The following is a 57,671-nucleotide window of genomic DNA, read 5'->3' on the forward strand; positions in this document are numbered from 1 at the left end:
GGGCTTCTTGGAATTTCCCGCTATAGTTCGTTCCAGATCTAACGACACTTCCATCTGGCAGTATTTCTACACCTTTAAAGATTTGGGATACGGAGTCCGCACCTTTTGCTAATGTATTTTCAATTTTATAATACTGGTAATTTCCGTTAGGTTTAATTCATAAAAATAATTTTTAAACATTTATAACATGCCTATCTAATAAAAAAGCGCTTGATTGTCTTTCGTAGACAATCAAGCGCTTTAAGTTCATTTGTTTTTAAGCAGCATAAATTTATAAATTTTGTAGTAACAATATGACACTTGTTATACTTCATAACAAATACTATCTAAAAACTTACGAGTTTGTACGAGTTCGTTAGTTTCATATACATTCCGTGGATTTATATTCATCGCCCAGTAAAATGTCATCTCACCTAAGCTCGCACGTCTTTTTCTATTCTATCATTGCACACAGTACTCCATGATGGTACAACCATCATGGAGTACTTACTTTTTAACAGCCTATTCATTCTTTTTCTTCACTTCTCTTATACATCTTTAACTTTAATACCAAATATTAAGTCTTGTTATATTACTTACAAAGTCATTGTACCAAGTTTTATCGTAGTACCTCTAAAAACTCAGTAAAGTTATCTACTATTTTATAAAACACTGGTTCAAACTCTCCTGACTCTTCATGAGACCATACACACACCGATGGATTCTCTTTATTTTCTCTAAAATCCAAGCATACAAAATCCCCTGCAAATATACTAGCTATTGGTAATACCTCTGCACCTAATAAATCTTCATTATCAGTTAATCTTTCCTCTATCTGTGAAAATACAACATCAATATCATAGATCCCTTTAGGGTTATTTTCAATGTCATCCAGCATACATAAAAACCTTTCTATCGCATAACTACGATTATCACATACAAATGTAGCTTCTTCAACTTCTGCACCATTATACACTTTAATAAAGTCCAAAAATGAACCTGGTAGTTTTAATCTCCAAAAATTTTCATGTTTTTTTATTAACTCTTCTGAAGGTAATGGTTTTACAATAGTATCCTGTTTTATTTTCATGTTTTTACCTCTTTCTTTAGTTTACTATCTAGGAGCATCGGCCCACATTCCGGCCGACCTTCCACCATTGTGAATCGTAATATTGTGTATTCCAAAAGGAAGCAACTCCATTTTACCCGGTACTTCAGTATGATGCCATGTCATACCTTCCGGTCGTCCACCTATTGCATTATCGAGCCATTTAAATTGCTCTTCGTCTGACATTAACCATAGCCTCTCTGGAAGTTGCTTTGTCTCTACAACAAGCCCAGCACTCTTAAAATCGGCAAATCCGTATCTCATTCCATCAGCTTTAATAACCTTCACATCAGGAACCAAACCATCTGCAACTGCTTTTTCCTTAATCATTCTTTTTTGACGAGCCGTTAAATTAGCTCCACCGTGAAGTGACTTATTCCATGACCACGTTTTATTTGATATAATTTTTTCACTGTACAACTTTACATAATCATTAATAACATCATCAAATTTCTTAGTCCCATTTATAAATTCATCTATATTATTTAAATTAGCCTTATTGACTATCTTACTGGAATTACCCGTACCCTTAACCCCACCACTCTCCAAATTCGAGATCCTACTCTGAATACTCGCCTTTGAGGCATCATGGGCTTCTTGGGATTTACCGCTATAGTTCGTTCCAGTTCTAACGACACTTCCATCTAGCAGTATTTCTACACCTTTAAAGATTGGGGGTACGGAGGCCACACCTTTTGCTAATGTATTTTCAATTATATAATACTAGTAATTTCTGTTAGCTTTAATTCATAAAAATAACTTTTATAAATTTATAGTATACATTTCAATTAAAAAAGCACTTGTTGCCTCAAATAGACAATCAAGTGCTTTAAGTTTCATATGTTTTTAAGTAGCATAAATTAGTAAGTTTTGTAGTAACAGTATGACACCTTTTGTACATCATGACAAATACTATGATAAAACTTACGAGTTCGTTAGTTTTATATACATTCCATGTGTTTATATTTATCGCCCGGTAAAATGTCATCTCGCCTAAGCTCGTACTTCGTTTTTTCGACGTACAATGAATTAGAGAATCTATTCAAAGTTGTATAAACTCTACCTACTAAATTAGGATTTTTTTGTTTATATAAAAACTTTGCAACAGAATCTTTAAACTAAACTTCAAATCCAATTACTATCCATTCATCAACAATGTCCCAAAAATTCATATTATATCTAGGCTCTTTATTCGTCCACCATAAAGTCGCATTATCATTATTAGAATTCTTATAATCTACTGCAACATAACCACCCATACCACTTTTAAAGAAACCAAAAGTAGTTTGTAAATCAATTTGTAAAGGTTCTTCTAACTCCTCAATAATACCCCATTCATCATGATCAAAAAAAGTTACATTTTCTAAAGGAACTAAACCCATAGATTGACTCGCATAAAAATAGAAACCATTATGAACAGTTCGATAAAAATTTCGTATTGTCGAAGGAATCTTATCCCAAGATTTTTCTAATTCTTCATTATTAAACTCATCTTTGGGATTTCCCCCTTCATAATATAGAATTTCCCCATTATCTGTTTTAATAGTGTATAAAATTGAATATCTACCATTTGTGTTCATAAGCTCTACTTCTTCAAGGTGCCTAGACAAATAAGAAATAGTGTTTCTTAATTCCACTCCTACTTGCTCTTTCCATATCGATAAAATACTCTCAACTCTCTTGTCTACGTTTTCTTCTTGAAACAATTCATACCATGAATTTGGTATTTTCCCACTATCAAGTTTATTAATCTCATGGCATGATATAAGTTGTGCATTTCTTTTATATTTTCTTAAAAAACCAAGTTTTTGTTCCATAATTCTAGCTCCTTTATTTATCTATATCCTTTTTATTTCCTTCAACAAAATCATCAATTTGTTTTTGTAATTTCATTTCTAATTCTTTTTCCTTCTTTATCATTTCTTCTCTAAACTTAGGATCAACTTCAATTTTTTCTTTCTTATAAATTGTCCAATCAGAATAAGATTTAGACCCCTTAGATTTATTGGCTGCTTCACTTAATCCTAGAAAATTCTCTTCATTGTTTAAAACCTTAAGTTGTTGTTCTTTCGTTAATTTATAAAAAATTTCCATCTTTTCTATATTTTTTATTGATACGATATGATCAGCTTGAAGTCTATCTGTAATATACTTACCAGGTAAAGCAGGGTCAGGCGTTCCTATTTTATCCTCAATGCCCTCATTAACTTTTTCCCGTAGCTTTGCAGTAGGCGTTCCATCTCTTAATTCATCATATAATTCCTTTGAGATTCTTCTTTCCCCGTATCGAGGCGGTGTTCCAATATCACCCGTACCCTTAACCCCACCACTCTCCAAATTCGAGATCCTACTCTGAATACTCGCCTTTGAGGCATCATGGGCTTCTTGGAATTTCCCGCTATAGTTCGTTCCAGATCTAACGACACTTCCATCTGGCAGTATTTCTACACCTTTAAAGATTTGGGATACGGAGTCCGCACCTTTTGCTAGTTTAATTTCAATTATATAATACTTGTAATTTTTGTTAGCCTGAATTCATAAAAAATAATTTCTAAAAATTTACAGCATGTTTATCTATTAAAAAAGCACTCGTTGCCTCAAGTAGACAATAAAGTGCTTTAACTTCATATGTTCTATAAGTAACATTAATCCGTCACTATTCTTCTTTCAATAGTCCAACTAAAGCTAGTTAATTTGGATATTTTACATATTTACTCGCTAATAATACATTCCTTAATTTAACAAAAAAATATTTTAAGATTTATTTTGCTCTTCATATTCTTTCATCTCTTCGAATTTTCTTCGCTCATTTTCATTACTAGGTTTCTTCCCTAAATATTTATATTCAAAATAATCCACTCGGTCATTCGGTCCAAAAGTAGATTGATACCATTTAGTATACCCATAATGAATTTTTACTTTCCCCTCAGATGTCACAATCATATCAAAAGAATACCAAGGTTCCTGATTATTTTTTATAAATATTTCCTGTAACTCTACACTTAAATGAAATAATTCATCATATGTCTTATCATATTCTTTTTCACTCACATTAAATACATCTGGTATATCATGGGAATATATATATTCATCCGATCTATCTGGGGTATTGAAAAAGAATAATACCCCACCCTCTTGGTTATAAATCTCTGCATTAAAATAAAAGATATCCCATTCTACGGGAATTGTATCATTTATTTTTTGCGCTATATTTTGATAGATTTTATTTAATTCTAATTCGAACACTTTTACATCAACCTCCTGTTTTATTAAGTATTTCACGTATTACCTTACGTTGGCCTTCAATTTGGTATTTTATTTTAAATGAGTTTGGTCTTAGCGATGAACCTAAGTATACTGGTTCAATTTTTACTGATACTTTTTTAGGAGGCTTCCCACCTAATGCATTAGCCCATTCTTTCTCCATATTATACCATTCTCCACCCGAACGATTAATTTGTTTATTTTGAGCGATTAAATTATCAATATCACCGGATCCATGGAATTGCGTCCCTATCAAGTGCCCACCATCATCATCATCAGGCAATCTATCTTCTCTTCCTGCAGCCACTTGCATTCCTGTGTTTCGTTTTCCTTTTTGAAGTATTAATCCTTCCGCCTCAACATCTACTATTCTACCAAGCTCATCTGTTGTATATTTATAACCATCCTCAGTGATATAACGTACGTTTGGCGCAAGTTCTTTCCTTCCATTTTTTCCTTTAACAATGTGCTTCCCAAGATCTTTCTCTTTTATTTCAGTTATCTTAGGAGTCTCACCCGTACCCTTAACCCCTCCACTACCCTTAGCAAGTTGATAAGCATCATCCTTAGCTGCCGTACTTGCCTTTGAAAACTTTCCGGCTACTTCTCCAACAGTTGAAGATTCTACATAAGGAATCTTCACTCCTATTCCAGTATCCACCGTCCTAACTGCTACTGGAATAGGAGTATTTTTCATAGCATCTAGTGCATTTTTTAAAGTCTTATTTTCCCTAGGCGATTGTACCATATTATTTCTACACTAAAACAAAAAAAGCACTTGTTGCCTGTAATTGACAATCAAGTACTTTAAGTTAATATATTTTTAAGTATCGCTAATTTTGTAAGTTTTGTAGTACAGTTTGACACCTTTTATATATCGTGGCAACTACTACGTTAAAACTTACGAGTTTGTACGAGTTCGTTAGTTTTATGTCCATCTCATGTTTTTATATTCACCACCATGTAAAATGTCATATCGCCTAAGCTCGTACTTCGTTTTCTATTCTATCATTGCACACAATACTCCATGATGGTACAACCATCATGAAGTACTTACTTTTTAACAGCTTATTCTTTTTCTTTCCACTTCAAAAATAAATTCTTTTTCGTTTACTTGTCTTATGTGAATTCTTTAATTTCTAACCCTAATTGTCTATACCTTTCAATACTAATTAACCCTCAAATTATAGATTTCCTGCTAACATTAAAAGGATCTACGTTATTTTCCTCTAACAAATCTTCAAATTTTTCTGTTCCGTATTTTACAAAACATTCATATTCCGACTGGGAAATAAAGAATGCTAACAAAATTTTACCATCTTGATCTTCACTTCCAGTACGTACATCACCATATTCTTCTGGAAAAGCGAATGGTTCAGTAAAGTAAACTGCACTTTTATTATATTTTTGAACAAATGATTTATCAATACTTTCAATACCACTAATTGCTGTTCCTCGTCCTATTTCTATTCCATTACCTATACAATAAAATAAAGCACTTGCAAGGATATACCCTGTACTATTAAATGCCCCATCAACTACCATTGAAATTTCAACATTATCCCCTACTATTTCTTCATATTTACTGAGTCCAAGTGTATTAAAAACTAAACATTCTTCAAATACATTTTCATATTTTAAAATTTGCATACTCGGAAGCTCTTCATTATTTTTAAAAACCTCTCGGTCTATTGGATCACCTAAATATTTACTATAATGGTCATAATAAAGCTCTCCGTAATTTATCATTCTTTTATCTCCCCTTTATATGTTCCTTCTATTCCTTCAAATTTATGACTTATATTACATTCATGACATTGAACCCTTATTCGAGCATTATATTCATCCAATACTTCTTTTCGTGTTGGTTTTACTTCACCTGTTTTCATACTTACAACTCTTTCTGCCCAAGTATCTGGATAATGATCTAAGTCATATCCAATTCTTTTTACTGGTCCATTTTTAGTATTAATGGTAATACTATCTGGAATATCTTTTCCGCACGTAGGACAAATCATTTTTCCTGTTGCATTTTTTGGTGCTTCACTTTCTGCTTTAACACGAGTACCTTTTCTAAAACTACTTCTCTTATACAAACTATCAGTTTTTTTAACTTTTGTACTACCTTCACCCGTACCCTTAACCCCACCACTCTCCAAATTCGAGATCCTACTCTGAATACTCGCCTTTGAGGCATCATGGGCTTCTTGGAATTTCCCGCCATAGTTCGTTCCAGTTCTAGCGACACTTCCATCTGGCAGTATTTCTACACCTTTAACGAATGGGGTTACGGAGTCCACACCTTTTGCTAATGTACTTTCAATTATATAATACTAGTAATTTTTGTTAGCCTGAATTCATAAAAAATAATTTCTAAAAATCTATAGCATGTCTATCTATTAAAAAGGCACTCGTTGCCTTTCGTAGACAATCAAGTGCTTTAAATTCATCTGTTTTAAGTAGCATTAAATTTGTAAATTTTGTAGTAACAGTATTATGACACCTTTTTATATGGTAACAAGTAATACATTAATACTTACGAGTTCATTATTATTGTGTCCTTTCCATGTCTTTTCAATAAAATATCATCTCGCCTAATTCTCACGCTTTTCTTTCTAATACAGTTGTAAAAATAAAAAATTCAATAGCCACTACGTTCTCCTAACGTTGCCATTGAATTCCTTTACTAAGCATGTACCTTTGTCAGCGTCCAAGTAACCAATAAAATAGGCACATTTCTCAATTTATTTTTCTATTATCAACCCTCCCAAATCCAAAACATTTTTATTATTTCGAATTCAGGAGGTGAAAAGTTTAAATGCATTTGTAGTAACACATGGTGTTATTAAAATTGCACGTGGCCAAAAATAGCACATTCTAGATGGTTATGCAATCTTGATATTAACTTATAAGAAAATCTTGATCGGATTCAAGGGTGAAGGCATACAATCCTTAGGTCTATCTATAATATTTGATACACCTTTCTTGAAAAGGAATTCTATCATCAAGCAACACCTCTTCTTGCAGGATTTTTGTTATATTCTCTATTTTCCCAATGAATAATGCGTAAAAGTCGCCCGAATTTGGATATAAAAACAGACCATATCCCTTTGGTGACAGTATTTTGTTGGCCATCTTGATCTTATCGGGTAAAAATTCATAATTAAATGCTTCTAATCTCTCAAGTTCTTCTTGTGTTGCTAATTCAATTTGGTGGGCAAATTCGTAATCAAGAATAAAATTGACAATTTCTTGGTATTGCTCACCTTTATAGTCAACGTATAAAAACTGTTTCGTTGTCAATCCATATTTTAATAGGTCTTCATGTAAGTCATAACCTCCTTGTTCCTTCAAAAATGTTTCCAAATCCTTGCTATCAGGAAATATAATCTGCGCTATCCCTTGATCAGGCATCTTAGCTTCCTCCCTTTTATTGAAATAATTCTCCATGCTTGTTAGGAATATATTCTGGGTAGTTTTTACGATAAAATTGATCGATCATCTGAAGCACGGGATCCCACTCAGGATATGGCTCACGTTCTCTAAATACCATTTTTGCTTCTGGAGTATTCATCAGAAAATTATCGAATTGAGTAGGTACTGGCAACCCTAGTTGTTTCCTTACATGGATCAAGAATAAGATTTCAAAAGGATAAAATCCGTATCCGAAATCGCCAAATTCACCTAGCTGTCCGATTTCAGAAGCTAATGCAGAATGATACTGTGACATTATCGAAATTAGATGTTCTATTTCTTCTAAATCACCAGTCGACCAACGTTCCAGCACTTCATCATAAATATTCAGGTCTTCAGGGATTGAGCCGCATCGCAGTTCAGCTTCCTTAAACTTATTTTTCACAGCTAGATGCAATTTTTTATTCGTTCCCATGATGGTTTTATTTCTATACTGCAAGTACAGCTCTAGCAAAAACCAAATATGTCTATCCTCTTCATTGGCATCTATTAAATGTTCACCGAAGTGATGAGTCATAAAATCATATAATATATTTTCTTCTTTCTCCCATCCATACATTGCAAAATGAACTAATGTGAGGACGACTTCTCTAAACGTATATCCCAAGATCATTCCTGGATACCTGCTTGTATAGAGATCCTGTCCCATGCACTGGTAAAATAAAACCTTCTGCATGTTCTTTAATCCTTCTGCATTGTTTCCACCGCTGATCAATACATCGTTTTTCCATAATGACAAGTGATATGAGGAAATTTTGCTTAGATTTATTAATAGTATGTGATCTTTCTCTGTTTCATTTTGCTCAACGATTTTCTCAATCTTTCTTCTACTGACATTATATTTATCTTTCACATCTTCAAATTTGATTCCATCCACAAAATTTTTGCTATATTTTTTAAAAGCCATTTCTAACTTTTTTTGGTTTATCATTGTATCCTCCCTATGAATTAATCTATTTTCTTATTCCAGTCCTTTACCTTTAACTCATCAACGCCGAATCCAATATCAGTGATCTTGATATCTGTTTCAACTCTAATAAAATCGAATTTTAGACCAGGATTCTCCTCCATCAGTTCCTCTAAGTTATCTTTAAAACTGTCATACCTAGGCTCTTTGCTGTTAACCATGCCTTGGAAATACTTATCTCCGCCCTTTTTCTGTTTATTCGAGTAACTAAAACTAGCGGAATCTGATGCCTTTGATTCAATAATAGTTAACTTTGGCGGCGGCCCTTTCGATAGGAATGCTGCATCTATACCATTTCTCCCCACTTGGAACAGATCGGAAACATCTTTACCTAAATCACCTTTATCCTGAGAAAAATATTTAGAATTATCGATTTTTCTTTCATACTCCTTTGCAACCTTCAAGTCATAATGATCACTAATAACATCTTTCGTATCCAACTTGTTGGCCAATTTATTTTTTTCTCGCGTTAATCTTTTGACTTCTTTGTCATTTCCCTCTATTTTCAATCTATTTATTTCTTTATCTAACTCTTTAATTTCTTTTGAGATATTGTCTGAAATGTTACTGCCATAACCAACTTTCCCCGTACCCTTAACCCCATCACTCTCCAAATTCGAGATCCTACTCTGAATACTCGCTTTTTAGGCATCATGGGCTTCTTGGAATTTCCCGCTATAGTTCGTTCCAGTTCTAGCGACACTTCCATCTGGCAGTATTTCTACACCTTTAACGAATAGGGATACGGAGTCCATGTGCAGTGATAATCAAGTTGTTTAATTTTGTGTCTAGAAATGCAATAACCTTCTGCCTGTTAATTTGGTACGAGGTTATTAAAGTTGTTTAAAAATAAGTTTTATTTGTTGCACTTTTTCATTTAAGTGAATAATAAAAGTGTTTAATTTCTGGATAGCTAATAATTAATAATCACCCCTTTAATATTCAATCCCAAACATTAAAAATTACTTCACCGATATTTTCTGGTCGCCAATATTTAGCATCTTTTAATTCTTCTTCTGTTAAGTTGTGTTCCCTAGGTATAAAAGGCTTTTCTAAATAAGCTTTCGACAAAACTTGATAGTACGCTTCAAATTCACTTTCTAATATGGGCATATCAATAAAACTAAAAATAATTTTTCCTTCTACATTTTTATCCGCAAAAGCTAAGAAAGGATAAAACTCATGCAATAAAATAATAAATTCCTTATCGTCTATTATCACTATCACTTCAAAAAAAATTTTGGGATAGTGTGGTTGTATCCATTCTACTATTTTGAATTTACATGTCCTCAATACATCATAAAATATTCTCTTTGTTTCATTTTCATTATGGGAATTTAAATGTATTGCTTTCAAACCTGTAATATGTGGCGGTATTTTCACTCCCAAAACCTCATTCCCTTTTATTAACTAACCACAGATATCGAAACATTATTCCTTTTATTATACGAGAAACTCAAAAGATGGTATTAAATTTCAATTCTGTACGATTTTTTAAACAACTTTATTATTCGTGGTCAGTCCACACCTTTGGCTAATATATTTTCAATTATATAATAATAGTAATTTTCATTAGCCTGAATTCATAAAAAATAATTTCTAAAAATTTATAGCATGTCTATCTATTAAAAAAGCACTCGTTCCTTTAGTTGACAATCAAGTGCTTTAAGTTCATATGTTTTTAAGTAGCATAAATTTGTAAATTTTATAGTAATAGCATGGCACCATTTACATGTTATGACAACTACTACATTAAAACTTACGAGTTTGTACGAATTCGTTAGTTTTATGTCCATTCCATACCTTAATATTCATCATCCAGTAAAATGTCATCTCGCCTAAGCTCATACTTCGTTTTCTATTCTATCATTGCACACAGTACTCCATGATGGTACAACCATCATGGAGTACTTACTTTCAAACACCATATATTTTTTCTATCCACATCAAAAACAAATTCGTTTTCATTCTCTTTTCTTGTCTACCTACGCATTAAACTTTAAATATAATCATATATAAAACAAAAAATATACAAATAATACTTATAACTTCTATTCATCATAAACAATTAATCTTCTTATAATAAAAATGACCTTATTCAGCTTTAAGCTAAACAAGGTCATTTATCTATATTAAAACTCTTCTTCCCATGCTTCTTTTGCATCCAATAACCTTTGTGATAAAAACTCATAAAAATTCTTTGCTGTATTGTAGTCATCAAGTCCACCTTGTCTATCCCATGCTATTACTGGGCACTCATTGTTTTCCATATTACTAGTGTCTAGACAATAAGCATATTCCCCAATATCTTCAATAACTACTAAATTCTCACTCATTCCTAAATCCCTATAACTCTCTGTTTCAATAACAACAGAAGCTATATTAGACTTAGCCACCCCTAAAATATCAACACCAAATAACCCACCAGAGCCATAATTAGTTAAAAACCACTTATAACTTTCTGGCAATTTTAACTGTAGGGTATCTTGAACATAATCAACTTGTTTTTTATCTACTCCACCAGTAAAGTCATCTGATTCCATATTTATCTTAATAAAATTGGTTAATTCCTCTTTATTCATTCAAAATTCCTCCTTTTATAATTCAGCTTTATCTATTTGTTTAGCTCTCCATCTCCAATATTTCGACCTAAAATTTTCATATTGCTTTTTTAACACAGGGTCGTTTCTAAAGCTTCCACCATTCTCCACTAAGCCATGCAATATTTTATAATATTCCTTATGCATACTACCCGGGAGCTCCACCATTGATCCGGGCTCTCTTTGAATTAAATGATGAAGTTCTATAGCAGTCCCATCTTGCCAAATTGGTGCTCTTCCTTTTTTCATCAATTGGAGATTTGTCATACCAGTTTTAGGGTCAATTCTCATATAATCAATATCTAACCTTTGAAAAACCCGTCTGCTAATATCCCTTACTTCTCCATTAACTTTAGTTGTTCCAGTATATTCTACATCCTTATAGTTTTTATATTCTTTACCCGTACCCTTAACCCCACCACTCTCCAAATTCGAAATCCTACTCTGAATACTCGCCTTTGAGGCATCATGGGCTTCTTGGAATTTCCCGCTATAGTTATAGTTCGTTCCAGATCTAACGACACTTCCATCTGGCATGATTTCTACACCTTTAGCGAATGGGGTTACGGAGTCCACACCTTTTACTAATGTATTTTCAATTATATAATATTCACGACTTAATCTATCTAACAATCCTTAAAAATAATCTATATTGATTTTTACTTATTTATCAATCTCTAATATCTCTAAGAAAAAAGCACTCGCTACCAATCATAGGTTTTCGAGTGCTTAAATGTATATACTTCCCATCATATTTAAATCATTTTTAAGACTTGTTCCTTAACATCTTCGTCAAACTTGGCTCCTTCTACCTTTGCTCCCTTCCAAACTACATTGTCAAGTTTAGCACCGGTAAAATTCGCATCCGTGAAATTCCCATTTAAAAGGATTGCTCCTGTTAAATCTGCGTTTGTAAAATCAGCATTTCTAGCATTTACTTCTGATAAATTTGAATTTCCTAAATATGATTTTTCAAAATGGCCTCCTGTAAGATTCGCGCTGCTGAAATCCGTTCCCGTACAGTCGGCCTGTTTTGCATCTATTTCATATAAATTTGCTCGTCGAAAAGTAGCATGATTTAATATCGTTCCAACTAATTCTCCATATGAAAAATCAACTTCATCAAAACATGTTTCAAAACAACTACTTATATTTATCTTTGCATATTTCATATTGGCTTTAGAGAAATTAGCTTCACCAAATCTACAATCTGCAATATGTATTTCCTCTAAATTACAGCTTCTGAAATCAGCAAACTCAAAATCACAATCAAAAAAAGATGCTCTCATTAGTGAAGAAGCTCTTAAATGGACTTGTTTTGCCATGATACCCTCTGCCATCACCTCTGACAAATCAGAAAAAGTAAGGTCTAAATTGCTCATATCTAGCCCATCTATAATTTCATCATTGTATTGAGATCGATTTAATATTTCCATGACTTTTATTCTATCATTATTTTTCTCATCCATGATTACAAATTCCTTTCATTTAACTTTCCAGATACTCCTTCCAAGCAACATTTGGAGAATAAGTTATACCCATCTGATCTTCATCAAAACTTGGTATAGCCATTACTTGTGCTGGTTCCAAATACTTCATTACTTGTAGCCAATTATCAAGTAATGTATCACTGTCACTCTCTAATGGATTATTTAAAATATCAATACAAAGGCCACCCCAATCTAGCTCAGATACGACAGCTGGACTATTTTGTAATAATTCCTTATCAAACATTTCTAAAATATGACCACTAAAGTATGTTCTAGCCCCTATCCCTAAGGGACCGTTAGGAAGAAACCTAACTGGTATTGGTTGGGAAGATATTTCCATCCACATTTGTAAGCGTTCATGTTCGGTATTCCACGGATATGATAAAGGCCAAAAAATTTGAGTTACTCCATAACTTGGTTTCGTAATTTCTGCGATTTGGTCAGATAACTCAAAAAAAGCAGCCCATAATTTTTTAGGTATTGATTTATGAAACTCAAACTCTAAAAATGAACGATGGCTCCAGTTAACTTGAAAACGTCCTGTGTAGTTCACAGATTTATCACGATACAGGTAAACTTCTGATACTATACGCTCTGAAACTACTTTTTCCAGCATTTCCTGACGGTTATATTCTACCCGTACCGTTTCACAGTTGCCCCAATGAGTAGGAGCAAATTTTTCATTTGACTCAAACACATCCAAAAGACGACCTAATAATTCTTCTTCGTTAAAAGATACTGTAGGATACATTGTAATTGTGAAAAAATCTGGTTTCATGTATATCCCCCTTAATATTAAAAAATATAGTCACATAATAATTTTTATTCACAGCTTTTTCCACCTACCTCCACCAGGTAAACGTGTATTGTTCTCCCATTTATGAGTCACTTTACCGCTATTTGGATCAGTGTAGTAAACATCACTATCCTTACCCAAAGGTCCACTTGGTCTTGGTTTAGGAGGAATCCCATTCAAATCGGGTTTGTCACTTGATATTGTCACAACATGACTCCCATTTTTATCTTCGAGCATTTCTCTTTCAGCTCGCATTTGCCTGTCGTTATGAATAGTTTGCTCTTTTTCACCCATTTTGTGTTTGTGATCATGAACTAAATCAATTTCACCCTTATCATTACGCCCAATACTATCTGGACGCGTAAGATGCCCTTCACTAGATGTATATGTAACAACCTCACCAGCGTTATTGTCTTCTAATTGGCGATCAAGATGTTCTCCCAAGGCTTTTCTCCCTTTTATTTCTTCTTCTCTTCCACGCTCTTGGCTCTTTCTTAAATTTTCAGTCCTAGCATCCCAATCTTTACGCTCTGAAGGTTGTTTCGTTTCTTCACAATGACGATCATATCTAATATCCGCTGCTGCTTTATAATCTCCTCGCGCTTTAGCTTCATCTATTTTCTTTCGATAGTATTTTTCTCTTTCCTGAGTTAGCTTAATTTTGTTTGGGTTTACGTTACTACCAGTACCCTTAACCCCACCACTCTCCAAATTCGAGATCCTACTCTGAATACTCGCCTTTGAGGTATCATGGGCTCCTTGGAATTTCCCGCTATAGTTCGTTCCAGTTCTAGCGACACTTCCATCTGGCAGTATTTCTACACCTTTAACGAATGGGGATACGGAGTCCGCACCTTTTGCTAATGTACTTTCAATTATATAATACTAGTAATTTTTGTTAGCCTGAATTCATAAAAAATATTTTCTAAAAATTTATAGCATTTCTATCTAATAAAAAAGCACTCGTTGCCTTTAGTCGACAATCAAGTGCTCTAAATTCAAATAATATTTTCTAAGAGTTTAATTTATTGATTATATAAGACATACACGGAACCAATAGCAATTTTCCAACAATATTATTTTGAATTAATAATTGTATTAAACGGTGCTTAATTCAAATACCCTCTATTTTAAGCCCTAAAATCAGTTAATCAGTACTAGATATTTTCAATATATCCCCTAATTCGCCTAACAGTTCTATGTTTTTTAAAGCCAACTCAACAGGTATGTCTTTCATTAACACGAATGGTAATTGTTTTGATCCTTTTAATAAGTCAAACAATCCCTTTTTGATGATAAATACCTCTTGTATTTTCTTTAAATCCATAGCCCCTCCTACTGGTGGACTTACCAATATAAGATTACACAGTTTTTCCTTAAACACTTCCTGTTCTTCGTCCACACAGTCAATATCTATCGCTCCGTCATTTATCCACTGTATAAAATTCTCACTTACTGTGGTTGCATAATTCGGATCCATAATCCCCGAATCAACTTGTACTAACTCTGTTGCGTTTTCATTTGCAGTCATTAACAGTATTTTGCCTCCACCATTACTTCCTACAGCAACATAACCCTTTGCATATTCATGGACTTCATATGTTTTATTCATTTCATCTATTATATCCACTCCAAATATAACGACTCCATTATCGGACACAAAACCATTTGTATGCTTTAGTAATTGTTTATAAGCATTAGGGAGTATTAATCCCATTTCCTCTTCAATTTTTTTAATTTCATTTTCATCAACTGGAGAATATAATTCATAAGTTGACAATTTTTGAACATTTATCATTTAAATCCTCCTAATCCATCAAAATATCTATATGCTTCTCGCATTACTTTTTTTGCTACTTTTAAATCTACACCCGCTTCAATCATTTCTTTATAGCTAATATTAAATTCGTATATTATATTCGTACTAAAACCTTCATTCCTTCTTCTAGCTCTTTGAAGAGCGGATATTATAGCATGTGGTTTACCAGAGGTAGATTTGAGTAATATTGATGGTGCTTGTCGACTGCTATAATTATTACCGCTTGTTTTAGCCCATATCTTAGCCCATTCATCTTGTATTGCGTGATGCGCTTGTACCAATCCATCATTTTTTGTATTCCGAAAACCTAGAGCACGATTCTTATTTGGACTCATTTTTTTATACAAGTCAACATCTTCAACAATATAACCTCCATTTTTAAGTTGACTCCTAGTGGACCTTTGCGGAAATGCAATACCGGCCCTTTCATTAATATTAGCATGGAGCTGTTCAGAAGTTAATTCGCCATATTTCCCTCTCAAATATTCTAATCTGGGGTCTCCCGTACCCTTAACCCCACCACTACCCTTAGCAAGTTGATAAGCGTCATCCTTAGCTGCCGTACTTGCCTTTGAAAACTTTCCAGCTACTTCTCCAACAGTTGAAGATTCTATATAAGGAAGCTTCATTCCTATTCCAGTATCCACCGTCCTAACTGCTACTGGAATAGGAGTATTTTTCATAGCATCTAGTGCATTCTTTAAAGTCTTATTTTCCTTAAGCGATTGTACCACATTATTTCTACGCTAAAACGCAAAAAAGCACTCGTTGCCTTTAATTGACAATCAAGTGCTTTAAGTTCATATGTTTTTAAGTAGCATAAATTTGTAAGTTTTGTAGTAACAATATGACACTTTTTATACTTCATAACAAATACTACATTAAAACTTACGAGTTCGTTAGTTTAATATACATTCCATGTGTTTATATTCATCACCCAGTAAAATGTCATCTCGCCTAAGCTCGTACTTCTTTTCCTATTCTATCATTGCACATAATACTCTATGATGGTACAACCATCATAGAGTATCTATTTTCAAACACCCTATTATTTTTTCTATCCGCTTCACATAAAAAATTTTTTCATTCATCATTATATTTTTCAATCGTGTAATTTACTTAAAAAATCAGTAAATGTATCTGCAATGTAAAATACATTTTCTCTTGCGATTTTCTCTGCTTCTTCTGCCGTAATCCCTTCACTTTCCATCAGCGCTTCCTTTTCCCATGCATCTTCATGTTCCCAAAAAACAACAATTGGATTTTTTTCATGATTTTTATAATCAAAGCAAATTAAATTTCCTGCTGGGTCAAATGCAAATGGAATTAATTCTTTAGGTAATGTATCACTAAAGTCATTATATACTTCAACTATATATTCGTCACTATTTTCATCAAAAGATAATAAAGTTCCAAAAACTCTTTCATGATTATTCACATTAAATATTTCTGGTTCCACATTAGCACCATTATTCACAGCTACACATTTTATATAATCGTTTGGAAATTTAACACCTATTTCATTACCAATTTTCCCTACAAAATCTTCACTTACAGTTGCATCAGCAAATTGCCACTCTACTTTTCTCATCTAATTCCATCTCCCCATAATTTATTTCCACCTAAGTGATTTACTTTATGTACTTTTGAAATAACTAATTGCATCTTGCCAGGGACTTGATGGTGATGCCAAGTTAATCCTTTTATTCTTGCCTTACCAGCATTTATTTGAGCTAATTGATCTGGTGAAAACAATTCTTTTGAAATCTTGCCTGAATCAATCGCTTCTTTTAATTTCCTTGTACATTCCTTAAATTGTGCCTCATCTGAACTAATATGTAAATTCTTATCTAGTCTCATTGTAAATTTAACATCGTCCCCTTTAAATATTGGGAATCCTAAAATATCAAAATCTACTCCTTTTTTCACATGTGTTCCTTCTGCTAAAGGCTTATTTAATATATTATTTTTCGTTTTAGTATTCAAATATGTTTCTGTTAGTCCCACGACTTCTTTAAACTCTTCAACACTATCATACCCAAATTCTTTGATAGTAGTATCATCTACTTGTTTTAAGAAATCTTCAACACTATCATATCCCTTAGGCACAATTGATCTATTAATCAAATTTCCGTCTTTATCGTAATTATTTTTAATTACTTCGTCAATTTCAGATCTATGAACAGGATTACCCGTACCCTTAGTACCACCACTTCCCCGTATCTCCGCAAGCGAAGCTCTAACACTATCAATCTCATCTTGTATCTTCTGATTACTATCAATGCAGTGCCCATGTACCCAGCCTTCTACGTTAGTTCCAACACGTTCGAGAGTTCCGTTATCATTTGTTCTGTAAACAGGAACCTTGACACTTGCTAAGACAAAATTAAAAGGAATGAATCCTACACAATACAAGATTCATTCCTCACTAGTTGCTTATAATATTTGTCTAACTTTTTGGGTTCACTTCACAATCAAGTGTTTTTTTAAACTTTAAGTGCAGTTTAACAAAAAATATTAAGAAACCTATATCAATTTATTACAAATAGCAATGCTCTATATGTCTAATATATGCAAACTAGCTTAATTATTCTTTATAAACAAACCAAGAGCTAAATATTATAAAAAATCCCCAAATTTATTACTTACTTAAAATATATTTATAAAATCTTCTCTTTTTGTTGGAATTTCAGTATTTGTACTCGAGTAATTATTAATAACTGTTTCCATTTCTTTGATTTCCTCTACAGTAATAAAGCTGGTTTCCACTGCACTATTTAAGAAAATTGTAATACTATCGGTAGTAATACTTTCTAATGACTGTGGTAAATATTTTACTTTTTCATTTTTATAGGCTTCCCAAGAAGTATAAGCGACAGCATCAACTAATAGTGACCAGATCCTAGCAATATTCAAATCTTCTTCTTCCTCTGCAAATTCTGAAATTCCTGTAAAGTCTGCGTTATCAATAAGCTCATATAATTCATCCCCAGTAACAGCATGAGATTCAATCCATAACCAACATTTGTCCAAGGCTTCCCTTCCATCCGGATATCTTTCATCATCCTTGCTGATTATAGAAAATACTCTTTCAGCAACTGCTAAAACAAAGCCTACTTTAACTTCTTTTTGTAAATTCTCGATTAATATATTACCCATGATTTCCTCCTTAAATTATTCAATGATCTTTCCATCTTTTAAAACAAAAGATAACAATCCATTAGTTTTAACACTGCCATCAATCTCCGATGTTACTTCTATTGTTAAGTTAGGATATTTTTTGCTAGCTTGATAAAATATACCACTCTTTTCAATAGGATGTGGTTTCAGTAATCCTTTGCTACACTTATTACATACACCTCTTGGGTTAGATTGATGAATTCTAAGTGTACCCGTTACTTCCGTTGGTTCGATTCCTGCTTTTTTTATAGCATAATCAAACTCATTTAAAACTCCTTCTTCAGCATGTCTTGTAAACTGTGCTAACTTAGGATTTTTTAAATGGTCATATGGAGCCCTAATCTCCCTATTTGGTAAGATTGTATCCAATGAAGGCAGTCCAGCTTCTTTTCTAACTTCTGGAGACCCTCCTTCAAAAGCCAAATCCCTAAGGCCTTTTACATCTGTTTTACCAACTGCTATTGTATTAGTCTCTGGAACATTCCACTTTTTCCGTAAAGCATCCAAATCTTCTTTACCTAATTGGATTTTACTATTACCCGTACCCTTAGCAAGTTGATAAGCATCATCCTTAGCTGCCGTACTTGCCTTTGAAAACTTTCCGGCTACTTCTCCAACAGTTGAAGATTCTATATAAGGAAGCTTCATTCCTATTCCAGTATCCACCGTCCTAACTGCTACTGGAATAGGAGTATTTTTCATAGCATCTAGTGCATTCTTTAAAGTCTTATTTTCCTTAAGCGATTGTACCACATTTTTACCCAAATTTGGATTAAAACCAGGCATTCCGTCTTTGAATTTTAATAATTTGGCTAAATCAGCTAATTCACTCGTGCCTTTGAATGCTTTTACTCCTTTTCCTACTGCTCCAACAACTGGGATTGCATCTAATCCGCCAAAAATGATGTTTCCTACCCGCTCTTCTTGGCTCAATTTCCTATGTGTTCCCCAGTCTTCTCCGTCGATACCGCTTTTTATTTGTACACCTCCGTATACTACTGCGGCAGCGGCCCCGAGTGGCGGGCAAAGGATTGTTGTGATGATGATTCCTAGGCCTATTCCTATGTCTCGCACCATTTCTAGTTTTTTCTGTTCATCTTCTATCGATTTGTATTCAAATCCTCGTGTGGATGGGACTACTTTCTTATATTCTTCATAATTTAGTTTTGCATCTGGGTTTTGTTTTTTTAGTTCTTTGTACTCCGCTCTCAGTACGTTATCAAATGCAGGTGAATCTCTAAAAATATCTTCTACTGTTATTTTATCTTTTTTTGTTTTTATTGTTTGTGGTACACTTCCGTACCCTGCGTGCGCATCTGGTAATACTGTCGTTGTTGTGGAGCCAATTCGGTTATCTGTTTCGAAACTGAGAATAGATGTATCTCTCATTTTTTGAGCAAATTTATCCATTTCTACTAAAAAAGGTTTATCTATATGTTCAGAGACCAATCGCCCGGCTTCTCCGCAATATTTTTGTAATGTCGAATAGCTATCAAGTAATTCTCCTATTTTTTGCGATTGATCTTTTGGGTTAAAGTGTATACTGCCATCTGAGTCTAAATCTCGTATTCTTCCATCAATTTTTTTCAATAATTCATTTGCGCGCTGTAATTTTATGAGTGCATCTTTTGTAATTCGATTCATACCATCCCCCATGTTTTGCCATGGTTCAGGTCTATATTTCACATCCATTTCGTTTTCATCCCCCAGCCGTATGGTGATTTCTACAACTTACTTAATCTTTCACGTAATTGTTCGTCCTTTTCAAGCATTTCCACGCATACATTTCCTACAACTTTCGCCGACCTCAAATAGTGTTCAGACAATTCAAGTGTTTTGTGTAATATATCAGGATATTTTTCAATTACTCTCATCGCTTCACCTTTTTGATAAAAATCACTGCTTAATAAACTCTCAATATTCGTTCCAATAACGTCTACATGGATTTTATATATATCTTCTAATTTCATTACTATATCAAGTAGTTCTTGAAAATTAACTAATACTTCTTCTCCACCACCAGAACCACCGTCTCCCATTGATACTTGCATTATTCAATACCTCCTAACGAAAATTGTCTCGGATCAACTAATTTTTTATACGGCATTTTTAACACGTCATACAATTTCTTATTTACCGCATAGAGACTCACCCAGTCATATCGATTACGTTCTACATCAATTTGAACGAAATCTTCTCCTTCAGTGAAATATAAGAAACATTCCCATTTTCCTCCTCTATTACTACGAGGCCTCGTATACGTTTCTATCGCTATAACGTCTTTATTTGATAAATCTTTTCCCTCAAATGTTTGTTGTTCTGCCTCTGTCATTCTCTTTGAGAAAAATGTATCTTCTATTTCCCTCGGTTCTCTCAATAAGAAGGGAATGCGTGTTAATAATGAAAAATATACGTCCGGTTTTGGTATGTAGTCGATCTCGTATTTTTTATTTGGTTCTATTTCTGTTAATACAGCCACTCGGTCTTTATCCTCTTTTAAAAAGCCAATTAATACATTATTCATTCTCGTGTATTCATGACAATTTTCATATTCCTTTAATAGTTCAATTATTTGAAAAGCTGCAGGGGTAATTCCATTTTCACTTGTAAGTAGGCCTTTTTCTTTTAAACTCGTAGTTGCTTTCGTGACACATTCTGCATCAAGTAAAATAATTGCGTCACGGTTTGGCAATCCAAATATATCGGTAACCCCAGCTGCACCTGCGAGAACATATAATTCAGCAGGTGCAAAACTCATTTCTTTCCCCATTCTTTTATCCCTCGTTTCTCCATCACAATTGTTTTATCGCCCTTACTTCCGATTTATCTCCGTACGTTTGAATGCTTTTATCTAACTCTTTCAAAGCTTTCGTATGTCCTTCAAATGCCTCTACCATTTCTGAATTATATTGAATGATCAAATCAAGATAACTTAAAAATGCATCTCTCGTTTTTCCATTCCATTTCGCACCTGTGACATATGCTTTTAAGTCTTTCGCTTGGTTTAAAGAATCCTTCATACCATTTTCAATGTTTTGTGCGTAAGAAATGGCACTTGCAGTGTTACTTCCTATAATTTCAACCTCTTTACCACTCATGTTCGTTCCCTCCATTCTTTGTATACTTAATGGATAAGTTTTTCAATTTCCTTTTTCTTTTCTTCAAAAGCCTTGGTCGCTGCGGCGTATGCTGACGCTTTCTCCGATTCTGCTTTCGCTTTATATTCCAAATACTTTGCATAAGCTGTACTTTTTGCAGATCCAATATCGCTTAATGCACTTTTAAAATAGGATAATACTGTATTTAAGTCTTCATCCTTTTCATGACGTTTTTGTTCAAATTCAACTGCCGGAATTTTATTAGCTTCTAAGCCATTACTTTTACTCTCATACTCTCTCTTCGCTGATTCAGCCTCTTGAATGAATTGCTTTAACTCTCTTTCTTTATCTTTTAAATAATCATGTAAATCATCATACCGATCTCGTTTCCTCGCACTTTCTGTAAAACCAGACGCATTTAAAAAAGCATTATACAATTCATCTAACATCTTTCTCCCCCTTTAGCACAATAACTATGTAGTTAAATCCGTATATTTAAACATGAATATTCATTACATTAAGAATTAACAAATATTTTTTTTACATATTGCTATTTTATCAAAGGGATTTTAACATTTCCATATTTTATGAATGGCTTTCGCATTTTTCTTCAATAAAGTGAAACTTTAATCAATATGACTATGTATTTATGTGCAGAAATAATAAAAAACACTGCCAGGCGCAGTGTTTTTTATTATTTCCTTTTATCCAATTCATTCATATTAAATCCTTGCTTGAGAGTAAGACCAGTTCTTTCTTATTTTCATCAACAACTATTTCTGGATAATCCCAATGAAGCGTACGAGTAGACTCCCTGATTCGTTTTACTATTCCTTTGGCTGTTTTATTTCTATATTCATTCCAATATTTTGGCTCAGTCGCTCTTAAAAGAACGATAGAAAAAGGATCTGATATGAATATCAGATCCTTAACTTTAATTTCTTAATACATACATCTTTTTACACGATAACTGGTTCGTACGTGCTCAAATTATCATACTCAGTTTTTACAATACTAGGCGGAAGGTTAACAAATCCTCAGATTTACCTTTTCTTGTAGCAGTGCATAATGTTTAATAAAATTAAAGCATATTTTTACTTACCAGACTTAATTTTTTCGTTATATTCTTCTAAAGTTAACCCTTTTTCTTTTAGATAAACGGCAACTTCTTTCCCTACATAACGATAGTGCCATGGCTCATACTTAATGCCAGTAATATTCTCTTTCTCTTTTGGATAGCGGAGAGTAAATCCATATTCTGCAGCATTCTTATCTAACCATTTGAATGCATCGGTAGTTTCAAATTTTGCATTTAAATCTTCTACAGTATTCTGCCATTCAACTGAAATAATGTCTAACGCTAATCCAGTATGATGTTCACTTGCACCAGGATACTGAAGATATTCCAATGCCTTAGCACTAGCCTCTTTATCCGTCAAACCTTGAGATTTATAGCTTTTAACTGAAGCATCATAATAAGTTTGTTGTAATTTTATAGCTCGATAACCTGATCTTAAATAAAGATTGATTCCCTCTTTTTTTGCAGCTGCTACCATATCCTGATAGGAAGTTGCAATTCTACTATCTATTTTCATATTTGGCTTCGCATTTTGGGTGATACTTGTTAATTCAATTCCTAGTTCCTTTGATAACATATGCTCTCTATTTACAAGGATAATTCTCCAATCATTAACATCAGAGATAGGTAAAACATCTTTTTTCTTCGCATGTATTTCATTTTTATTTTTATCGTTATTATTAGTAGTTGCCTGAGATGTTTGCTTTCCACTACAAGCAGCAAGACTCCATCCCATTGCTAATACCAATGCTAAAATTATAAATTTTTTAATTGTATCTCATTCCCTTTTGTTTATTAGTCTTTATACCAATTTCCCAACACGTCTCTAGGAATCTCCTTGAAATCCTTCAAAGAAACGGGGCCGACAAATTTTTTAATTCCATGTTTTTTAGAATTTTCATCCGAATAATCTTTTAAAAATTGAATTTTAAATTGTTTCTTACCATCAGCATAGTCGGTTACTGTCGGTACGATTGCCGCTTGTCGTATACCAAAAGTTTTATCTTCATACTTAACAAATTGTACATAAGATAATCCTCCAACTAATGTTTCTAATTTTTCTTGCGCAGAAATAAGATTTCCAAGAGAATAATAGATTAGCGTTTCATGTCCATCTTTATTTTGTTTCCACTCAATTGGTTGAATTACATGTGGATGATTTCCAATTACTACATCTACACCTAAATCTGTTAAATATTGAGCAACTTCTTTTTGTTGCTTTGAAGGTGTGGAGGTATATTCTACTCCCCAATGCACCATAACAATCACCATATCAGAGCTACTCTTTGCCTTTTCCACATCATTTTGTATCGCTTTTTTATCAATTAAATTTAAAGCCCAAGACTTATCAGCTGGAATTTTAATTCCATTCGTACCATATGTATAATTTAGTAACGCAAAACGAATACCATTTTTTGTAATCGTTTTTATTTCATTACGCTCGTTTTTACTCTCATTAATACCTACCGGGATAACATCCGGATATTTTTTCCAGTATTCTCTTGTATTCGCAACACCTTTAATACCCATATCCATAGCGTGATTTGTCGCTTGCGTCACTATATTGAATCCAGTGCCCACTAAAGATTGGCCTACTTCTTCAGGTGTATTGAAAGTCGGATATCCTTGTACTTTTAAATTATTCCCGGCAATCGGAGTCTCCTGGTTCACTATAGCAAGATCACTTGATTTAACAGCTTTTTTGATATTTTCATAAATATAATTATAATCATATGAACCGTCTTTTTGTTTGCCATCTTTAATTACTGCGTCATGATATAAATTATCACCCGTAGCTATTAAATTCACAACCGATTGTACTTTTTTATCTTCCGTAAAATTAGGAGACTGTTGGATAGGACTTTTCTCTACCCAATTTGGTGCTTTTAATGATGTATCTATATTGGATTCAGCCGGTGGTAATGAAGCTTTAGATGTCTTAACATCAGTATTACCACAAGCGGTTAAAAGCACTAAAAAAATAAGACATACTAAAAAAAACTTTTTACTTCTCTGTAAAGTATCTAACATGTGATCCTCTTTTCTGTTTTATTCCTTATAACCTGTTCTAACAAATCATTCTTTAAAAAAACGTATTTTGGTTTTACCCTTAATTATGGAAGGACACTCTGTTACACCTGCTTCGGAATATACTAATAATTGTTTTCCGCTTTCTAGCAATCTATCGATTCCATCAGAAGTAATAGATTACTAGAAAAACATAATCCATCAGGATGTCGACTAGTTTGATATACCTATTCCAATTGCAATAACTCGTTTAATATTTAAACAAGATAGGAGAATCGTTCATATAGCCTCTTCTCTCGCTTTATGTTTAAGGTGCCTCCAAAAAAGGGATCGTTGCTGTACCCCTTTGCATAGTGCGAAATTTTTGTAACTAATTTCTTTCATTCAAGCGACAAACATTATACCGATAACAATAAGTAAGACCCAAGAACTTATTTTACCAATATACGAAAAAAGTAGCAATCTTTTGCCCCATATAAAGAAGCCAATTAGGAGAAATGAACGAGAGATTCATTCTATTCAATTCCTTCATTGATTAATAAAAAAACAAGCCACCCAACTATTGGATGGCTCTATACTATAAAGAGAATTTGTTATTGGATTACTTCAATTTCCCTTCAAAAACAATCTTCCTACCGCACGGCTCAACTACTGTTTTGCCGTCTTTCTTTACTTCATGAAAGATTGGCTCTTCCATACGACGAGACGGAGCGTATCCTTCTTGTTCCATACGTGCTAAGCAGTCTGTAATTGTTTCATTTTCAAGTACTTCAAATTTCTTTTTATTAGGTTGTTTTGTCATGCCCTAACCTACTTTCTATTTTTCTTGATGCGAATTGATTTTTCATGTAGACCATATATAACATTGCGAGAATTCCCATTATAATCATAACCGCAATAAAAAAGCTTGTATACTGTATTTTTTCTATAAATACGCCGCCTAATACAGGTCCCATAATACTTCCTAAACTAAAAGCGATTCCGGATAATATATTACCTGCTGGTAGTAAGTGTCTCGGTAATAAATCAGTCATAAATCCAAGCCCTAAAGAGAAGCACGATCCAATAACCATACCCGCTAAAAGCATGCAGGCAAAGACGATCCAGTAATATTGATCAAATACGGCGGCAAGTAGAAAAATGCCCGTACTTATGCTAAACGTCCACGTTAATATACGGTCCCTTCCGTATTTGTCACTTAATATACCGAGCGGAATTTGTGTAATAATACCCCCAACTGCAAATGCTGGTAATAAGAAGGATACATCTGAAACAGACCACCCTTTACGAAGTGCGTATACTGGTAAGTTACTGTTTAACATCGCTTCAAGTACGCCATATGCAAGTGGACCTAGCAATGCAATCCATCCTAATCCAACAACTTGTTTATAACGAGAAAATGATGATTCACTCTTCACTTCTCTTTCATCTTGCGCTGGGAATGCATTTTTTGTTGGAAGTAGTAAAAGCCAACCTATTAGACAAAGTATAGTAGATATAATAAATGGTGTTGCAAGACCGTACTGCACAGTGCTTGCTAAATACGGACCAACGGCAAAACCAATTCCGAAGAATACACCATATATCGATACTTGTCTCCCTATTTTACTTGGGTCTGATGTTGTCGTGATCCATGTTTGTGTTCCGACATGAAGCATATGATCTCCGACTCCAACTAGAAATCTAAGGATAAACCATACCCAAAACGAAAATGTTTGTGTAAAAAAGAATAATGAAATAATAACGAGAAACCCACCTATAACAATAATCGGCTTCATTCCAAACCTTTGCATCGGTTTTTCAAGAAACGGCGAAATGACTAATATCCCAATGTACAATGCCGTCGCATGAATACCATTAATACTTGAACTAACCCCTTCTTGTTCAAAAATCATTGCAATGGCAGGTAAGAGCATTCCTTGTGACAAACCCGAGATTGCTACAATCCCAACCATAATCCAAAAAGTAAAACGCATTGACATCCCTTTCCCTCTCCTTCTCACGCTTCCACTTTTCATTATAAACTGTTTCTGCAAATGCGTGTACGAATATTCATAATAAAAAAGAAGCTAAAAGAATGAACCTTTTAGCTTCCTATCCTTCCCAAACTTGCGCTTTCACATTGTAATGAAAGTGTTTAAAATATGGATTTTCATAAAATGAAGGTCCATATAAGTAATGTTGCATATGAGCTGTTAGTGGCTGCTGCATCTGTAAAGGAACTACAGCTGGTGAAACTTGCATATACATCGGATCTATCATTATTTTTGTATAGATATGATGATTATATGGCGAATAAGCGATTAAGGATGGTTTATGCATTGATAATCTCCCCTTATACATACAAATGTTATAGTATATGCAACACTTCTCATTTCGGGGATTATTTCTGTTCTAACCAATCCTCTACATGTTTTATAAATACATCTAAACAATCAATAAACGGCGAGTGTCCGCAATCTTCTAATACCTTCAACTCTGCATTTGGCAAATGTTTCGCTAATTCCTCACCGACTACTTGCGGTACGACATAATCTCTATCACCTTGTATGACGAGTGTTGGCGCTTTAATACGATGAATTTGCTTACTTCCCCCTACAACCCCGTTATGTTCATCTGAAATATTAAATGTAATGAGCGCATAATTCACATCTACGAAATTACGTTGCGTTAACATATCATCTAAATACTTTTCATAACGGTCCGGTTCAGGTTGATTATGTGTATATATTAATAGATTCCATACTGTACGGTAATATAGTTTGTTCATATTTTTTATCGCGTCTAATACTGGAGCGATTTGTACTGGATCTTGCGCAATTTCTTCTTTCGTCTTTACTAAACTTGATACAATCGGCTGCCCATTCGTATCTTTTTTAAAGATTGGGTATCCTTTCATTCCTACTGATTCTACTAAAATTAACTTTTCTACAAAAGTTGGGTGGTTCGCTGTAAATTGCATCGCAACGCCACCGCCCATTGACCAGCCCATTAATGAGAATTTCTCTAGCTTTAACTCGTCGATAAATAATTTTATATCTTCTACAAAGTCTTGTAATGAATCTATGGACTGATTATACGTTGATTGTCCAAACCCTCTTAAATCAAGAGCGTAAATATGGTATTGATCTTGCAACTTTTCAATAACTAAATCCCAATGTTGTGACGATGTCATGTTCCCGTGAATGAGTAAAAGAATATCTGTATTTCGCCTTCCAACTTCCTGATATGCAATCGTTTCTCCGTTCGATAGTGAAACAAACTCCATTGTTGCAGGCTTAATCATCACAAGTTCCCCCATTCTATTTAATAGAAAGAAAATTCTTTACTTAATTAAAGAATAGCACGTAGAATGTACGTTCGCAACATAAAACCTATAAGAATTTTTTACATAAATCAACATGTCTATTACTAGACAATTATTATAAAAAAGTATATAGTTAGCTAGGTAACTAATTTGAAAGGATCAAAATACATGGACGAAAAACAACATTTTTTTCACATCGTCAGCCAGACTTCTCGAAAGTTTACGAAGAAATTTAATGAACGTGTATCTCCAACAGGGTTATTTAGTGCGCAATGGGCTGTTATTTTCCGCATTAATCAAACTGGTTCTTGTACGCAAACAGAATTGTGCCAGTATTTAAATGTTGAATCACCAACGATGACTCGTACGTTAACACGTATGGAAACGATGGGATGGATTATTCGTACAGAAGGTAAAGATCGCCGTGAGAAGCTCATTTCTTTATCCGAAACAGCGATAAAGATGATTCCAATATGGCAAGAAGAAGTTGATACTTTCGAAGAAAAAACGCTAGAAGGTATTAACGAAGATGATTTACATCAAGCATTTCAAGTGTTACAACAAATTATTAAAAATTTAGATTAAATTGGAGGGATGACGATGCAAAGTGAGAAACTTTGGACGAAGGATTTCCTCGGAACTTGTTTTAGTAGTCTATTTCTCTTCTTAACGTTTTACATGCTTATGACTACTCTGCCTGTCTATGTAATAGACGGCCTAAAAGGAAAACCTGAGGAAATTGGTTTAGTTGCAACTGTGTTTCTTATTTCTTCTGTTTTATGTAGACCATTCACAGGAAAATGGCTCGATGATTTAGGAAGAAAGAAAATATTATTTATTTCACTTTCATTATTTTTAGCCGCTACTGTTATGTATTTCGGTGCGCAAAGTTTATTCTTATTACTTGCCCTTCGCTTCTTACACGGTATTGGGTTCGGGATGGCAACGACAGCTACTGGTACGATCGTAACTGATGTTGCGCCAGCTCATCGACGAGGCGAAGCACTTGCATATTTCGGCGTATTTATGAGTCTACCGATGGTAATTGGTCCTTTTTTAGGTTTAACAATTATTTCTCATTTTTCGTTTACTGTGTTATTTATCGTTTGTTCCGTATTTTCATTACTTGCATTTTTATTAGGACTACTTGTCGATATTCCTCACGAAGCACCTGTTAGCAAACAAAAACGTGAAAAAATGAAATGGAAAGACTTAATCGAACCATCTTCTATTCCAATTGCACTTACAGGATTTGTTTTAGCCTTTTCTTATAGTGGTATTTTATCCTTTATTCCTATTTATGCGAAAGAACTCGGTTTAAGTGAAATTGCAAGTTACTTCTTTATTTTATACGCACTTGTTGTTGTCATTTCTCGTCCATTTACAGGAAAGATTTTTGATCGCTTCGGTGAAAATGTACTCGTTTACCCTGCTATCATTATTTTCACAATCGGAATGTTCATATTAAGCCAAGCACAAACTTCATTTTGGTTCCTTGGCGCAGGTATGCTAATCGGTTTAGGTTACGGGACATTAATTCCGAGTTTCCAAACGATTGCGATTTCTGCCGCTCCAAACCATAGACGTGGTTCTGCGACAGCTACGTATTTCTCATTCTTTGATAGTGGTATTGGTTTTGGTTCTTTCATTTTAGGTATTGTCGCAGCGAAATCCAGTTATCATAATATGTATTTTATCGCAGCTATTATCGTTGCGTTCACTTTACTTTTATATTATGGATTACACGGACGAAAACAAAAATTCAAGAAACAACCTACAGACGGAAAAATTTCCGCTTAACGTTAATAAGGAAAGTAAACTTCCCCGTTTACTTTCCTTATTTTGTATTTCTTTCAAGACGAGCGTATACTTATAGTAGAAATAAAAAGGAGGGCCATATATGAAACTAAAAAGATCTCCCCTACTCTTACTTATACTAACATTCATATTTGTAATTACAGGGCTTGGGTTTACTTACTTCAAACAAAATAAAACGACCCCATCAAAACATAATGTGACAAAAGAAAACTGGTTAAATGACCCTTACTTACGTTGGTCATATACCCATATGAAAGAATTCACTTTAGTTAATAACGTAAAAAACAATCCTGACCAAATTGCTCACTTCCCTTCCGCATTGCAAAACTTAGACGATTTTGCTGTGGAGCGTAGATTCGGAAATACAACTCCTCTAAAAAAACTTTTAGACGATAACAAAACAGATGCTTTTGTCGTTGTACATAATGGACAACTTGTTTACGAACGATATTTCAATGGGTATAAACAGAATGAACCTCATGGTATGGCATCATTAGCAAAAGTCTTTACCGGGGCAATTATACAATCTCTCGCTGAAGAAAAACGTATTGACTTAGAAAAAACAGCTGACACTTACATAAAAGAATTAAAAAACACACCGTTCGGTAATGCCACACTTCAGCAATTAATGGACATGCAAGTTTCAGCTGAATATCCTACTCATGGATATGAGCAACCTGGGCTAGAAAATCAAGATGCACAATTATATTTAGCTAGCAATATTTTACCCCGCGGCAAAAATTACGACGGTCCCATGAAAATTTATGATATGTTACGGGAAGCCGAAGAAACTGCACCGCCTGGTTCTTCCTTTTCTTACAATAACGGATCAACAGAAACGCTCGCTTGGATTATTAGAACTATTACTGGTAAATCACTAGCTGAAAATGTAAGTGAACGAATTTGGTCTCAAATTGGTATGGAAGAAAACGCGTATTACGTTACAGATGAAACAAAAGTAGAACAAGCTAGTGCTGGATTAAATGCAACTGCTAGAGATATGGCGAGATTTGGGCAATTACTATTAAACAACGGGGAATATAACGGAAAACAAATTCTCCCTTCTTCTATTACAGAAAGTGTAAAAAATGTACAAGAAGGTGAACTTGAAATTAGTAGTGGCGCTTCTATTTCTTATCATAATCAATGGTGGATTCCCCACAATGAACAAGGTGCTTTCGAAGTGTTAGGTAGTTACGGACAAACACTTTACATCGATCCGAAAGCCAATATGGTAATCGTTCATTTCTCTTCTAACGCAACGCCAAGTAATGAAATACATTCGGTTTATTCAAATATGTATATTGATATTGCACATCATTTAGAAAAGCTTCCACAGTAGTGGAAGCAGGAGTTTAAACCTTGCACAGTTATGACTATTCAATTGAACACTCGATCTGTTGTGCTAAAACGTCAATATAGTAAAAAAGGATCTCTCTTGATATAGAGAGATCCTTTTTTTTATTTCTTCTTCTTTTCTGTCGGTTGGCTTTGTTTAGCGAAATTAGATGAATCATCGAAATTTGGTTGCTTTTTACCTGCATTATTACTTCTACCTTTTCCCATATGTAATGCACCTCCCCTCATCCTTACTATTCCCAATAAAAAACTCCTCTTGCGTTCAGGAAAAAATTTTTATTGTCGCTTATTAATAATGTCCAACAGTTCTCGTAGTACTTCCAACACTCTCGGTTCTGCCATACCATATTGTATACTTTCAACCATAATGTTAATGGTGATCATCATGCTGAGCTTGATAAAGAACAGCTTGTGGATAAAAAACCGTACATTCCATACATGTGAAAGAAGTTTTAGTGGTATTTTGACTCATCCAAGCATATAAAGTAACTAAATACTTGCTTGGTACCTATCTGTTTGTTGCACAAAACCAACATCCCTAGTAATCTCTCGTAAGATATTTGGAGATAACAATCTTTAAAATTCTTAAGCAAATAATTGTAATTCATCAGATACAAGAATAGACATAAAAAAACGCTATCCTTTCCTATATATTTATAGAAAGAATAGGTTTTTTCATTTTAATAGTATTACTTGATAGTATTGGCATTCCTATTAAAGCTAATATACAAATAACATCAATAAACTTGTAACTATGCCAACCCAAATGCAAAGAATGAAACAATAACCCATAATGTCTTTAATTTTCAATCCCAGCACACCTAAAAGAGGTAATGCCCAGAACGGCTGAATCAAATTTGTCCATGCGTCCCCCCAACCTACCGCCATAGCGATAGTAGCCGGATCTACACCTAACTTCAATCCTGCCGGGACCTGCAGTGGTCCTTGTAAAGCCCATTGCCCCCCGCCAGATGGCGCCAATAAGTTTACCAACCCGGCTGACCAATATGTAAATATATCAAATGTATCCTTTGACGCAATGGATGCCATCCATTCAATGATTGAGCTTCCCAAACCTGAACTACCTAAAACAGCAATAATCCCTGCATAAAATGGAAACTGTAAGATAATTGGAGAAATGGATTGCGCAGATTCTTTGAATCCTTGTGCAAAGTTACCAAGAGAACCATGTAGGAGCAAACCAAGTGACAAGAAAAACAAATTAATGATATTTAAATCTAAACTATGACCGTTCATGAATTCATAAACACAATACAACGTGCCGATTGCGCCTAATATTATTCCTAAAACTGGTGTCCATTCCAGTTTTTCCGCAGGAGTTAAACTTTTTTGAGGAGGTTTTACAAAAGAATTTGTATCAGTTTCGATTGCTTTATAGCTGATAATCCCACTTTTAGGAGCCATAAGTACAATAATAATTGGCATCGTGATGAATAGAGTGAAAAAAATAATTAAAGTAGAGTAACTAAAGATTGTTTGTGAGGTAGGAATAATTCCAATCATATCTACAAGAAAATGATCCTTTGTGGCAATTGTCAGGCCAATAGAACTGGAGAGACCTGCGCTATATAAGGCTGTCGGAGCATAAGCAGCTGCTACAAGTAATGGAAAATGTGCATTCGCATTCTTTTTTGCTACTTCCTTTGCAATGATAGCTCCCACAACTACGGCTAGACCCCAATTGATATAGTATGCAATTGCACTGATCAAAAATGTCATCGTATAGGCCTTTTGAGGTGTATCGGCTAACTTTGCAACAGACTGCAAGGCTCTATTAATAAACGGGACAGAAGCTAACGTCATCCCTGTAACCATTAGCAATACCATTTGCATTGTAAACGTTAAATAAGTCCAAAACCCATCCCCCCAAGATTTTACGATTTTGTACGGATTTGAGGGATTCATCAACAAAGCTATAATGAAAGTAAATAAAGTGAGCAGCACTGCAATAACAAAGGCATCCGGGACATATTTCTGAGACCATCTCGAAAATATATTTGCACATCGTGTAAGCAACGATTCTTTCTTTTCTGGTTCTGAATTTGTCTCCATTAAGGAATGTTTCATAAATATTCTCCTTTCTAAATTTTAATAAGGTAAATATAAATAACATTCCACAAAAGAAAATAAAATCCTTTTGCACTTGCTGCATATTAATCAACTAGATCAATATTCAAATACCGTTCCTTTCAACCTTTCTGGGCATTACCAGCATTAGCGATAGCTGGTTTAGGTGCTCGTGACATTATGGGATTTTGTGTTGTGAACTTACTATATGCGGGTTTTATCATTTAGTCTATACTTCTTATTTATTTAAACGAAAAGCTAGTTTTATACTAGTTTTTTTACATAATAAATCATTTATTTCCCATGCAATTTATAACTGTATTCCACTCTACGTCCTTAAGATGTAATGCCTCAAACGCAAAAAAATCTTCACACACTTTTTCAATTAGATATGGATTTTCCCTCAAAAAATTCCACTGTAATACTTTAGGAAGAAAATGCATTTCATATTCTTTACTTCCCCGTACTACCTCATCAACTTCTCTTTCACAAATTCCTCTTATCAAGTAGTCATTTCTTAACTCAATTTGAATTTGTTGAAATGTATCGCTGCATTTTTTCAATTGAAGTAAACGCGTAACATACTTCCGAAAAAGTTCGCCATCATACTGAACACAGTTTATAATACGGTCGACTTCATTCATAATGTACGAGCCTTTTCTTCTATTTGTAATAACCATTTTTCACGCTTTGATACTTTACTCGTTTTCACAGATTGAAACACTGACCGTTTTATATCGCGAATGCCACAAAAACGTAAAACACCTCTCTTCATCATAATCCAATCTGCTGATCGATATAACAATGCGACGTACCATAGAGGCGAGTCTAACGTATTAATAACCCACGCTTTTTTCCCTTGCAATAATCCTTTCGGCAGAACCCCTTCATATTTATAAGCAAATCCAGCTACGAAAATACGATCGATAAATCCTTTTAAAATTGCTGGCATCCCCCACCACCATATTGGATAGATGAATAAAAGTGTATCTGCTTCTTCTACTAACGTTCTGTACCGAGCTGTTTCTTCTTCATTTACTAAATCACGTCTTTTCTTCTCTTCATGAAATACGAGGACTGGATCAAATTGTTCTTTGTATAAATCAAGTACGGTAACTGAATGATTTGTTTCCTGTAGTCCTTTTTGCACATGATTTAAAATCGCCGCGTTAAAACTTGAAGGATTAGGATGAGCGTATACAATTAGTACATTCACTACATAACAACTCCCTCTATAAGTTAAAGTTTCCCCTTCTTTAACAACTTCTCTACAATTTGCACGTTTTTCGAACTTTGTAATAAACGGTTTAATACAGTAAGTAACTCTTCCTTTTCTAAATCTTTCAGTTTCTCTTTAACTGCACTCTCACCAGTGCCTTGCATATCATAAACAACTGCCGCCATATGTTTACAATAATTTTCATAGGGACACTCACAGTTACTTTCTGAAAAATCTTTGAGGTCGATAACGACTTCATAATTTCCTGCATTACCATTCACAAAAGCAAATACTTTATTATCATGTACTTCAACATCTTCTACATGTCCATCTTCATAATATTCATATCCTCTATCAATAATATATTTCGGAATATGCCTATATAGTTCTTTTATTAAATAAGCATACATAACAACACCTCTTCCTTTAATTCCCTTTTGACTTCTAGAGCCCCTGCATGTTATTCTAATAACTGTCAAATAGCAAGTCTATATGACAAAATGACTGACACCTATTCGGCGAAGGTGTCTCTTTTCATTTGCAGCCGATATGAATTGCCTCTTTCAGGCACATTCAATTTTTGACACTACACACTCAACACCATTCCCTGTATCAGGCTGCTTTAGCAGTCTTTTACTCTACATACTCCGTTATTTTAAGAAAAAAAGAGAGCTTAGCTCCCTTTTCTCGCCTTATACAATACCCCTTTTTCAGCATAGAGATATTCATCAGCTAATGTAATTTTCCCATCCAGTTTTAGTTCGTCTAATAATCTTGATAAATAAAATTGATGCAACATCTTTTTCGTGAATTTTCCTTCATGATGCGAAACGATATGTTCTTGAATATCTAACAATGATATCGGCTTATCTTGCTCTATCATATATTCATAAACTGTACTACGCAGTTTTACGTATTTTTCGAGTGTCACAGTAATGCGCAACCCCTTTCTTCTTAATATAAATTTTCGTAATCGGTTTTTTTGCAATAAAAAAACCTCTCCGATAAGAAGAAGTTACGTATATATCTTCGTCTTATCTCCCAGAACAAATATGTTCTGCTGGAATTAGCACCTGCATCGCGGTTGCTGGGTTTCATCGGGCCAGTCCCTCCACCTCTCTGGATAAGAAAATATTCACTTAATTCTTACTATACGTAATTCCACTTTAATTGTCAAACAAATATAATAAATATAACAAATTATATTTTCTTCCTTACTGTTCATACTACCCATATACGAACATGCAAGGAGGATTATGAAATGCATCAAAATGCTCGCGGATATGTACAAGATTCTTTTCAATCATTACAAGAAGCTAAAAATTGTTTAGAAGAAGCGCTCGAAACAGTTGAAAAAGATTTTAATCGCGCTCGTATTGAACAATCACTTTATGCTGTTGAACAAGCTATTCAACGTTGCGAGTACACCGTTCACATTTTAGAAAAAGATTAAAAACTTCCCATCTATTGATGGGAAGTTTTTTCAAATGGCATACTTCATAATTATTGCCGTTATGATTAAAAAATATACAGAATTAGCAATTTCTAAAATTCCTACTTTTATAATAGAAATTTTTTTGCCATACAACACAATTGCTCGAATGACACTTGGTATAAAAATAAGAGAACACCACGGATTAATCGCAAATACAATTATCGTTAATAAGATATGATATCCCCAAGATATAAGACGATACTTCGGGTTATTTTTTTCACGAATCATCGTTTTCACATAGAACGTACTACCTAAAAAGTATAAAAATGAAATAAGTGCAATGAATAAAGCTGTATGATCGATTTGCTTCATTGAAAAGTAATAACTAATTAACCCACCGATACAAAACACAATGATTGCACAAATATCATTTAATAGTGCTCTTTCATTTTTTTGACGGGCGTAATACATATTCACTATAAATAATGGAATCATTACTATTAAGAATAAAAGAATTCGCCACTCATATAATAAAGAAATCATCCCAAATAGGAACGCAATGCTGAAATAAACAATGGCAGCTTGTAAAAACTCTTTTTTTCGTCTTTGCTTTATGTACGTAAGAAATGGATACGTGGCTAAATAGATAAAAAACCACGCTAAAAACAATGGAATATGATAAATAGTAGGTTTCCCAAGTATGACACTTAATAAAAAAGGAATAACAAGCATGGCCCATGCACCATGTTGCTTCGGAATAACTAACTTCATTAACTATACACCTCACTTTTGAAAAAAGTTCTCACCTACCATTATACAAATAATTTTATATAATAACGGATGCATATTAAATCAATTTTTTGACAAAAAAATGCTCCTTACAATATGTAAGAAGCATGAAAGAGGCAAACGAATATGTAAGTCGCGACCCTACCTTATATGAGTATGCTTTTCTATGTCACGTTATGCTCATCTAATATACCGTATTTCTTTTTAAATCTTGTAAGAATCGTAATCCATGAAGTACTAAATAGTAATAAGAAAATAACATTCGAAATCGCATGGCTCAAATCAAAGTAAAAACTTGCGATATAATACGAAATGACAGTTTCCCACGTTGCTTCTCGTATAAAACCGAGAAGGCCCCAGAAATTCATAATCCAGCCAAATAAAAAGCCAACAATTACTCCGTAAAGAAGTCTTCCCCATAGCTTTTTCATAAAAAATGTATTACGAAGTAGACCTGCTATAAAACCAATCATGCCCCATGAAAACATTTGCCACGGTGTCCATGGACCTTGTCCTAAAAAAATATTGGATACGATTGCTGCTGTAGCACCAATCATAAAACCAGTTTCACTTCCAAATACAATTGCAGAAACGATAATGACAAAAGAAGTTGGTTGTACACTTGGTAAAATAGAAAATGGCACCCGGCTTACTGCTGCAATTGCCGCTAATACAGCAACGAGAACAATTTCACGTGAAACAAACGCCTTTCTTTCAAAACGGATATAGAAAGGTAACATAATAACTGCTAATATAAACAAACTACTTAACATGTAATAACCGTCCATGACAAGTGTCGTAAGAAGTAATGTGCCGATTATTACTGCAAAGATACATATTATGAATGCAACATATCGTTTGGACACGCTTCGTACACATCCTCCCACGTTAATGCATATGGCAATTCTTTTCGAATGAATCGATTAATAGATGTTGTATAAAAGAAGTTGCCGCTAAAAAATTCTTTCGGTGCATCATTCATAATGACTGTTCCATCAAATAACATCATACATTGATCCACGTATTTCGCTGCAAACTCAATATCATGCGTTGCCATTACAATTGTTGTACCTTCTTTTTGTAGCTTCCTAAATAGTTCTCCTACTCTTTCTTTCTTCCATGGATCCAACCCCTTTGTCGGTTCATCAAGTAATAATAAAGTCGGCTTTGATAATAACGTCGTACATAATGCAAGAAGTTGTTGCTCTCCTCCGCTACAATCGTGCGGATGGCGTTCTTTAAGCGAATATAACCAAAACTGTTTTAGCGTATCTTCTGCTATTTCTTTTCCTTGTTCTCCGTATAATTCACGTGCACGTTCATACACTTCTTCCCACACTGTATCAAATGTAAAATGATAATATGGATGCTGCGATACATACCCAATACTTTTAAATCGTTCTTTCGAATCAATTTTATGTATCACTTTCCCATTCCACTTTACTTTCCCTCTTCTCGCTTTTTGCAATCCCGCTAAAATCGTTAACAGTGTAGACTTACCTGTACCGTTCTTCCCAACGAGCGCTACCCATTTTCCTTTTTCAATCGAAACTGATAAATCACGTAAAATAAGCGGACTATTTTTTTCATATTGGAACGAAATATGCTCTGCGCTTAAAATTACCTCTTGCTTTTCACTTTGTGCTATTGGCTCATTTCCATATGATATCGCTGAAAAATTATTCATTTTCATTTGCGCCTCTCGCACCGTAAACGGAATATCTCTCACATTCCACTCTAAAAATAGCCTTGGAATTTGCGGAATAAATGGACGGAATGTTTCTACTCCCCACATATTCGTAATAACAGTTTTAGGACTACCATCATACATAATACAGCCATTATCCATACAAACAACGCGTGTTGCAAGCGGGATAACTTCATCTAAACGATGTTCACTTAAAATAATCGTAATTCCAAGTTCTTCATTAATCCGTTTTAATAATCCTAAAAACTCTTTTGCAGCAATTGGATCTAACTGCGCTGTCGGTTCATCTAATAATAGCAATTTCGGCTGCATAACTAATACCGCAGCTAAATTAACAAGTTGCTTTTGCCCACCAGATAACGTGTGAACAGATTGATGCAATAAATCTTGAAATCCTAAAAAGCTAATAAGCTCTGCTATTCGTTTTTGAATAATATGTGATGGTAACCCAATATTTTCTAAAGAAAATGCTAATTCTTGAATAACTGTATCCATTACGAGTTGATTTTCTGGATTTTGAAATACCATACCAATTTCTTGAGCAGATAACAAATCAGGTACATTTTCTAATAAAGTACCATCATAATATGTATCCCCAGTACGCTTACCAATTGGAAGTAATTCTTTTTTAAAATGTTTTAATAAAGTCGTCTTCCCGGATCCTGATCCGCCGGCAAGTGCAATAAACTCTCCTTTTTGAACAGAAAGAGAAATATGCTGTAACGCTTTTTCGTTTTCATCAGCATATACAAATGATAAATTGTTTATTTCTGCATGCGCCACCATAACCATTCCCTTCCTTCCATTATAATTGGTAAACTAATAAACATCGTAAATACGATAAACATCATCCCATCGTATTGCTGAAATAAAATAGATTCGACTTTCGGATAAATGATTAACTTTCCTCCGCCATACGTACTACATATGATAGCAATTATAAATAGAATACTTAAATAACTGAGCGTATACCAATCTCGTTTTTCCATTCTATAGCGAATATATGTCGTACGTTTCGTTACACCAAATCCACGAGCTTGCATAGAATCTGCCGTTTGCAGTGCATCTTCCAATGAACAAATTAATAATACTTGCAGCAATTGCATACCATTTTTGACGCGTTCAATTATCGAACCTGAATCTACCTGCACACCTTTCGTCTTTTGAATGAGTGTGATTTTCTTTAATCGCCTTATAAACAAAGGAACAAATCTCACTGTAATCATCGTTAACAATGCAACTTTCGGTGAAATTCTTGAAAACAAATATAAAAATTTATGACTGGAAATAATATCATTGTATGACGCAAACGTAAACATAACTGCAACTAGTAATAACCCCATTACTATTCCAAACATAATCGCCTCAAGCTTAATACGGCTATCACCTAACCAAAATAACGTAGTTCGACCTCTATGCGTTAATAACGAATTAAATAAAATTACCACAAAGAAGAAAACAATTGTGCTCGGTAGCATCTTTCTTATCTTTTCGCTATTTCCTTGCATCACATTTAACATAATAATTAATACTATTGCTCCAATTAAAAAAAGAGGATGAAGACACATCATACATAGTATCATCACCCCGATATAATAGAAAAAATTCACAAAAGGATGTAAAGAAGAAAAACTTATTTTCATAGCCCTTTACCGAATGCCTTTCTTATTGTAATACGTATACCCACTCAATTGTATCTCCTGGTTTTACCGTAGCTACACCAGCACTATGGTTTGGAAAAGCACCGTTCACACGATATTTCCATCCACTAGTATCCGCAATATCTTTTTCATATAAATCATTAATACCTTTTACATAAATACTATCTCTAGATCCGCTTGCATCAACATCTAATCCTGTACGTTGCAATACTTTATACACTGTATCACCTTCTTGTACATCCATCTTTTTCGCACCCATTATATATCCGTTATTTCCTTTTACCGAGATTGTTACTTGTTTTGCTTGCGGTTTCGGTACTGGTACTGAATCTGGTTTTGGTGGTTCAGGTTTTGGTACTGCCGGAGTCGGTATCGTTTTCTCCGCTTTATTCAGATCTTCTTTTTGCTCCTGCTTCGGTGTTTCTTTCGGCTGATTCACAACCTTTGCTTCTTCTTTTACTCCTGATGCTTTCGGTTGTTGTTTCTCTTCTTGTGCTTGTTGCTGCTCTGGTTGCTTATTTACAGCAGGTTGCTCTTTCGGTTGTTCCTGTTGTTTCTCTTCTTTCTTTACCTCTGGTTGTACCTGCGGCTTTTCCTCTTTCGGCTTCTCTTCTACTTTTTGTTCTTGTTTCTCTTTCTGCTCTTCTTGCTGCTTTTGCTCTGATTCAGCTTGCTTTTCTTCTGTTTTTTCTTCCGGATTCGCTTCATCTTGTTGTTCTTCTTGTTTCGCTACCTCTTCTTGCTTCGGTTCTACCTTCTTCTCAGGCTTTACAGCTGCCTCTTCACATCCGGCAAGTAGCCCGAGCGAAAGCAGTAAAGAAATGAACCATTTCACCTTACTTATCATATCTCTCACCTTTCATACGAAAATTAGGAGCAAATAATTGCTCCTAATTTTTTGTTAAGCTGCTTTACGTCTCCATAATACATATGCAGAAGCAATACATAATACACCCATACCTACTTCTGTTGCTGCACTATGAGAAGATGCTCCTGTTTTTGGTAGACTGTTACCGTTTCCGATTTTTTTATTCTTAACCGGTTCGTTATCTACAACTACTTTTAGATTTTCATCTTTTGTTTCTTGTTGTACTTGTTTTTGTTCTTTCGGTTCTTCAGTAACTTCTTTTTCTACTACATTATTTTCTGGTTCAACGACCTTTTCTGGCTCTTCAATCGGTTTTGGCTTAATTACATCACCAACGTCTACATTAGACCAATCATAAATAGATTTTCCCATTTCCTTAAATTGAAGTAATGCTAAAAGAGCCTGTTCTGTAGCCATTCCGTTACCATTTTGATCACTTGGTAACCATTTAAATTCACCATTTGAAAGTTGATATGATAATAGGTTTTGCATTGCCTTATGAAGACGGTTTTGATCTACATCTTTAACAAGCGATAATCCAATAATTGCTTGCGCAGTACTATTTGAATTTTCTTGTCCATCAGCTGAAAAACCGCCATTTTGCAGCTGTTCGTTATATAAATACGCAACAGCTTTTTGTATAGCTGGTTTCACATCTGATCGCTCTTGATAAGGAGCTAATGCTGATAAAACCATACCTGTTACATCAACGCTACTAGCACTATCTTTACTACCTGAACTATTATAAGTCCATCCACCGTCTGTATGCTGATTATTTAACAGTGCTTCCACTAGAGCAACTCTGTTCCATTTTGATTCAACTGGAATCTCATACTTCTTCGTATCAAATGCAAGTAAAGCAAATGCATAACCTGTAACAGAATTCACTTTATCTGACTCATACAATTTTTGAACTAAATTATGTCCACCTACATTTTTAGGGTCTGCACTCATTGCATTCATCATAATAATTGTTCTAGCTAAATCTGTCGCTGAAAAACGATTAATGCGCTTTTCTACTTTTTCAGTTACTGACTTAACATAATTTAATTTTGCCTCAATTGGCACATTCTTTCCAGAACGAGAAAGCGCTACAGCTACCCAATCACTTTCAATTCCATCTTGTAACATCTTATCTGATGTTTTAGAAATGGCTTCGTTTAATTGTGCACTTGGATCTTGAATGTTCTCTTGCTGTGGTTGTTCTGTTTTTTTCCCATCTGGCGTTTTACCGTCTTGATCACCTTGGTTTTTCTCATCTGGCGTTTTACCGTCTTGGTCACCTTGGTTTTTTCCATCTGGTTTTTCACCGTCTTGGTCACCTTGATTTTTCCCATCTGGCGTTTTACCGTCTTGGTCGCCTTGGTTTTTCCCATCTGGCGTTTTATCATCTTGACCTTCTGATTTTGGTTCTTCTGTTTTGCCACCGTTAGGTTCTTCTGTTTTACAAGTCCCGAACTTATCTAACGTTTCTTTCAATGTTTCCTGGCTCATATTGCTCCAGTCTGAAACAAAACGGAATACAACAACATCACCAGACTCTAATTTATAACTATCTGCCCCAACTTGTGCAGATGTATCATTTACATCGTATGTCCAACCACTTGTAGCCCCGGCCATTAAGCCATCGATGCCTTTTACATATGTTCCAAACGACATCGTTTCAGATTCTACCTTGTCCCCCATGACCTTTTGCAGCAAACTTAAAGCTGTTTCCCCATCTTTAATTTGCTCTTCTTTCGGACATAACATAATGCCTTTTTGTGATTCCCCAATAATTGCAAGTTTTGCTGTATTTTCTTCAGCAAACGTAATATGTACTGTATTCGCAAAAGAAACAAATACAAGTGTCACTGCCATTAACGACGTAAGCAGCCACTTTTTCAACATTGCCATCCCAAAATTTCCTCCCTTACTACCATTTACACAAAAAAAGGCCCTTCAAGGGCGTGCGATTGACACTCTCTTTTTGTAAGTGTCGAACAAAAATGTACAACACCTCCTACCCGCATTATTCGCGGCTATATTTGTATAGGAAAAATAATTTTGTTTATGAACGTATCATTGTGATAACATTCACTTTTCTCGGCACAACTTACTTCCATTTAAGTTATCGTAAAACGATAAACCTATACATTCTGTAAATTTTAAATTTCTGTATTATTTTACTATTGACAAAGAATTTTGTCCATGCTTTATCGGATTTATTTTCTAAGAATAATAACTTATTAACTCTTAACTATGTAAACTCCTTTCACTAATAATGACGCCATCTTCATCCGCATAGACATATTCATTTGGATTCCAATCCACTTGTCCAAAGTGCAATGAAATATTCCGTTCTCCTTTTCCTTCTTTCACACTTCTATTTGGCATCGTTCCTAACGCTAAAATACCAATATTAATATTCTTTAGTTCACTAGAATCACGAACATACCCATTCACAATAATTCCTGCTAGCTTTCTTTCTTCCGCAATAGCTGCCAAATTATCACCGAGTAACGCACAGTTAGTAGACGCTCCGCCATCAACAACTAATACTGTTTCTTCTGGTAATGTTTGCAATCCTTCCTTCACTAGTACATTATCATCTTTCACTTTTACAGTTGCAATTTTTCCGTGGAATTGTTCTTTCTTCCCAAAAGATTGAAAAGACTGGCGACATATTTGTAATTCCTTTTCAAATTCATCACATAGATCTGTAGTTTTCCACATCTTGTTCCCTCTTTTCCTTTTTCTTTCTACATAACATATTCTGGGCTTATTTTCGTTTCCCTGTCTAATATTGCAATAATTTGTATGTACGGGAAAGGATACAAAAACTATTGCCTTAAGAAGCTACCTTTATTATAATCTATTCCACGGATTAAATTCAGAATATTAAAAATTAACCAAGTGAAGAAGGAGGGATTTTATGCAAATACAAACTGAGACAAAAAAACAATCTAGTAAACAAAAGTTTAAAATGCCTGATGCTTACGTACTACTATTTTTTATTGCCTTACTTTGCGCCATTGCTACGTATTTCGTTCCTGCTGGAGAATTTAAAAGGGTTACAAACGGGACCGTTACAACAACAATACCAGGTAGCTACCATTCTGTTCCGCAATCACCCGTAGGATTTGTTTCTTTTTTTACCGCTATTGAAAAAGGAATGACACTTGCTGCTCCTATTATCTTTCTAATTTTATTTACGGGCGGGGCTATTGCAATTCTTGAAAAAACAGGTGCCCTTGACGGTTTAATCTATCATGTTATTAACAAATTTCGTAATCAGCAATTACTTTTCATTTGTATAGTTGCCGCACTTTTTTCTATTCTTGGAACGACTGGCATTATCGTTAATTCAGTTATCGGTTTTATCCCCATCGGCATCATCGTTGCACGCACATTAAAATGGGACGCTATCGTCGGTGTAGCAATTATTTATTTAGGTACTTATGCTGGCTTTAATGCTACTATTTTATCTCCCTCACCTTTAGGTATTTCACAAAAGATTGCAGAACTTCCGATGTTTTCCGGAATTGGTTTACGCACCGCAATCTATATATCTTTTTTACTTGCCACTATCCTTTATATAAATTGGTATGTAAAGCGCTTGAAAAAATCGAATAAAGGAAGCATTCTTGGCGATAACTGGTTTCCAAGTAACGCTCTTTCAAGCGAAAAAGAAACAGAGAAAAAAGAAGTTCCTTGGACGATACGTCATAAATTAATTTTAATCGTTTCAGCTTTATCATTAATTGCATTTTTAATAGGCGCTTTTCGTCTACATTGGACGGACGCAGAAATGACTGCTACTTTTATTTTCATAGCAATTACAGCGGGAATAATAGGTGGTATGAAAGCAAACGATATCGCTTCTACTTTTCTAGCAGGTTGCCAAAATCTCATATACGGTGCTTTAATCGTTGGAATGGCTCGTTGTATTTCAGTCATTTTAGAACAAGGAAAATTGCTTGATACAATTGTTAACCAACTCGCACAAGCTCTCGAAGGACAAAGCCCTGTATTTGGTGTTATCGGCATGTATGTGAGTAGTGCCGCATTACATTTCCTTATTTCATCCGGGACAGGAGAATCGGTTATTTTTATTCCGATATTAGCTCCATTAGCTGATTTCATGCACATTACACGCCAAGTTACAGTACAGGCTGTTATGCTTGGAGAAGGTGTAGTCAACTGCTTAAATCCAACTTCCGGTGTTTTAATGGGCGTTCTCGCAGCAAGCGGCATTTCTTACGGCAAATGGATTCGATTCATGGCTCCACTTGCATTCATTTGGTTTATCATTGGACTTGTTTTTCTTATTGTTGGGGTGAATATTGAGTGGGGACCGTACTAAAATACCCATATATACTTAACTTGATAAAATATCTATCCTATTCTCCTCTTCAATCCTATAAAAATCATTTATTCTAGTAAACATATAAGAAGGGATTGATCATAATGATCAATCCCTTTTATCAAAATATAATACCTTTAAAAATCTTAGTTCCAAATTTTATTTACCCATTCAGGATGATCAATAAAAGGATTGCGGTTATGTTGATATTTTGTAAAAATCACTTCATTACGCTTTCGCTCTAAATCATCGACCGGGTCTTGTTCATTCCATTTTAATAAAACAGATAGTTTCCCCATGTATGCATCTTTATTGTTATTCACTTTTTCATTTAGTTCTAAATCTATTTCGCCGTTGTCCCCCTCGTAACGAACAGCCATATAAAACAGCATTCTAGCAATATCTCCTTTTACACTATCACGAGGTTCCCAAGAATCACTATCATATTTACATTCTGTCGCTTCAGAATGATTTACACCACCGTTATCAAAATCCAGATTTCCACGTGAACTATTTACAGATACATCCGTCGCTCTTAAATGATGTAGATCTGTTCCAGGTCCTGCAGTCGTTCCAAAGTCACCGTGAGATTTTGCCCAAACATGCTCACGGTTCCAGTTATTTACTCCTGATCCATTCGTAAGCTTCCCTTGCGAACGACCAGTATATAAGAGTATCACATTATTTTTATTATTTGGATCTTCATCAGTATCTCTTAGTGCTTCCCAAACCGCACTGTATGATAACTTTGTATGATTATCAATAATATTATGCAGTTCCTTCTTTAATTCTAAGCCCGTTTTTCCTATTGCGTTATTATAATATGTATCGTCATAACTTTTTACAATAATCTCTTGTGCTGATGCAGGAGCTACTTCACCGTGTATAGTATCTGTGAATGATAGAGATGCAGAACCTAAAATAAAAAATGAAGATAGTGTAATCATAGCAATCTTTGTATTTCGAAACTTCATATACCCATTCCCCTTTAAAATATAATTTGAAGCTATTAACTAAAAAGCGCTTTCTAACCCCCGAAACCTTTTAGAAACCCATACCCCTTTTCTGTTTATTTAATACAAGACTCTATCCAGTCTGTATCACTTCTAAACTTTTTGTTTATTCACATTCCAAACAATTTCACTTTTTACAAGGAATATCCTTCTCTTATAAAGATTATTAAAATATTCTTTACAATTTAAAAGTAGTTTAATATTAACTTATAAATTGTAATTTATTTATGCAATAATACATATTTGATAATTTGTTCAAAAGCATTTAAAGAAAACTGTGCTCAAATATATAAAATTTAATATAGAAATTAAAAATCCGATGCTAATATGAATTCTTTTCTCTACAAATAAAAAAAGAATGTGTCTCACACATCCCTTTTTTCATTCCCATTTGTAAAAGGATTCTATATCCCTTCAAGTCTTACTATTTATTTCGTTATCTCACCAAACTGCGCTCTCGTCACTTTCACCAAGTCATCAACTTTAAGCTCAATTTGTATACCGATTTTCCCGCCGCTTACTATCATCGTTTCAAGTGATTGGGCGCTTTCATCGATACATGTAGAAAATAGCTTTTTCATTCCGACTGGCGAACAACCACCGCGAATATACCCTGACACTTTCGTAATATCTTTAACAGGAATCATTTCAATCTTTTTTTCACTTACTGATTTTGCCGCAGCTTTTAAATTTAGTTCCTCATCTACCGGGATGATAAACACATGATAATTTTTACTATTCCCTTGAGCGATTAACGTTTTATATACTTCTTTCACTTCTCTTCCAATTTTCTCGGCTACTGATACGCCATCAATTTTCCCATCACCTGGATCATATGACATCATCGAATATTCAATTTTCTCTTTATCTAATATTCGCATCGCATTTGTTTTATCTTTTTTCATGGGTTTCTCCTTAAAAAGTCATTTCATAACATTAATTTTGCTTTTATTATACACCCTTTTCCATTTCTCCTACATAACTTCACGTATTTTTCAAAACTAAAAATATTGATAATTGAAAAATCATCTGATATAATTTGGAAAAACTTATGTTAAGGAGAGATTTGTAATGAGAAATTTTAATACTTCTTTCCAACTTCATCATCATACGTAACGCCGTGTATCCGAAGAAAAATTTTTCTTCGTGGGTACAGGGCTTTTCCTGTTGACCCACGAAGCGTTCATAAAGCTATGTGGGTATTTTTATACCTGCATAGCTTTTTTAATTTAAAAAAGGAGTGATTATGATGGAAATGAGAAATGTAAAAGGAACGAAAGACTATTTACCAGAGGAGCAAGTGCTGCGAAATAAAATTAAAAGGGCTTGTGAAGATACGTTTGAACGATACGGATGCAAGCCGTTAGAGACACCAACGTTAAATATGTATGAGCTTATGTCTTACAAGTACGGTGGTGGCGATGAAATATTAAAAGAAATATATAAACTTGAGGATCAAGGAAAACGTGACCTTGCGTTACGATACGATTTAACTATTCCATTCGCAAAAGTTGTGGCAATGAATCAGAATATCCGCCTTCCGTTTAAACGTTATGAAATTGGGAAAGTATTTCGAGATGGGCCAATTAAACAAGGAAGATTTCGTGAATTTATACAATGCGACGTTGATATAGTCGGTGTAGAATCAGTCATGGCTGAAGCGGAACTCATGAGCATGGCGTTTGAGCTGTTCCGAACATTAAACTTAGAAGTAACGATCCAATATAATAACCGAAAATTGTTAAACGGTATTCTCGAGTTCATTAACATCCCTACTGAGTTAACGAGTGACGTCATTTTATCATTAGATAAAATCGAAAAGATTGGGATTGATGGTGTACGAAAAGATGTATTAGAACGCGAAATTTCTGAAGAAATGGCTGATACGATATGTAATACCGTATTATCTTGTCTAAAACTTTCAATTGCCGACTTTAAAGAAGCTTTCAATAACCAACTCGTTGCCGATGGAGTAAACGAATTGCAACAATTACAGCAATATTTAATCGCTCTCAGAATAAATGAAAATACGATATTCAATCCGTTTTTAGCAAGAGGACTCACAATGTATACTGGCACCGTATATGAAATCTTTTATAAGATGGATCGATTACATCCAGCATCGGTAGCGGCGGCCGTTACGATAACATTATCGGAGCATTCCGTGGTGATAATATGAACTATCCAACAGTCGGTATTTCATTCGGTTTAGACGTTATTTATACAGCACTATCGCAGAAAGAAACAAACCCATCTACAGCGGATCTATTTATCATCCCACTCGGGACAGAGTTACAATGCTTACAAATTGCCCAGCAATTACGCACCACTACTTCGTTAAAAATCGAACTAGAACTAGCAGGACGCAAATTAAAACGTGCCCTTAATTATGCCAATAAAGAGAATATCCCTTATGTGCTTATTATTGGTGAAGAAGAACTTAGTACAGAAACCGTTATGCTAAGAAATATGAAAGAAGGTAGTGAAGTGAAGGTCTCCCTTTCTTCTTTAAGCAGTTATTTATAATACAAACCACCCTCGTTTGGGTGGCTTTCCTATTTTATAGATAATCAATAATTAGTTTACATAAAATAATTACAAGCTACTTAAAACTAAAAATATATAATATCCAATTACCTATTATTTTTGGTGATATACAGATATTAATTATTTTAGGAGGATTTATTTTGAAAGTCTACATACAAGCACTAAAGTGGACCACAGGGATCTCTCATCTTTTATTACTTCCTTGTTATTATTTATTTCAGGAACTTGTTAACTTAGATGGGATAATTTTACTACTATTGATTGCTTTACATATCACTACTTTTTTATTAGCTAAAAAAGAAGACATGAATACGTGCCCTCATTATATCGGTATTATCGTTACTCTAGTTGCCTTTTTCCCTTATATAGACCTCGTTCTACATATGATAGCAGCCATTTTACTTTTATTAGATGCTGCTTCTACGAATGCAAAAGAAGTTTATGATTCATAGATGGATAAAATGAAACTTTAATCCATTGAATTTTGAAATAGGTCAGCAAAAAGGATTTACTTTTTAAGTAAACCTTTTTTCATTTTTAATTACTTTCCTTACTCCAGAATAATAAAAGAATATTCTGTTTAATATTTATAAATTTCTAAATATTTATAATACATTCAAATTAACATACATTTTAGTTATGAAAAAAATCTAAGTTTTAAGGAGATGAATCCATGCTGAAAAAGTTGATAGCAGGTGCATTATTAACTGTTTCGTCGTTAACTGGAGGAGTGGGATTAGTATCAGCTAGTACCGAAAAGGATTATTCGATTACCTCTTTTGAATATGTAACTGTAGATGAAAAGACTGTAGATTCGTTTAACAAATTGAGTGCGCCATTAAAGGAAGACATAAAAATAACGTTAGTACTACCGAAACAAAATCAAAATGGAGACTGGTTATCTTATGGATTTTCGAGCAAAGAAAGTTTAGAGTCTTTTATTGAAAAAGATAAACAAAGATTGAATAATACAATTACTCCCCTTGGGGTTGGCGGGAGCGGACCTAATAGTACAGACTTCTATGAACATGCAAATAAAGGTGGCGAGTATTTTTCTCATAGCAGTGGTTTTAAAAATTTGCCTCCTAGTTGGCAAAATAGAATTTCTTCCATAAGTACAGCATCCCCTACTGCTAGCTATTCAACAACGCTATGGGAACATACTTCAACTGAAGGATATGGAAAAGGTGTTGTTTTTAAACACGCTGATTGGTATGGCAAAACTGTAAACTTGAATGACTTCGCAATTTCAGCAGTTGATGTTAAAAAGTAAAAAACATGAAAATAAAAGGTGTCTTCACATATGGAAAACACCTTTTATTTCTACAACTATTTCACATATCTCGTCTATACCAATTTCAACTCTTAATTATTATTTTTCGTATTCCTAGTCTCCAAGACTTTCTCCATATTATGGGTTGCCCATTCCATCATTAATAGAATTACTGGACGAAGAGATTCCCCAAGCTCAGTTAATGAATATTCTACTTTTGGCGGCACTTCACGGTATACTTCGCGATGTATGATGCCATCTGCTTCAAGTTCTCTAAGCTGAAGTGTTAACATTCTTTGTGTGATATTAGGTTTTAATCTTTTTAATTCATTAAACCTCTTTTTCCCATCTAATAAATGATACAAAATAACACCTTTCCATTTTCCACCAATAACCTCAACCATCGCTTCAACTGGACAAGAATATTTGTTTAAAAATGGGTAATTTATATTATTTTCGTTTGGACAATCCATAATAAATCCCTTCCCTTATCAATAGTATCTTTTTTGATACTATACCACATAAATGTGCGTACTTGTATCTATGTTACTTTAAAAATATAATTTACTTACAAAAATAAATTTATGAAAAGAGGAACTTTTATGACAAATACAAACGAAATTACAAAAGAAAAGATTATGGAGGCTTTTCATTTCAGACATGCATGTAAAGAGTTCGATCCTATGCACAAAATTTCAGAAGAGGATTTTAAATTCATTTTAGAAACAGGCAGATTATCTCCTTCTTCTTTTGGATATGAACCTTGGAAATTTATTGTCGTACAAAATAAAGAATTAAGAGAAAAACTACAACCATATTCATGGGGCGCTGGTGGGCAACTTGCAACAGCAAGCCACTTCGTCATTGTTCTTTCAAGAAACATTAAAGATATGCACTATGATGCAGAGTATATTAAATATATGATGAACGATATTATTGGATTGCCTGAAGACACTCAAAAAATTAGATATGAATTCTTCAAAAAGTTCCAGGAATCAGATTTTAACTTATTACAATCCGATCGTGCTGTATTTGATTGGGCATCTAAACAAACTTATATTGCTTTAGGTAATATGATGACGAGCGCAGCTCAAATCGGTATTGATTCTTGTCCAATAGAAGGATTTGATAAAGAGGAAGTAGATACTTTACTTCGTCAAGAAGGCATTATACAAGGCGATAATCTTGAAGTATCATTTATGGTTGCCTTTGGTTACCGTAAAGAAGAGCCAAAGCGTGATAAAACAAGACAGACTATGGATACAATTGTTGAATGGATTAAGTAATATAGCACAGACAAATAATGCTCCTAATAGCTGGATACTTATACTAAAGAACTATCAGTCGTTTTTCTTATGTATGAATTTGGTTTTTCATGGAAAGATATATTAGTATGTATACAGTTTGAGCGCTCTATTTTTAGAGTCGAACAGGAGGAGAATGAATATGTCTGATATTGAAGTTGGCGAAGTGTTTACTCTTAGTGATGAGAATAACGAAGAGCAAGAAGTAGAAGTACTTGGAGTGATGGATGTCGAAGGCGCAGAGTATATTGCAGTTGCCTTTGTTGAAGATATCCAAACAGAAACTGAGGAAGACATTGATATTTTCTTTTTAAAAGTAGAAGAAGATAATGAGTTTTCATACATTGAAAATGATGAAGAGTTTGATAAAGTATCTGCTGCGTTTGAAAAGATTTTGGATGAGCAAGAGCAAGAATAGTATGAATGAAAAACACGAGAGCGGATGCATATCCGCCCTCTTTTTATTTATTACTCATCCAGAGACTCACGCAGTAATTGCAGTACATCTTTCATCGCAAAAGGTCCACCTTTTTTAACATGCTCCGCAAATTCTGAAACGAGACGTAATGTTCTCACACTTTCGATTGGATGCTCTCCTGATGCACTTTCAGCTGAAAGCATAACTGCATTCGTCCCGTCCAGTACAGCTTGAAACACATCAGTCACCTCTGCCCTTGTTGGAATAGAATGATCTACCATAGATTGAAGCATTTGTGTTGCTGTAATGACATATGTATTCGTTCGATTACATTCCTGAATCATCATTTTCTGTAAAAGCGGAATGCATTGATACGGTAACTCTACTCCTAAATCGCCCCTTGCAATCATAATTCCATCTGCTTCTTTACATATATCTTGAAAATTCTCGATTGCTTCCATCGTTTCTATTTTTGCAATTACATTAGGTGACGTTTCTTTATACTGTTGTATAAAATCTCGTATTTCTTTTATATGACTAGGTTTTCTTACGAAAGAACACGCGATAAAATCAACATTCTCTTCTAAAAGAAACTGAATATCTTTTTTATCTTTCTCTGTAATAGCTGGTAAACTAACAGCCGCACCTGGTAAATTAACTCCTTTATGGGATGAGATATTGCCACCTGTTTTGACCTTTGTTTCTATTTTGTCCGTACTTATCTTTTCAACAATTAATTCAACTTCTCCATCATTAATCAAAATTCTACTGTCTACTTTCACATCATTCGCAATTCCTTCATAATCAACGCTTGCTTCTATATTACTCCCTGTAACTAGTTGTGTATGTAAAATAAAAGGATCTCCTGCCTGAAGTGTAATTTGCTCTCCCTTCACTTCACCTAATCTTATTTTAGGACCTTGTACATCACCCAAAAATTTAATAGAGTCATCTAATGATTTCACTAAACGAATGATGTCTTTATGACTTTCATGCGTGCCATGCGATAAATTTAGTCGAACAATTTTCATACCATTCTTTATTAACTGTGCTAACGTTTCTTTATTATTACTTGCGGGTCCAATTGTACAAATTCGATCAATTGTCATTTTTGTCACCATCCTTTTTTTAATACGTTTCCCATATGAACTTAAAAATAACAGAGATTATGACATGAATAGATTTAAATTTACACGAAATTCATAAGGTTAAACCTGTATTCCTTGCTGGCTAAGCATTAGAAGATATATTCGCTTTTTTCCAAATGAAGATATGTTGAATTGAAAATAAAAGAAAAGTTAAGTATGGGATAAAACATTGAGAGTTTCGAAATTTTCATATATTGTATGAATTGAGTTCGAACTCAAAAATTTTAAAAGGTGGGAAAATTAGTGAATATGAAAAAATCTTTATCGGTGACAACTTTAGGGTTAGCGGTTTTAGGTTTTGGTTTTACTAATAACGCAAGTGCTTCAGAGGTCGATACTGTAGACAAGCAGCCCATTTTAGTTGACTTTGATACAATTCAATCAACAAAAACATCTATTGTTCCTAGTTTGACTGTTGCAGCTGCACCTAAGAATGACTCTAACATTAGCGTATATACTCCCTTTTTTGGTAACCCATATGCAGTTGCGAAATCGAAATCAACTACGACCGAAGACTATGTTTATGCAAAAGCAAGAACTTTCAATGGCGATGGCTCATTAGTAAATACGAAAAGTAATAGTGCAAAAAAATCATCCTTTGTAAGTGCTACAGCGACCAACACAAGCATTTATTATGGAGATGATTACGCTATCGGTAATCATACCTATAAATTAAGTGGTTATAATGATGTGAATCACGAAACAAAAGCTTTCTGGTAAGAAAGAGAAAAAAGATATGCATCTTGCATATCTTTTTTCTCTAATATTTTACATATATTGAGGTGCTATTTATGAAACAAATATATATTATTAGCGGTGTTTTACTTATTTCATTACTTACAATTTATATTTTGTTCAATACTTCAATCATACAACCTCATCCACCTTCCATAGAAAATAAACGAGAGCAACAAACCAATACTATTTCTTACGGATTGAAGGATAATCAAGGTCAACATATTAACAATGGTAGTACCATTACTAGTGAGGATAATAGAGTTAATGTAACATTATCATTCGTACATACTATTAATGAAAACCGAAAATATGGATTAATTGTTCTAGAAGATTACGTACAAAAACCTTTTAAAATAGAAGATACTACTAATGAAATATCACACTATTTTTTTGATATGAAACCAAACAGTTCAATTACTACGAAAATCTCTTTACACACCTCTCCTAATGCAAATGAATTAACCTTTTTAATAATTAAAAAACCTGAATACAAATTAAAAGATAATAACTTAAATAAAGCAGCTATTTTAGAAGATATTCTAAGTATGCGATATTCAATGCATCCTCTTCAGAAAGAAAACGAAAAAATAAAATTCTCCCTTATAGATCCAGATGCTATTTTAAAAGATGGTCTTTACGAACCATTATTTGTTACGAACCGTGAAGAGAACTTACAAACTGTCTTCTTTGAAAAGGAAGGCAAGCAATTAATTTTATCAAGCGGTAATGAAACAAATGATGAAATGACTTACGCAATCGTGGCTTTTAAAGATTGGAAACAAGTTGAAATATTTAACAATAGAAAAGTCGTTTATACTAAGGTTGCACCTGAAACAAGACAAATCTTTAATTTCACATTGCCTTCAGTGGATCAGGAAAGTAATTTTCAACTCGTTGCTTTTCCATTTCCTTTTAAAGTTAGCGAAGAAGATTATATCAGTCAACAAGCATTCAGTTCCTTTCGCATCGTAATTGAAAATGAAAATAAATAAGTTATACTGTGCACATTACAACAACCTAAAAAAGGCCTACTCACACGAGTAGGCTTTTGAAACTATGAAAGTTTCGTCAATAACTGATTTAAATCTTTTTTCGTTTTCGTCGTTAATGATTTCATTTTATTAATATCGATTTTTTCTTTCTCCGCTCCTACAATTAACGGATACATGCTTTGACCGATTGTTTTAGAATCCGTCGGATGTGATGCTTCTAGCTCTTTTTCAATCACGTCCCACTTTTCATTAATTTGTTTGCCAAGCTTATTCACTGTTTCCAATTTTGGATTAGCAGCTAACTGCTTATCCAAGCTATCAATTAATGCCACCACTTCTTTAACGTTCGTTTTCACAGCAACACTTTTCTTCGGATCTTTCGTTGTCTTTTCGTTATTGTTTGTGTTTGTGTTTGAGCTTGTACTTGTGCTTTGATCTGCTGTTTTCCCGCTAGTCGTTTGGTCATTCGTTTTTCCTGTCGTTTCTTTTTCTTTTGTTTTCACATTCTCATTTTGAGTTGATGTTTTACCGTTACTTTCTGTTCCTGATGATTCTTTCGTATTTTTTGCATCTTTATCTGTTTTTTCATTTGAAGAAGTATTTGTTTCTTTTTCAGTATCTTTCGTTGTTTTGGACGCTTCATCTGCACTTGTCGTTTTTGCTTCTCCTTCATTTTGCGCTGTTACTTGCTCTTTCTTTTCTGCCTCTTTATCTGCTGATGGACTACAAGCTGCCATAGTAAGCATTGTACCAATTGTTATCGATGCGATAGCGACCTTTTTCATTTTCATATAAATCCCCCTATGTTTACTTTATTTATCCTCCCCTTTACGATTCGATTTCCCCTTAAAAAATCCCTTTTCATACGAATTACCATCTTTCCGACAGTAATCTTCATAATAATACGTACAAAAACTGATAAATCAATTCGAATATTCGAGTTTCTTCTACTTCATTTTTCTGCTCGTAAGTAAAAGAAAAAGAGTATATTGTCACATTAAGAATTACTATCTTCATATGACGATATACTCTTCTATCAAATTTTTATCTTTCTTGACATTTTATTTATACAAAAAAATAAAATTTTCTTTCGTTTTTTGTTTCTCAACATTTGTTAACATAATATTTTTATGAATAACCACCATTCGAGTGAATGACTTGCCCAGTAACCCATTTCGCTTCTTCACTTACTAAAAAAGAAATTAAGCGCGCAGCATCCATTGTTTCTCCAACTCTACCTTGCGGGAACTTCCATACTAAATGATGCTTCAGCTCCTCTGTAATCCATCCTGTATTCGTCGGTCCTGGATCTACAGCATTCACTGTAATCCCCTTCTCCATCGCAACTGGTGCTACTGACTTTGTAAATGCTTCAATTGCCCCTTTCGTTGCTGCATATGCTAGTTCATCTGGCATTGGACCTACTGACTGTCCTGAAGTAAGATTAATAATACTCCCGCCCGTTTTAAGTGAATAATGTTTTATAAACAATGAGCTTAATAACATAGTAGCCCGAACATTAACTGTATAATGTTTATCCAACTGCTCTACATCTAATTCCTCAATTCTCGTATGAATAGAATATACTGCATTATTAACTAGAATAGATGGATCACCTAACCGTTCTGATACCATATAAAACAAACGATTTGGCGAATAAGACTGCGATAAATTGATTTCTGCCATTTCACATCGAACATCGTAACTTTCAATTTCCTCTTTCAGCAAAAAGGGTTCTTGATCACTCATTCCCCATGGCATCGCTTTATCATACTTTGGCCAGTACGTGAAAAAAATGTCTATCCCCTTTTGAGCAAGCACCTTGCATACAGCTGCACCAATTCCATTCAGACGAGTTGCCCCTGTTACAATTGCTATTTTCTTCACCTTTTTCTCCTCCATCTATACACAGATCCCCTGCATGAATACAGAGGATCTATCTTCTTATTGAATATTTGACAGTATACGTTCAGCACCTAATTTTAACATTTTAATAAAAATATAATTTACAATCGTAAACATTACAAATAAAACGATAAACATAACCCACAGTCCGACATGAAGGAAGAAGTATAATACACTTACTCCCCCCACAATAATTAAAGCTATTAAAATATTAACTAAAAAATTCCACAAAGTTGTATATCGACTTTTAAATAATTTCTGCTCTGTATCCCAATGAATATCTGCAGTTTGTGCGTCCCAGCGTGTTCCGATTAAATTAATTAACAATAAACCGTTCGCACTTAATAAGAACCAAAGAACCATAAATACTGGAGAAATTCCCGCTACAACTGCCATCGTAATACCGAATACTGCTAAAATAATTACATTAATTAACCAAGCAGTGATTGCTTTCGCAAAAAAGATATCCGAAGCCTTTACTGGTAAATAACGATTCACAAACCAAGAGCTTCCATCTCGCGAAAATGACGTTGTTGCAATGACGTTACTACCCATTAAAAATAAAGATGCACAAAGGCCAACACCAATTGCAAATCCCGTTGTCTCTGGATTGTTAATATACTCTGTAATAAACTTTAAATTTCCATCTTGCACAAATAAAATAAAGAACAACATAATTGGCATAACGAAAGTTTGTACAATGCAATTTAAGAAAAATTGTGGTGTACGGAATAACGTTTTAAATTCTTTTTTCACATACGCTTTTAAATGCGAACTTTGTACTGTTGATTTCTGTAAACCTTCCGCGGAAATAACTTGTTTCTTTGCTGTACTCGTTGAAAGTCCAATAACCCC

63 protein-coding genes, 7 pseudogenes and 1 riboswitch (1 of these 71 running past the window's edge) are annotated in these 57,671 nt (G+C 34.1%); of the genes and pseudogenes, 13 read left to right on the top strand and 57 right to left on the bottom strand.

Annotated features, from left to right (window positions below; genetic code table 11):
• From MR143_RS23435 to phaZ, 37 genes and pseudogenes are all read right to left on the bottom strand, one after another.
• Positions 1-157: pseudogene (locus tag MR143_RS23435) on the bottom strand (DNA/RNA non-specific endonuclease); the annotation flags it as partial.
• Between the two features lie 441 nt (positions 158-598).
• Positions 599-1,069: an SMI1/KNR4 family protein gene (locus MR143_RS23440; RefSeq protein ID WP_000695050.1), complete on the bottom strand. Its 471-nt coding sequence runs from the start codon at positions 1,067-1,069 to the stop codon at positions 599-601.
• Positions 1,070-1,093: 24 nt separating this feature from the next.
• Positions 1,094-1,777, bottom strand: coding sequence for an HNH endonuclease (locus MR143_RS33255; RefSeq protein WP_000179157.1), 684 nt, complete (start codon positions 1,775-1,777; stop codon positions 1,094-1,096).
• Positions 1,778-2,205: 428 nt separating this feature from the next.
• Positions 2,206-2,904, bottom strand: coding sequence for an SMI1/KNR4 family protein (locus MR143_RS23450; protein WP_000435839.1), 699 nt, complete (start codon positions 2,902-2,904; stop codon positions 2,206-2,208).
• A gap of 13 nt (positions 2,905-2,917) precedes the next feature.
• Entirely contained in the window at positions 2,918-3,424 is a 507-nt protein-coding gene (locus tag MR143_RS23455) for a hypothetical protein (RefSeq protein WP_238363670.1), read from the bottom strand.
• Positions 3,425-3,451: 27 nt separating this feature from the next.
• Positions 3,452-3,622 (bottom strand): annotated as a pseudogene (locus tag MR143_RS33510) (DNA/RNA non-specific endonuclease); the annotation flags it as partial.
• Positions 3,623-3,841: 219 nt separating this feature from the next.
• Positions 3,842-4,333, bottom strand: a complete 492-nt coding sequence (locus MR143_RS23465) for an immunity protein YezG family protein (protein ID WP_000462360.1) — start codon at positions 4,331-4,333, stop codon at positions 3,842-3,844.
• A 7-nt stretch (positions 4,334-4,340) separates the two neighbouring features.
• Positions 4,341-5,099: a DNA/RNA non-specific endonuclease gene (locus tag MR143_RS23470; RefSeq protein ID WP_000250846.1), complete on the bottom strand. Its 759-nt coding sequence runs from the start codon at positions 5,097-5,099 to the stop codon at positions 4,341-4,343.
• A gap of 431 nt (positions 5,100-5,530) precedes the next feature.
• Complete coding sequence (locus MR143_RS23475; RefSeq protein WP_000611567.1) at positions 5,531-6,100, bottom strand: suppressor of fused domain protein; 570 nt, start codon at positions 6,098-6,100, stop codon at positions 5,531-5,533.
• Positions 6,097-6,651: a GH-E family nuclease gene (locus tag MR143_RS33260; protein ID WP_000378880.1), complete on the bottom strand. Its 555-nt coding sequence runs from the start codon at positions 6,649-6,651 to the stop codon at positions 6,097-6,099. Before MR143_RS33260 ends, MR143_RS23475 begins: the two co-directional genes overlap by 4 nt.
• A gap of 658 nt (positions 6,652-7,309) precedes the next feature.
• Positions 7,310-7,765 carry a hypothetical protein gene (locus MR143_RS23485; RefSeq protein WP_001113307.1) on the bottom strand — a complete coding sequence of 152 codons (456 nt, stop codon included), beginning with the start codon at positions 7,763-7,765 and terminating at the stop codon, positions 7,310-7,312.
• Positions 7,766-7,781: 16 nt separating this feature from the next.
• Positions 7,782-8,756 (bottom strand): hypothetical protein, encoded by a 975-nt coding sequence (locus MR143_RS23490; RefSeq protein ID WP_000609923.1) that lies wholly within the window; start codon positions 8,754-8,756, stop codon positions 7,782-7,784.
• Between the two features lie 17 nt (positions 8,757-8,773).
• Positions 8,774-9,301: a hypothetical protein gene (locus MR143_RS33515; protein ID WP_242280999.1), complete on the bottom strand. Its 528-nt coding sequence runs from the start codon at positions 9,299-9,301 to the stop codon at positions 8,774-8,776.
• 72 nt (positions 9,302-9,373) lie between these two features.
• Positions 9,374-9,547 (bottom strand): annotated as a pseudogene (locus MR143_RS33035) (HNH endonuclease); the annotation flags it as partial.
• 187 nt (positions 9,548-9,734) lie between these two features.
• On the bottom strand, positions 9,735-10,175 hold the full coding sequence (locus MR143_RS23500; protein WP_199717841.1) for a hypothetical protein: 441 nt from the start codon (positions 10,173-10,175) through the stop codon (positions 9,735-9,737).
• A gap of 749 nt (positions 10,176-10,924) precedes the next feature.
• A complete protein-coding gene (locus MR143_RS23505) occupies positions 10,925-11,374 on the bottom strand; it encodes an SMI1/KNR4 family protein (protein ID WP_001030887.1) in 450 nt (149 codons plus the stop codon).
• 15 nt (positions 11,375-11,389) lie between these two features.
• A complete protein-coding gene (locus MR143_RS33040) occupies positions 11,390-11,968 on the bottom strand; it encodes an HNH/ENDO VII family nuclease (protein WP_080029603.1) in 579 nt (192 codons plus the stop codon).
• A gap of 179 nt (positions 11,969-12,147) precedes the next feature.
• Complete coding sequence (locus MR143_RS23520) at positions 12,148-12,861, bottom strand: pentapeptide repeat-containing protein (protein ID WP_000343654.1); 714 nt, start codon at positions 12,859-12,861, stop codon at positions 12,148-12,150.
• A 19-nt stretch (positions 12,862-12,880) separates the two neighbouring features.
• On the bottom strand, positions 12,881-13,660 hold the full coding sequence (locus tag MR143_RS23525) for a hypothetical protein (RefSeq protein WP_000801405.1): 780 nt from the start codon (positions 13,658-13,660) through the stop codon (positions 12,881-12,883).
• Positions 13,661-13,708: 48 nt separating this feature from the next.
• Positions 13,709-14,494, bottom strand: a complete 786-nt coding sequence (locus tag MR143_RS23530) for an ADP-ribosyltransferase (protein WP_374221648.1) — start codon at positions 14,492-14,494, stop codon at positions 13,709-13,711.
• 331 nt (positions 14,495-14,825) lie between these two features.
• Positions 14,826-15,476 carry an SMI1/KNR4 family protein gene (locus MR143_RS23535; protein WP_000611385.1) on the bottom strand — a complete coding sequence of 217 codons (651 nt, stop codon included), beginning with the start codon at positions 15,474-15,476 and terminating at the stop codon, positions 14,826-14,828.
• Positions 15,473-15,832: a hypothetical protein gene (locus MR143_RS33265; protein WP_307831736.1), complete on the bottom strand. Its 360-nt coding sequence runs from the start codon at positions 15,830-15,832 to the stop codon at positions 15,473-15,475. The genes MR143_RS23535 and MR143_RS33265 overlap by 4 nt, the downstream gene beginning before the upstream one ends.
• Before the next feature lie 162 nt (positions 15,833-15,994).
• Positions 15,995-16,234: pseudogene (locus MR143_RS33270) on the bottom strand (AHH domain-containing protein); the annotation flags it as partial.
• 365 nt (positions 16,235-16,599) lie between these two features.
• The gene (locus MR143_RS23545) at positions 16,600-17,088 is read right to left on the bottom strand and encodes an SMI1/KNR4 family protein (RefSeq protein WP_001233228.1); all 489 of its coding nucleotides are present in this window, start codon (positions 17,086-17,088) and stop codon (positions 16,600-16,602) included.
• Positions 17,085-17,720, bottom strand: a complete 636-nt coding sequence (locus MR143_RS23550) for an HNH endonuclease (RefSeq protein ID WP_033690199.1) — start codon at positions 17,718-17,720, stop codon at positions 17,085-17,087. The genes MR143_RS23545 and MR143_RS23550 overlap by 4 nt, the downstream gene beginning before the upstream one ends.
• A gap of 426 nt (positions 17,721-18,146) precedes the next feature.
• On the bottom strand, positions 18,147-18,656 hold the full coding sequence (locus tag MR143_RS23555; protein ID WP_000526867.1) for an Imm6 family immunity protein: 510 nt from the start codon (positions 18,654-18,656) through the stop codon (positions 18,147-18,149).
• Between the two features lie 15 nt (positions 18,657-18,671).
• Positions 18,672-20,369, bottom strand: a complete 1,698-nt coding sequence (locus MR143_RS23560) for a hypothetical protein (RefSeq protein WP_199717842.1) — start codon at positions 20,367-20,369, stop codon at positions 18,672-18,674.
• Between the two features lie 32 nt (positions 20,370-20,401).
• Positions 20,402-20,728 (bottom strand): hypothetical protein, encoded by a 327-nt coding sequence (locus tag MR143_RS23565; protein WP_001198195.1) that lies wholly within the window; start codon positions 20,726-20,728, stop codon positions 20,402-20,404.
• Positions 20,728-21,447: a DUF5081 family protein gene (locus MR143_RS23570; protein WP_000514122.1), complete on the bottom strand. Its 720-nt coding sequence runs from the start codon at positions 21,445-21,447 to the stop codon at positions 20,728-20,730. Before MR143_RS23570 ends, MR143_RS23565 begins: the two co-directional genes overlap by 1 nt.
• Positions 21,448-21,469: 22 nt before the next feature.
• Complete coding sequence (locus MR143_RS23575) at positions 21,470-21,775, bottom strand: WXG100 family type VII secretion target (RefSeq protein WP_000014535.1); 306 nt, start codon at positions 21,773-21,775, stop codon at positions 21,470-21,472.
• Positions 21,776-21,801: 26 nt separating this feature from the next.
• A complete protein-coding gene (locus MR143_RS23580; protein ID WP_000883464.1) occupies positions 21,802-22,224 on the bottom strand; it encodes a hypothetical protein in 423 nt (140 codons plus the stop codon).
• Between the two features lie 645 nt (positions 22,225-22,869).
• Positions 22,870-23,601, bottom strand: a complete 732-nt coding sequence (locus MR143_RS23585; protein ID WP_000241989.1) for a M15 family metallopeptidase — start codon at positions 23,599-23,601, stop codon at positions 22,870-22,872.
• A gap of 47 nt (positions 23,602-23,648) precedes the next feature.
• The gene (locus MR143_RS23590; protein WP_000887610.1) at positions 23,649-24,884 is read right to left on the bottom strand and encodes a CapA family protein; all 1,236 of its coding nucleotides are present in this window, start codon (positions 24,882-24,884) and stop codon (positions 23,649-23,651) included.
• Between the two features lie 598 nt (positions 24,885-25,482).
• Positions 25,483-25,683: an NETI motif-containing protein gene (locus MR143_RS23595; RefSeq protein ID WP_000166303.1), complete on the bottom strand. Its 201-nt coding sequence runs from the start codon at positions 25,681-25,683 to the stop codon at positions 25,483-25,485.
• Complete coding sequence (locus MR143_RS23600; protein ID WP_000062798.1) at positions 25,667-26,863, bottom strand: MFS transporter; 1,197 nt, start codon at positions 26,861-26,863, stop codon at positions 25,667-25,669. Before MR143_RS23600 ends, MR143_RS23595 begins: the two co-directional genes overlap by 17 nt.
• Before the next feature lie 112 nt (positions 26,864-26,975).
• The gene (locus tag MR143_RS23605; RefSeq protein WP_000549500.1) at positions 26,976-27,203 is read right to left on the bottom strand and encodes a hypothetical protein; all 228 of its coding nucleotides are present in this window, start codon (positions 27,201-27,203) and stop codon (positions 26,976-26,978) included.
• Between the two features lie 61 nt (positions 27,204-27,264).
• Positions 27,265-28,167 (bottom strand): intracellular short-chain-length polyhydroxyalkanoate depolymerase, encoded by a 903-nt coding sequence (gene phaZ, locus MR143_RS23610; protein WP_000594872.1) that lies wholly within the window; start codon positions 28,165-28,167, stop codon positions 27,265-27,267.
• Positions 28,168-28,356: 189 nt separating this feature from the next.
• On the opposite strand from phaZ, the gene MR143_RS23615 reads away from it, so the two are divergent.
• From MR143_RS23615 to MR143_RS23625, 3 genes are all read left to right on the top strand, one after another.
• Entirely contained in the window at positions 28,357-28,773 is a 417-nt protein-coding gene (locus MR143_RS23615; protein ID WP_000343675.1) for a MarR family winged helix-turn-helix transcriptional regulator, read from the top strand.
• 15 nt (positions 28,774-28,788) lie between these two features.
• Positions 28,789-29,988: an MFS transporter gene (locus MR143_RS23620; RefSeq protein WP_001190318.1), complete on the top strand. Its 1,200-nt coding sequence runs from the start codon at positions 28,789-28,791 to the stop codon at positions 29,986-29,988.
• A 100-nt stretch (positions 29,989-30,088) separates the two neighbouring features.
• Positions 30,089-31,348, top strand: a complete 1,260-nt coding sequence (locus tag MR143_RS23625; RefSeq protein ID WP_000769542.1) for a serine hydrolase domain-containing protein — start codon at positions 30,089-30,091, stop codon at positions 31,346-31,348.
• 441 nt (positions 31,349-31,789) lie between these two features.
• On the opposite strand, the pseudogene MR143_RS33520 reads toward MR143_RS23625, so the two are convergent.
• Positions 31,790-31,938 (bottom strand): annotated as a pseudogene (locus MR143_RS33520) (IS4 family transposase); the annotation flags it as partial.
• A 147-nt stretch (positions 31,939-32,085) separates the two neighbouring features.
• Positions 32,086-33,453: a short-chain fatty acid transporter gene (locus tag MR143_RS23630; protein ID WP_000682890.1), complete on the bottom strand. Its 1,368-nt coding sequence runs from the start codon at positions 33,451-33,453 to the stop codon at positions 32,086-32,088.
• A 123-nt stretch (positions 33,454-33,576) separates the two neighbouring features.
• On the opposite strand from MR143_RS23630, the pseudogene MR143_RS23635 reads away from it, so the two are divergent.
• Positions 33,577-33,703 (top strand): annotated as a pseudogene (locus MR143_RS23635) (TIGR00366 family protein); the annotation flags it as partial.
• 40 nt (positions 33,704-33,743) lie between these two features.
• On the opposite strand, the gene MR143_RS23640 reads toward MR143_RS23635, so the two are convergent.
• From MR143_RS23640 to MR143_RS23655, 4 genes are all read right to left on the bottom strand, one after another.
• The gene (locus tag MR143_RS23640) at positions 33,744-34,097 is read right to left on the bottom strand and encodes a hypothetical protein (RefSeq protein WP_001006485.1); all 354 of its coding nucleotides are present in this window, start codon (positions 34,095-34,097) and stop codon (positions 33,744-33,746) included.
• Positions 34,094-34,669: an NAD(P)H-dependent oxidoreductase gene (locus MR143_RS23645; RefSeq protein ID WP_001101654.1), complete on the bottom strand. Its 576-nt coding sequence runs from the start codon at positions 34,667-34,669 to the stop codon at positions 34,094-34,096. The genes MR143_RS23640 and MR143_RS23645 overlap by 4 nt, the downstream gene beginning before the upstream one ends.
• Positions 34,670-34,692: 23 nt before the next feature.
• A complete protein-coding gene (locus MR143_RS23650) occupies positions 34,693-35,082 on the bottom strand; it encodes an SWIM zinc finger family protein (protein WP_000271476.1) in 390 nt (129 codons plus the stop codon).
• Between the two features lie 263 nt (positions 35,083-35,345).
• The gene (locus tag MR143_RS23655; protein ID WP_000171476.1) at positions 35,346-35,603 is read right to left on the bottom strand and encodes a hypothetical protein; all 258 of its coding nucleotides are present in this window, start codon (positions 35,601-35,603) and stop codon (positions 35,346-35,348) included.
• Between the two features lie 100 nt (positions 35,604-35,703).
• Positions 35,704-35,802: riboswitch (SAM riboswitch) on the bottom strand.
• A 131-nt stretch (positions 35,803-35,933) separates the two neighbouring features.
• Between MR143_RS23655 and MR143_RS23660 the strand changes: the two genes are divergently transcribed.
• Positions 35,934-36,125, top strand: a complete 192-nt coding sequence (locus MR143_RS23660) for a hypothetical protein (protein ID WP_000554032.1) — start codon at positions 35,934-35,936, stop codon at positions 36,123-36,125.
• A 30-nt stretch (positions 36,126-36,155) separates the two neighbouring features.
• Here MR143_RS23660 and MR143_RS23665 read toward each other — a convergent pair whose 3' ends face one another.
• The 7 genes from MR143_RS23665 to rraA all read right to left on the bottom strand — a co-directional run bounded on the left by MR143_RS23665 (position 36,156) and on the right by rraA (position 43,848).
• The gene (locus MR143_RS23665) at positions 36,156-36,878 is read right to left on the bottom strand and encodes a YwiC-like family protein (RefSeq protein WP_000779977.1); all 723 of its coding nucleotides are present in this window, start codon (positions 36,876-36,878) and stop codon (positions 36,156-36,158) included.
• Positions 36,879-37,060: 182 nt separating this feature from the next.
• A complete protein-coding gene (locus MR143_RS23670) occupies positions 37,061-37,762 on the bottom strand; it encodes an ECF transporter S component (RefSeq protein WP_000044907.1) in 702 nt (233 codons plus the stop codon).
• The gene (locus tag MR143_RS23675) at positions 37,735-39,396 is read right to left on the bottom strand and encodes an ABC transporter ATP-binding protein (RefSeq protein ID WP_002181331.1); all 1,662 of its coding nucleotides are present in this window, start codon (positions 39,394-39,396) and stop codon (positions 37,735-37,737) included. Before MR143_RS23675 ends, MR143_RS23670 begins: the two co-directional genes overlap by 28 nt.
• Entirely contained in the window at positions 39,369-40,247 is an 879-nt protein-coding gene (locus MR143_RS23680) for an energy-coupling factor transporter transmembrane component T (protein ID WP_002181330.1), read from the bottom strand. The genes MR143_RS23675 and MR143_RS23680 overlap by 28 nt, the downstream gene beginning before the upstream one ends.
• A 22-nt stretch (positions 40,248-40,269) precedes the next feature.
• Complete coding sequence (locus MR143_RS23685; protein WP_033690195.1) at positions 40,270-41,109, bottom strand: DUF4430 domain-containing protein; 840 nt, start codon at positions 41,107-41,109, stop codon at positions 40,270-40,272.
• A gap of 57 nt (positions 41,110-41,166) precedes the next feature.
• A complete protein-coding gene (locus MR143_RS23690) occupies positions 41,167-43,029 on the bottom strand; it encodes a DUF4430 domain-containing protein (protein ID WP_001241068.1) in 1,863 nt (620 codons plus the stop codon).
• 339 nt (positions 43,030-43,368) lie between these two features.
• Entirely contained in the window at positions 43,369-43,848 is a 480-nt protein-coding gene (rraA, locus tag MR143_RS23695) for a ribonuclease E activity regulator RraA (RefSeq protein WP_061884406.1), read from the bottom strand.
• Between the two features lie 199 nt (positions 43,849-44,047).
• On the opposite strand from rraA, the gene MR143_RS23700 reads away from it, so the two are divergent.
• Positions 44,048-45,478 (top strand): YfcC family protein, encoded by a 1,431-nt coding sequence (locus MR143_RS23700; RefSeq protein WP_061884407.1) that lies wholly within the window; start codon positions 44,048-44,050, stop codon positions 45,476-45,478.
• 146 nt (positions 45,479-45,624) lie between these two features.
• Here the strand turns inward: MR143_RS23700 and MR143_RS23705 are convergent, their stop codons facing one another.
• Both MR143_RS23705 and ybaK read right to left on the bottom strand, forming a co-directional pair.
• On the bottom strand, positions 45,625-46,452 hold the full coding sequence (locus MR143_RS23705; RefSeq protein WP_000672179.1) for an endonuclease I family protein: 828 nt from the start codon (positions 46,450-46,452) through the stop codon (positions 45,625-45,627).
• Between the two features lie 467 nt (positions 46,453-46,919).
• Positions 46,920-47,396, bottom strand: a complete 477-nt coding sequence (gene ybaK, locus MR143_RS23710; protein ID WP_089149241.1) for a Cys-tRNA(Pro) deacylase — start codon at positions 47,394-47,396, stop codon at positions 46,920-46,922.
• A gap of 344 nt (positions 47,397-47,740) precedes the next feature.
• Between ybaK and MR143_RS23715 the strand changes: the two are divergent.
• The 3 genes and pseudogenes from MR143_RS23715 to MR143_RS23725 all read left to right on the top strand — a co-directional run bounded on the left by MR143_RS23715 (position 47,741) and on the right by MR143_RS23725 (position 50,311).
• A pseudogene (locus tag MR143_RS23715) lies at positions 47,741-49,017 on the top strand (histidine--tRNA ligase).
• Positions 49,018-49,178: 161 nt separating this feature from the next.
• Entirely contained in the window at positions 49,179-49,490 is a 312-nt protein-coding gene (locus MR143_RS23720) for a hypothetical protein (RefSeq protein ID WP_000870307.1), read from the top strand.
• 221 nt (positions 49,491-49,711) lie between these two features.
• Positions 49,712-50,311, top strand: coding sequence for a hypothetical protein (locus tag MR143_RS23725; RefSeq protein ID WP_074593374.1), 600 nt, complete (start codon positions 49,712-49,714; stop codon positions 50,309-50,311).
• Between the two features lie 92 nt (positions 50,312-50,403).
• Here the strand turns inward: MR143_RS23725 and MR143_RS23730 are convergent, their stop codons facing one another.
• On the bottom strand, positions 50,404-50,784 hold the full coding sequence (locus MR143_RS23730; protein ID WP_199717844.1) for a winged helix-turn-helix transcriptional regulator: 381 nt from the start codon (positions 50,782-50,784) through the stop codon (positions 50,404-50,406).
• 129 nt (positions 50,785-50,913) lie between these two features.
• Here MR143_RS23730 and MR143_RS23735 point away from each other — a divergent pair, with 129 nt between their 5' ends.
• Together MR143_RS23735 and MR143_RS23740 are read left to right on the top strand one after the other, a co-directional pair.
• Positions 50,914-51,597 (top strand): NAD(P)H-dependent oxidoreductase, encoded by a 684-nt coding sequence (locus MR143_RS23735; protein ID WP_199717845.1) that lies wholly within the window; start codon positions 50,914-50,916, stop codon positions 51,595-51,597.
• 154 nt (positions 51,598-51,751) lie between these two features.
• Complete coding sequence (locus tag MR143_RS23740) at positions 51,752-52,033, top strand: DUF1292 domain-containing protein (protein ID WP_003301955.1); 282 nt, start codon at positions 51,752-51,754, stop codon at positions 52,031-52,033.
• Positions 52,034-52,083: 50 nt separating this feature from the next.
• Here MR143_RS23740 and MR143_RS23745 read toward each other — a convergent pair whose 3' ends face one another.
• Entirely contained in the window at positions 52,084-53,142 is a 1,059-nt protein-coding gene (locus MR143_RS23745; protein WP_000151073.1) for a pyruvate kinase, read from the bottom strand.
• A 282-nt stretch (positions 53,143-53,424) separates the two neighbouring features.
• Here MR143_RS23745 and MR143_RS23750 point away from each other — a divergent pair, with 282 nt between their 5' ends.
• A complete protein-coding gene (locus MR143_RS23750; protein WP_151522578.1) occupies positions 53,425-53,901 on the top strand; it encodes a XoxI protein in 477 nt (158 codons plus the stop codon).
• Between the two features lie 71 nt (positions 53,902-53,972).
• On the top strand, positions 53,973-54,911 hold the full coding sequence (locus MR143_RS23755) for a hypothetical protein (protein ID WP_000810172.1): 939 nt from the start codon (positions 53,973-53,975) through the stop codon (positions 54,909-54,911).
• Between the two features lie 62 nt (positions 54,912-54,973).
• Here MR143_RS23755 and MR143_RS23760 read toward each other — a convergent pair whose 3' ends face one another.
• From MR143_RS23760 to MR143_RS23770, 3 genes are all read right to left on the bottom strand, one after another.
• Entirely contained in the window at positions 54,974-55,702 is a 729-nt protein-coding gene (locus MR143_RS23760) for a hypothetical protein (protein WP_000782526.1), read from the bottom strand.
• Between the two features lie 337 nt (positions 55,703-56,039).
• Positions 56,040-56,798, bottom strand: coding sequence for an SDR family oxidoreductase (locus tag MR143_RS23765; protein ID WP_002164101.1), 759 nt, complete (start codon positions 56,796-56,798; stop codon positions 56,040-56,042).
• Between the two features lie 57 nt (positions 56,799-56,855).
• Positions 56,856-57,671 carry the final stretch of a putative ABC transporter permease subunit gene (locus tag MR143_RS23770; RefSeq protein ID WP_000036868.1) on the bottom strand. The gene runs 843 nt beyond the window's last position, so 816 of the gene's 1,659 nt are visible here — the last part of the coding sequence; its start codon lies off the right edge, out of view; the stop codon is at positions 56,856-56,858.

This window comes from Bacillus cereus group sp. BfR-BA-01347 (genome assembly GCF_022663835.1).
GTDB lineage: Bacteria > Bacillota > Bacilli > Bacillales > Bacillaceae_G > Bacillus_A > Bacillus_A thuringiensis_K.

Excerpts from the sequence above, each read along its gene's own strand:
- MR143_RS23440 (WP_000695050.1), bottom strand. The coding sequence starts at position 1,069 with ATGAAAATAAAACAGGATACTATTGTAAAACCATTACCTTCAGAAGAG.
- MR143_RS23450 (WP_000435839.1), bottom strand. The coding sequence starts at position 2,904 with ATGGAACAAAAACTTGGTTTTTTAAGAAAATATAAAAGAAATGCACAA.
- MR143_RS23470 (WP_000250846.1), bottom strand. The coding sequence starts at position 5,099 with ATGGTACAATCGCCTAGGGAAAATAAGACTTTAAAAAATGCACTAGAT.
- MR143_RS23475 (WP_000611567.1), bottom strand. The coding sequence starts at position 6,100 with ATGATAAATTACGGAGAGCTTTATTATGACCATTATAGTAAATATTTA.
- MR143_RS23485 (WP_001113307.1), bottom strand. The coding sequence starts at position 7,765 with ATGCCTGATCAAGGGATAGCGCAGATTATATTTCCTGATAGCAAGGAT.
- MR143_RS23490 (WP_000609923.1), bottom strand. The coding sequence starts at position 8,756 with ATGATAAACCAAAAAAAGTTAGAAATGGCTTTTAAAAAATATAGCAAA.
- MR143_RS23505 (WP_001030887.1), bottom strand. The coding sequence starts at position 11,374 with ATGAATAAAGAGGAATTAACCAATTTTATTAAGATAAATATGGAATCA.
- MR143_RS23520 (WP_000343654.1), bottom strand. The coding sequence starts at position 12,861 with ATGGATGAGAAAAATAATGATAGAATAAAAGTCATGGAAATATTAAAT.
- MR143_RS23525 (WP_000801405.1), bottom strand. The coding sequence starts at position 13,660 with ATGAAACCAGATTTTTTCACAATTACAATGTATCCTACAGTATCTTTT.
- MR143_RS23535 (WP_000611385.1), bottom strand. The coding sequence starts at position 15,476 with ATGATAAATGTTCAAAAATTGTCAACTTATGAATTATATTCTCCAGTT.
- MR143_RS33265 (WP_307831736.1), bottom strand. The coding sequence starts at position 15,832 with ATGAGTCCAAATAAGAATCGTGCTCTAGGTTTTCGGAATACAAAAAAT.
- MR143_RS23545 (WP_001233228.1), bottom strand. The coding sequence starts at position 17,088 with ATGAGAAAAGTAGAGTGGCAATTTGCTGATGCAACTGTAAGTGAAGAT.
- MR143_RS23555 (WP_000526867.1), bottom strand. The coding sequence starts at position 18,656 with ATGGGTAATATATTAATCGAGAATTTACAAAAAGAAGTTAAAGTAGGC.
- MR143_RS23560 (WP_199717842.1), bottom strand. The coding sequence starts at position 20,369 with ATGGATGTGAAATATAGACCTGAACCATGGCAAAACATGGGGGATGGT.
- MR143_RS23565 (WP_001198195.1), bottom strand. The coding sequence starts at position 20,728 with ATGCAAGTATCAATGGGAGACGGTGGTTCTGGTGGTGGAGAAGAAGTA.
- MR143_RS23570 (WP_000514122.1), bottom strand. The coding sequence starts at position 21,447 with ATGGGGAAAGAAATGAGTTTTGCACCTGCTGAATTATATGTTCTCGCA.
- MR143_RS23575 (WP_000014535.1), bottom strand. The coding sequence starts at position 21,775 with ATGAGTGGTAAAGAGGTTGAAATTATAGGAAGTAACACTGCAAGTGCC.
- MR143_RS23580 (WP_000883464.1), bottom strand. The coding sequence starts at position 22,224 with ATGTTAGATGAATTGTATAATGCTTTTTTAAATGCGTCTGGTTTTACA.
- MR143_RS23590 (WP_000887610.1), bottom strand. The coding sequence starts at position 24,884 with ATGTTAGATACTTTACAGAGAAGTAAAAAGTTTTTTTTAGTATGTCTT.
- MR143_RS23595 (WP_000166303.1), bottom strand. The coding sequence starts at position 25,683 with ATGACAAAACAACCTAATAAAAAGAAATTTGAAGTACTTGAAAATGAA.
- MR143_RS23600 (WP_000062798.1), bottom strand. The coding sequence starts at position 26,863 with ATGTCAATGCGTTTTACTTTTTGGATTATGGTTGGGATTGTAGCAATC.
- MR143_RS23605 (WP_000549500.1), bottom strand. The coding sequence starts at position 27,203 with ATGCATAAACCATCCTTAATCGCTTATTCGCCATATAATCATCATATC.
- phaZ (WP_000594872.1), bottom strand. The coding sequence starts at position 28,167 with ATGATTAAGCCTGCAACAATGGAGTTTGTTTCACTATCGAACGGAGAA.
- MR143_RS23615 (WP_000343675.1), top strand. The coding sequence starts at position 28,357 with ATGGACGAAAAACAACATTTTTTTCACATCGTCAGCCAGACTTCTCGA.
- MR143_RS23620 (WP_001190318.1), top strand. The coding sequence starts at position 28,789 with ATGCAAAGTGAGAAACTTTGGACGAAGGATTTCCTCGGAACTTGTTTT.
- MR143_RS23625 (WP_000769542.1), top strand. The coding sequence starts at position 30,089 with ATGAAACTAAAAAGATCTCCCCTACTCTTACTTATACTAACATTCATA.
- MR143_RS23630 (WP_000682890.1), bottom strand. The coding sequence starts at position 33,453 with ATGAAACATTCCTTAATGGAGACAAATTCAGAACCAGAAAAGAAAGAA.
- MR143_RS23640 (WP_001006485.1), bottom strand. The coding sequence starts at position 34,097 with ATGAATGAAGTCGACCGTATTATAAACTGTGTTCAGTATGATGGCGAA.
- MR143_RS23650 (WP_000271476.1), bottom strand. The coding sequence starts at position 35,082 with ATGTATGCTTATTTAATAAAAGAACTATATAGGCATATTCCGAAATAT.
- MR143_RS23660 (WP_000554032.1), top strand. The coding sequence starts at position 35,934 with ATGCATCAAAATGCTCGCGGATATGTACAAGATTCTTTTCAATCATTA.
- MR143_RS23665 (WP_000779977.1), bottom strand. The coding sequence starts at position 36,878 with ATGAAGTTAGTTATTCCGAAGCAACATGGTGCATGGGCCATGCTTGTT.
- MR143_RS23675 (WP_002181331.1), bottom strand. The coding sequence starts at position 39,396 with ATGGTTATGGTGGCGCATGCAGAAATAAACAATTTATCATTTGTATAT.
- MR143_RS23680 (WP_002181330.1), bottom strand. The coding sequence starts at position 40,247 with ATGAAAATAAGTTTTTCTTCTTTACATCCTTTTGTGAATTTTTTCTAT.
- MR143_RS23690 (WP_001241068.1), bottom strand. The coding sequence starts at position 43,029 with ATGGCAATGTTGAAAAAGTGGCTGCTTACGTCGTTAATGGCAGTGACA.
- rraA (WP_061884406.1), bottom strand. The coding sequence starts at position 43,848 with ATGTGGAAAACTACAGATCTATGTGATGAATTTGAAAAGGAATTACAA.
- MR143_RS23700 (WP_061884407.1), top strand. The coding sequence starts at position 44,048 with ATGCAAATACAAACTGAGACAAAAAAACAATCTAGTAAACAAAAGTTT.
- MR143_RS23705 (WP_000672179.1), bottom strand. The coding sequence starts at position 46,452 with ATGAAGTTTCGAAATACAAAGATTGCTATGATTACACTATCTTCATTT.
- ybaK (WP_089149241.1), bottom strand. The coding sequence starts at position 47,396 with ATGAAAAAAGATAAAACAAATGCGATGCGAATATTAGATAAAGAGAAA.
- MR143_RS23725 (WP_074593374.1), top strand. The coding sequence starts at position 49,712 with ATGCTGAAAAAGTTGATAGCAGGTGCATTATTAACTGTTTCGTCGTTA.
- MR143_RS23730 (WP_199717844.1), bottom strand. The coding sequence starts at position 50,784 with ATGGATTGTCCAAACGAAAATAATATAAATTACCCATTTTTAAACAAA.
- MR143_RS23735 (WP_199717845.1), top strand. The coding sequence starts at position 50,914 with ATGACAAATACAAACGAAATTACAAAAGAAAAGATTATGGAGGCTTTT.
- MR143_RS23740 (WP_003301955.1), top strand. The coding sequence starts at position 51,752 with ATGAATATGTCTGATATTGAAGTTGGCGAAGTGTTTACTCTTAGTGAT.
- MR143_RS23745 (WP_000151073.1), bottom strand. The coding sequence starts at position 53,142 with ATGACAATTGATCGAATTTGTACAATTGGACCCGCAAGTAATAATAAA.
- MR143_RS23755 (WP_000810172.1), top strand. The coding sequence starts at position 53,973 with ATGAAACAAATATATATTATTAGCGGTGTTTTACTTATTTCATTACTT.
- MR143_RS23760 (WP_000782526.1), bottom strand. The coding sequence starts at position 55,702 with ATGAAAATGAAAAAGGTCGCTATCGCATCGATAACAATTGGTACAATG.